54 protein-coding genes, 1 pseudogene and 1 other annotated feature (2 of these 56 only partly in view) are annotated in these 57,671 nt (G+C 39.2%); of the genes and pseudogenes, 1 reads left to right on the forward strand and 54 read right to left on the reverse strand.

Annotated elements, in window-relative coordinates:
* The 10 genes from rsmB to ACHUFV_RS05460 form a co-directional block, all read right to left on the reverse strand.
* Nucleotides 1–40, reverse strand: partial view of a 16S rRNA (cytosine(967)-C(5))-methyltransferase RsmB gene (gene rsmB / locus ACHUFV_RS05415; protein WP_394232573.1) — the start only. Its footprint begins 1,310 nt before the window's first position; the window shows 40 of its 1,350 coding nt (coding positions 1–40); it begins with the start codon at nucleotides 38–40; its stop codon lies beyond the left edge, outside the window.
* Nucleotides 30–986 carry a methionyl-tRNA formyltransferase gene (gene fmt / locus ACHUFV_RS05420; RefSeq protein WP_394232574.1) on the reverse strand — a complete coding sequence of 319 codons (957 nt, stop codon included), beginning with the start codon at nucleotides 984–986 and terminating at the stop codon, nucleotides 30–32. The genes rsmB and fmt overlap by 11 nt, the downstream gene beginning before the upstream one ends.
* Nucleotides 983–1,468, reverse strand: a complete 486-nt coding sequence (gene def / locus ACHUFV_RS05425) for a peptide deformylase (protein ID WP_394232575.1) — start codon at nucleotides 1,466–1,468, stop codon at nucleotides 983–985. Before def ends, fmt begins: the two co-directional genes overlap by 4 nt.
* A gap of 74 nt (nucleotides 1,469–1,542) precedes the next feature.
* Nucleotides 1,543–3,957 carry a primosomal protein N' gene (gene priA, locus ACHUFV_RS05430; protein WP_394233396.1) on the reverse strand — a complete coding sequence of 805 codons (2,415 nt, stop codon included), beginning with the start codon at nucleotides 3,955–3,957 and terminating at the stop codon, nucleotides 1,543–1,545.
* Entirely contained in the window at nucleotides 3,957–5,162 is a 1,206-nt protein-coding gene (gene coaBC, locus ACHUFV_RS05435; protein WP_394232576.1) for a bifunctional phosphopantothenoylcysteine decarboxylase/phosphopantothenate--cysteine ligase CoaBC, read from the reverse strand. The genes priA and coaBC overlap by 1 nt, the downstream gene beginning before the upstream one ends.
* A 101-nt stretch (nucleotides 5,163–5,263) precedes the next feature.
* Nucleotides 5,264–5,485: a DNA-directed RNA polymerase subunit omega gene (gene rpoZ / locus ACHUFV_RS05440; RefSeq protein ID WP_071395389.1), complete on the reverse strand. Its 222-nt coding sequence runs from the start codon at nucleotides 5,483–5,485 to the stop codon at nucleotides 5,264–5,266.
* A gap of 1 nt (nucleotide 5,486) precedes the next feature.
* On the reverse strand, nucleotides 5,487–6,101 hold the full coding sequence (gene gmk, locus ACHUFV_RS05445) for a guanylate kinase (RefSeq protein WP_394233398.1): 615 nt from the start codon (nucleotides 6,099–6,101) through the stop codon (nucleotides 5,487–5,489).
* A gap of 10 nt (nucleotides 6,102–6,111) precedes the next feature.
* Nucleotides 6,112–6,372: an extracellular matrix/biofilm regulator RemA gene (gene remA / locus ACHUFV_RS05450; protein WP_150439580.1), complete on the reverse strand. Its 261-nt coding sequence runs from the start codon at nucleotides 6,370–6,372 to the stop codon at nucleotides 6,112–6,114.
* Nucleotides 6,373–6,434: 62 nt separating this feature from the next.
* Nucleotides 6,435–7,310, reverse strand: a complete 876-nt coding sequence (locus ACHUFV_RS05455; RefSeq protein ID WP_394233400.1) for a YicC/YloC family endoribonuclease — start codon at nucleotides 7,308–7,310, stop codon at nucleotides 6,435–6,437.
* 171 nt (nucleotides 7,311–7,481) lie between these two features.
* Complete coding sequence (locus ACHUFV_RS05460) at nucleotides 7,482–10,160, reverse strand: calcium-translocating P-type ATPase, SERCA-type (protein WP_394232577.1); 2,679 nt, start codon at nucleotides 10,158–10,160, stop codon at nucleotides 7,482–7,484.
* Between the two features lie 212 nt (nucleotides 10,161–10,372).
* On the opposite strand from ACHUFV_RS05460, the gene ACHUFV_RS05465 reads away from it, so the two are divergent.
* Entirely contained in the window at nucleotides 10,373–12,097 is a 1,725-nt protein-coding gene (locus ACHUFV_RS05465) for an Rqc2 family fibronectin-binding protein (RefSeq protein ID WP_394232578.1), read from the forward strand.
* A 60-nt stretch (nucleotides 12,098–12,157) separates the two neighbouring features.
* Here the strand turns inward: ACHUFV_RS05465 and ACHUFV_RS05470 are convergent, their stop codons facing one another.
* The 44 genes and pseudogenes from ACHUFV_RS05470 to bshC all read right to left on the reverse strand — a co-directional run.
* Nucleotides 12,158–12,916, reverse strand: a complete 759-nt coding sequence (locus tag ACHUFV_RS05470; RefSeq protein ID WP_394232579.1) for a polyphosphate kinase 2 family protein — start codon at nucleotides 12,914–12,916, stop codon at nucleotides 12,158–12,160.
* A gap of 128 nt (nucleotides 12,917–13,044) precedes the next feature.
* Entirely contained in the window at nucleotides 13,045–13,668 is a 624-nt protein-coding gene (gene pyrE / locus ACHUFV_RS05475) for an orotate phosphoribosyltransferase (protein ID WP_394232580.1), read from the reverse strand.
* Complete coding sequence (gene pyrF, locus ACHUFV_RS05480) at nucleotides 13,665–14,381, reverse strand: orotidine-5'-phosphate decarboxylase (protein ID WP_394232581.1); 717 nt, start codon at nucleotides 14,379–14,381, stop codon at nucleotides 13,665–13,667. Before pyrF ends, pyrE begins: the two co-directional genes overlap by 4 nt.
* Nucleotides 14,382–15,293 carry a dihydroorotate dehydrogenase gene (locus ACHUFV_RS05485; protein WP_394232582.1) on the reverse strand — a complete coding sequence of 304 codons (912 nt, stop codon included), beginning with the start codon at nucleotides 15,291–15,293 and terminating at the stop codon, nucleotides 14,382–14,384.
* On the reverse strand, nucleotides 15,290–16,066 hold the full coding sequence (locus tag ACHUFV_RS05490) for a dihydroorotate dehydrogenase electron transfer subunit (protein ID WP_394232583.1): 777 nt from the start codon (nucleotides 16,064–16,066) through the stop codon (nucleotides 15,290–15,292). The genes ACHUFV_RS05485 and ACHUFV_RS05490 overlap by 4 nt, the downstream gene beginning before the upstream one ends.
* A complete protein-coding gene (carB, locus tag ACHUFV_RS05495; protein WP_394232584.1) occupies nucleotides 16,063–19,275 on the reverse strand; it encodes a carbamoyl-phosphate synthase large subunit in 3,213 nt (1,070 codons plus the stop codon). Before carB ends, ACHUFV_RS05490 begins: the two co-directional genes overlap by 4 nt.
* Nucleotides 19,242–20,359, reverse strand: a pseudogene (locus tag ACHUFV_RS05500) (carbamoyl phosphate synthase small subunit). The gene carB and the pseudogene ACHUFV_RS05500 overlap by 34 nt, the downstream one beginning before the upstream one ends.
* On the reverse strand, nucleotides 20,356–21,639 hold the full coding sequence (locus tag ACHUFV_RS05505) for a dihydroorotase (RefSeq protein WP_394232585.1): 1,284 nt from the start codon (nucleotides 21,637–21,639) through the stop codon (nucleotides 20,356–20,358). The pseudogene ACHUFV_RS05500 and the gene ACHUFV_RS05505 overlap by 4 nt, the downstream one beginning before the upstream one ends.
* Entirely contained in the window at nucleotides 21,602–22,540 is a 939-nt protein-coding gene (locus tag ACHUFV_RS05510; RefSeq protein WP_394232586.1) for an aspartate carbamoyltransferase catalytic subunit, read from the reverse strand. Before ACHUFV_RS05510 ends, ACHUFV_RS05505 begins: the two co-directional genes overlap by 38 nt.
* Before the next feature lie 240 nt (nucleotides 22,541–22,780).
* Entirely contained in the window at nucleotides 22,781–24,067 is a 1,287-nt protein-coding gene (locus ACHUFV_RS05515) for a solute carrier family 23 protein (protein ID WP_394232587.1), read from the reverse strand.
* Between the two features lie 139 nt (nucleotides 24,068–24,206).
* Complete coding sequence (gene pyrR, locus ACHUFV_RS05520; protein WP_394232588.1) at nucleotides 24,207–24,749, reverse strand: bifunctional pyr operon transcriptional regulator/uracil phosphoribosyltransferase PyrR; 543 nt, start codon at nucleotides 24,747–24,749, stop codon at nucleotides 24,207–24,209.
* Nucleotides 24,750–24,989: 240 nt separating this feature from the next.
* Nucleotides 24,990–25,898, reverse strand: coding sequence for an RluA family pseudouridine synthase (locus ACHUFV_RS05525; protein ID WP_394232589.1), 909 nt, complete (start codon nucleotides 25,896–25,898; stop codon nucleotides 24,990–24,992).
* Nucleotides 25,870–26,361: a signal peptidase II gene (gene lspA / locus ACHUFV_RS05530; RefSeq protein WP_394232590.1), complete on the reverse strand. Its 492-nt coding sequence runs from the start codon at nucleotides 26,359–26,361 to the stop codon at nucleotides 25,870–25,872. Before lspA ends, ACHUFV_RS05525 begins: the two co-directional genes overlap by 29 nt.
* Nucleotides 26,362–26,484: 123 nt before the next feature.
* Nucleotides 26,485–26,763 carry a TraR/DksA family transcriptional regulator gene (locus tag ACHUFV_RS05535; RefSeq protein WP_394232591.1) on the reverse strand — a complete coding sequence of 93 codons (279 nt, stop codon included), beginning with the start codon at nucleotides 26,761–26,763 and terminating at the stop codon, nucleotides 26,485–26,487.
* A 238-nt stretch (nucleotides 26,764–27,001) separates the two neighbouring features.
* Entirely contained in the window at nucleotides 27,002–29,773 is a 2,772-nt protein-coding gene (gene ileS, locus ACHUFV_RS05540; protein ID WP_394232592.1) for an isoleucine--tRNA ligase, read from the reverse strand.
* A gap of 93 nt (nucleotides 29,774–29,866) precedes the next feature.
* Nucleotides 29,867–30,105 (reverse strand) — a binding site (T-box leader).
* 41 nt (nucleotides 30,106–30,146) lie between these two features.
* Nucleotides 30,147–30,662: a DivIVA domain-containing protein gene (locus tag ACHUFV_RS05545; RefSeq protein ID WP_394232593.1), complete on the reverse strand. Its 516-nt coding sequence runs from the start codon at nucleotides 30,660–30,662 to the stop codon at nucleotides 30,147–30,149.
* An 81-nt stretch (nucleotides 30,663–30,743) separates the two neighbouring features.
* Nucleotides 30,744–31,517 carry a YlmH family RNA-binding protein gene (locus ACHUFV_RS05550; RefSeq protein WP_394232594.1) on the reverse strand — a complete coding sequence of 258 codons (774 nt, stop codon included), beginning with the start codon at nucleotides 31,515–31,517 and terminating at the stop codon, nucleotides 30,744–30,746.
* 78 nt (nucleotides 31,518–31,595) lie between these two features.
* Nucleotides 31,596–31,859, reverse strand: coding sequence for a YggT family protein (locus ACHUFV_RS05555; protein ID WP_394232595.1), 264 nt, complete (start codon nucleotides 31,857–31,859; stop codon nucleotides 31,596–31,598).
* A gap of 6 nt (nucleotides 31,860–31,865) precedes the next feature.
* Nucleotides 31,866–32,309 carry a cell division protein SepF gene (locus tag ACHUFV_RS05560; RefSeq protein ID WP_394232596.1) on the reverse strand — a complete coding sequence of 148 codons (444 nt, stop codon included), beginning with the start codon at nucleotides 32,307–32,309 and terminating at the stop codon, nucleotides 31,866–31,868.
* A gap of 12 nt (nucleotides 32,310–32,321) precedes the next feature.
* The gene (locus tag ACHUFV_RS05565; RefSeq protein WP_394232597.1) at nucleotides 32,322–32,996 is read right to left on the reverse strand and encodes a YggS family pyridoxal phosphate-dependent enzyme; all 675 of its coding nucleotides are present in this window, start codon (nucleotides 32,994–32,996) and stop codon (nucleotides 32,322–32,324) included.
* 3 nt (nucleotides 32,997–32,999) lie between these two features.
* Nucleotides 33,000–33,824, reverse strand: a complete 825-nt coding sequence (pgeF, locus tag ACHUFV_RS05570) for a peptidoglycan editing factor PgeF (protein ID WP_394232598.1) — start codon at nucleotides 33,822–33,824, stop codon at nucleotides 33,000–33,002.
* 71 nt (nucleotides 33,825–33,895) lie between these two features.
* Entirely contained in the window at nucleotides 33,896–34,165 is a 270-nt protein-coding gene (locus tag ACHUFV_RS05575) for a YlmC/YmxH family sporulation protein (protein WP_394232599.1), read from the reverse strand.
* Between the two features lie 125 nt (nucleotides 34,166–34,290).
* A complete protein-coding gene (gene sigG / locus ACHUFV_RS05580; protein WP_071395416.1) occupies nucleotides 34,291–35,073 on the reverse strand; it encodes an RNA polymerase sporulation sigma factor SigG in 783 nt (260 codons plus the stop codon).
* Nucleotides 35,074–35,232: 159 nt separating this feature from the next.
* Nucleotides 35,233–35,952, reverse strand: a complete 720-nt coding sequence (gene sigE / locus ACHUFV_RS05585; protein WP_394232600.1) for an RNA polymerase sporulation sigma factor SigE — start codon at nucleotides 35,950–35,952, stop codon at nucleotides 35,233–35,235.
* A gap of 372 nt (nucleotides 35,953–36,324) precedes the next feature.
* Nucleotides 36,325–37,251, reverse strand: a complete 927-nt coding sequence (spoIIGA, locus tag ACHUFV_RS05590) for a sigma-E processing peptidase SpoIIGA (protein WP_394232601.1) — start codon at nucleotides 37,249–37,251, stop codon at nucleotides 36,325–36,327.
* A 265-nt stretch (nucleotides 37,252–37,516) separates the two neighbouring features.
* Nucleotides 37,517–38,662: a cell division protein FtsZ gene (gene ftsZ, locus ACHUFV_RS05595; protein ID WP_394232602.1), complete on the reverse strand. Its 1,146-nt coding sequence runs from the start codon at nucleotides 38,660–38,662 to the stop codon at nucleotides 37,517–37,519.
* An 85-nt stretch (nucleotides 38,663–38,747) separates the two neighbouring features.
* On the reverse strand, nucleotides 38,748–40,031 hold the full coding sequence (gene ftsA, locus ACHUFV_RS05600; protein ID WP_394232603.1) for a cell division protein FtsA: 1,284 nt from the start codon (nucleotides 40,029–40,031) through the stop codon (nucleotides 38,748–38,750).
* 201 nt (nucleotides 40,032–40,232) lie between these two features.
* The gene (locus ACHUFV_RS05605; RefSeq protein ID WP_394232604.1) at nucleotides 40,233–40,586 is read right to left on the reverse strand and encodes a small basic family protein; all 354 of its coding nucleotides are present in this window, start codon (nucleotides 40,584–40,586) and stop codon (nucleotides 40,233–40,235) included.
* Between the two features lie 2 nt (nucleotides 40,587–40,588).
* Nucleotides 40,589–41,314, reverse strand: coding sequence for a DUF881 domain-containing protein (locus tag ACHUFV_RS05610; protein ID WP_394232605.1), 726 nt, complete (start codon nucleotides 41,312–41,314; stop codon nucleotides 40,589–40,591).
* A gap of 32 nt (nucleotides 41,315–41,346) precedes the next feature.
* Complete coding sequence (locus tag ACHUFV_RS05615; RefSeq protein ID WP_394232606.1) at nucleotides 41,347–42,054, reverse strand: DUF881 domain-containing protein; 708 nt, start codon at nucleotides 42,052–42,054, stop codon at nucleotides 41,347–41,349.
* The gene (locus tag ACHUFV_RS05620) at nucleotides 42,026–42,817 is read right to left on the reverse strand and encodes a cell division protein FtsQ/DivIB (RefSeq protein WP_394232607.1); all 792 of its coding nucleotides are present in this window, start codon (nucleotides 42,815–42,817) and stop codon (nucleotides 42,026–42,028) included. Before ACHUFV_RS05620 ends, ACHUFV_RS05615 begins: the two co-directional genes overlap by 29 nt.
* A 150-nt stretch (nucleotides 42,818–42,967) precedes the next feature.
* A complete protein-coding gene (gene murB / locus ACHUFV_RS05625; protein ID WP_394232608.1) occupies nucleotides 42,968–43,888 on the reverse strand; it encodes a UDP-N-acetylmuramate dehydrogenase in 921 nt (306 codons plus the stop codon).
* Between the two features lie 53 nt (nucleotides 43,889–43,941).
* Nucleotides 43,942–45,042, reverse strand: coding sequence for an undecaprenyldiphospho-muramoylpentapeptide beta-N-acetylglucosaminyltransferase (gene murG, locus ACHUFV_RS05630; RefSeq protein ID WP_394232609.1), 1,101 nt, complete (start codon nucleotides 45,040–45,042; stop codon nucleotides 43,942–43,944).
* 331 nt (nucleotides 45,043–45,373) lie between these two features.
* On the reverse strand, nucleotides 45,374–46,474 hold the full coding sequence (spoVE, locus tag ACHUFV_RS05635; protein ID WP_394232610.1) for a stage V sporulation protein E: 1,101 nt from the start codon (nucleotides 46,472–46,474) through the stop codon (nucleotides 45,374–45,376).
* A 75-nt stretch (nucleotides 46,475–46,549) separates the two neighbouring features.
* Nucleotides 46,550–47,902, reverse strand: a complete 1,353-nt coding sequence (murD, locus tag ACHUFV_RS05640; protein ID WP_394232611.1) for a UDP-N-acetylmuramoyl-L-alanine--D-glutamate ligase — start codon at nucleotides 47,900–47,902, stop codon at nucleotides 46,550–46,552.
* Nucleotides 47,903–48,877: a phospho-N-acetylmuramoyl-pentapeptide-transferase gene (gene mraY, locus ACHUFV_RS05645; RefSeq protein ID WP_394232612.1), complete on the reverse strand. Its 975-nt coding sequence runs from the start codon at nucleotides 48,875–48,877 to the stop codon at nucleotides 47,903–47,905.
* Nucleotides 48,878–49,333 carry a hypothetical protein gene (locus ACHUFV_RS05650; protein ID WP_394232613.1) on the reverse strand — a complete coding sequence of 152 codons (456 nt, stop codon included), beginning with the start codon at nucleotides 49,331–49,333 and terminating at the stop codon, nucleotides 48,878–48,880.
* A complete protein-coding gene (locus ACHUFV_RS05655; protein ID WP_394232614.1) occupies nucleotides 49,330–50,796 on the reverse strand; it encodes a UDP-N-acetylmuramoyl-L-alanyl-D-glutamate--2,6-diaminopimelate ligase in 1,467 nt (488 codons plus the stop codon). The genes ACHUFV_RS05650 and ACHUFV_RS05655 overlap by 4 nt, the downstream gene beginning before the upstream one ends.
* 192 nt (nucleotides 50,797–50,988) lie before the next feature.
* Nucleotides 50,989–52,920, reverse strand: coding sequence for a stage V sporulation protein D (locus ACHUFV_RS05660; RefSeq protein WP_394232615.1), 1,932 nt, complete (start codon nucleotides 52,918–52,920; stop codon nucleotides 50,989–50,991).
* A 92-nt stretch (nucleotides 52,921–53,012) separates the two neighbouring features.
* Complete coding sequence (locus ACHUFV_RS05665; RefSeq protein ID WP_394232616.1) at nucleotides 53,013–55,247, reverse strand: penicillin-binding protein; 2,235 nt, start codon at nucleotides 55,245–55,247, stop codon at nucleotides 53,013–53,015.
* Nucleotides 55,247–55,612 carry a cell division protein FtsL gene (gene ftsL, locus ACHUFV_RS05670; protein WP_394232617.1) on the reverse strand — a complete coding sequence of 122 codons (366 nt, stop codon included), beginning with the start codon at nucleotides 55,610–55,612 and terminating at the stop codon, nucleotides 55,247–55,249. Before ftsL ends, ACHUFV_RS05665 begins: the two co-directional genes overlap by 1 nt.
* A 53-nt stretch (nucleotides 55,613–55,665) precedes the next feature.
* Nucleotides 55,666–56,601, reverse strand: coding sequence for a 16S rRNA (cytosine(1402)-N(4))-methyltransferase RsmH (gene rsmH, locus ACHUFV_RS05675; protein ID WP_394232618.1), 936 nt, complete (start codon nucleotides 56,599–56,601; stop codon nucleotides 55,666–55,668).
* Nucleotides 56,602–56,657: 56 nt separating this feature from the next.
* On the reverse strand, nucleotides 56,658–57,089 hold the full coding sequence (mraZ, locus tag ACHUFV_RS05680) for a division/cell wall cluster transcriptional repressor MraZ (protein ID WP_394232619.1): 432 nt from the start codon (nucleotides 57,087–57,089) through the stop codon (nucleotides 56,658–56,660).
* 175 nt (nucleotides 57,090–57,264) lie between these two features.
* Nucleotides 57,265–57,671, reverse strand: partial view of a bacillithiol biosynthesis cysteine-adding enzyme BshC gene (gene bshC / locus ACHUFV_RS05685; protein WP_394232620.1) — the end only. The gene runs 1,219 nt beyond the window's last position; the window shows 407 of its 1,626 coding nt (coding positions 1,220–1,626); its start codon lies off the right edge, out of view; it ends in the stop codon at nucleotides 57,265–57,267.

A 57,671-nucleotide genomic window follows, 5' to 3' on the forward strand; every position in this document is an offset into this window, starting at 1 on the left:
CAAGTGCTGCTTCACGAACATTTTTACGTTTAGTTTTCATAAGAATCCCCTAATTGAATACCGATAGTTAAATCGCTGCCAGCTCCTCTTAGAAATTGACCGGCAGACATTTTTTTCTTACCTGATGGCTGCAGTTCTGTGACTTTAACGGCTGTCTGATTACCTGTTGCAACGATAAAGCCTTCCTCTTCAAGCTTGACAATCGTTCCGGGTGCTTCGCTTACTTGCAGTGGAATTTTTTCTGAACGCCAAATTTTCAAAACATTTCCCTGGAGCGTGGTATAGGCTCCTGGCCACGGATTTAGACCGCGAATATGGTTATAAATTTCTTCACCAGACTTCGCCCAATCAATCTTCTCCTGCTCTCTTTTAATATTCGATGCAAAGGTAGCCTCTTCTTCATTTTGTTGAATCGCTGCCAATTCCCCATTAAGGAGCTTTGGTAATGTTTCTGATAATAGCTTTGCACCGGCCACACTTAGCTTGTCATGCATTGTGCCCACATTATCTTCTTCCAAAATGGGGACCTCTACCTGCGTTAAGATATCACCCGCATCCAGTTTCTCAGCCATATACATGATGGTGACTCCTGTCTTTTCCTTCCCTTGCAGTATGGCATAATGAATGGGCGCTCCGCCGCGAAGCTCGGGCAAAAGTGATGCATGTACATTAATACAGCCGTATCGAGGTGCATCGAGAAGCTGCTTAGGCAGGATTTGTCCGAAAGCTGCTGTTACAATCAAATCTGGCTGCAAATCCAAAATGGGCTGCAGTTCTTCAGGCCTGCGGATTTTTTCCGGCTGAAAAACAAGTATCCCTTGCTTCAACGCCTCTACCTTAACCGGTGGAGGTGTAAGGACTTTTTTTCTGCCCACAGGTCTATCAGGCTGAGTAACTACTCCAATTACATCGTAGCCATCATTAATTATTTGTCTCAAAACCGGAACTGAAAAGTCCGGTGTTCCCATAAATACAATCTTGGTCATTCGCCTTCCACCTCGTGAAGTTCTTTTTCATCTATATATCTTGTAACCTTCGATGTAAACAATATTCCGTGCAAATGATCAATCTCATGCTGTATCGCACGTGCAAGAAAGTCTTCAGCTTCAATCGTAAAACTTTTCCCTTTCCTGTCCTGAGCTTTGACTTTTACATAATACGGCCGGCTTACTTCCCCATACAATCCAGGAAAGCTCAAGCAGCCTTCGACACCATTTTGTTCACCTTTTGTTTCTAGTATTTCCGGATTAATCATCTCGATTGTGCCGGAACCGTCATCAATATCAACGATTGCAATCTGCTCATCCACTCCTACCTGTGGTGCAGCTAAGCCAACTCCATCAAATTCAATCATCGTATCATACATATCATTCAATAATTTTTTTAATTTATTATTAAAGGATGTTACCGGCTTACAGGGACGCTCCAATATTTCAGCCGGATGCATCACAATCTTTTTAACTGCCAAATGTGTTTCCTCCGCTTTTCTAAATAGTTTTTCCAATTTTCTTTAATCTTAACATTGAATCTGCATTTTCTTGTTTACATAAGGATGTATGGATTTTTATCAATCGCTATTTGCAGACCCGAATGAAGTACATCCTGTTGATGATGATCAAGGACTGTTTTTAATGCTTCAGTTAATTTGGGTTCACGTTTATATTTAATTAAGCATTGATAGCGATATTTATTATTCAGTCTTGGAATTGGGGATGCAACCGGACCTAAAACAATCGCTTCATTTGTCAATCTGGAACGAATAAAACTCGTTATTTTCTCTGTTACATCCACTACCTTCATCAGCTCTTCATGGCTGACTGTTATTAAGGTAATATAATAAAAGGGCGGGTATTTATGAATCTTTCGAATCATCATTTCCCGCTGGTAAAATTGATCATAATCCTGTTCACCTGCTAGCTCGATACTATAATGCTCAGGCGTATAGGTTTGGATTACCACTTCTCCAGCAAGTTCATGCCTTCCTGCCCGGCCGCTGACCTGTGTTAATAATTGAAAGGTCTTTTCTGAAGATCGTAAATCAGGTAAATGCAGCATCGTATCTGCTGATAATACACCAACCAAAGTAATGTTGGGAAAATCCAACCCCTTTGCAATCATTTGCGTTCCTAGTAAAATATCAGCATGACCTTCTTGAAATTCTGTTAGCAGCTTTTCATGGGCTCCTTTTCTGGATGTTGTATCAACATCCATTCGAATGACCCTTGCCTCAGGGAAGATTTTTGCAATTTCTTCTTCAACCTTTTGTGTACCGGTTCCGAAATAACGTATATGATCACTGGCACATTCCGGACATACAGTCGGCACGATTGATTCAAAACCGCAATAATGACATTTCATTTGCTGATTAAATCGGTGATAGGTTAAAGAAATATCACAATTTGGGCATTGCAGCACAAGCCCGCAGTCACGGCACATCACAAAGGAAGAGTGTCCGCGCTTATTTAAAAACAGGACAGTCTGCTCTTTTTTTGCTAAGCGGTCTTGCAGCTTTTCATGCAGTACACGAGAAAACATCGAACGATTGCCTTCTCTCAGCTCTTCGCGCATATCAACGATTTCCACCTTCGGCAAATCGCGCTCGTTCATTCGTTTCGACAAGGTTAATAGCTGATACACACCTTTTTTCGCACGGGCAAATGTTTCTAAGGAAGGTGTCGCACTTCCTAATACAACCGGACAATTGTGCCGCTTAGCCCTTTCAATTGCAACGTCACGTGCATGGTATCTTGGGTTGTCCTCCTGCTTGTAGCTTGTTTCATGCTCTTCATCTATAATAATAATCCCTAAATTTTCAAATGGGGCAAAAATAGCCGAACGTGCCCCCACAACTACCTTGACTTCTTTTCGTTGTATTTTTCTCCATTCGTCATATTTTTCCCCTACTGAAAGTCCGCTGTGAAGAACTGCTACCATATCTCCAAAACGCCCTTTAAAGCGGTTGACCATCTGTGGAGTCAGTGAAATTTCCGGAACAAGGACAATCCCTTCCCGTCCATCCTCAAGTACTCGTTGAATAGCTTGTAAATATACTTCCGTTTTTCCGCTTCCAGTCACTCCATATAGAAGGAATACGTCATGTTTTTTTTCTTCCAAAGCAGCCAAAATCGGTTGGATGGCTTGCGACTGATCATTTGTCAGCTGGAGAGGATGTGTTTTCTCAATATCACGGTCCTTATACGGATCACGATAAACCTCCCTTGTCCTCTCTATTAAAATGCCTTTTTCAAGAAGTCCTTTAATGACGGCACTTGAAACCCCTATTGTAGACATGATTTTTTGTCTTTCTATTGGCTCACTGTGTTCAATAAAAAAATCAATCAATTTCAGCTGCTTTACACTTCTGCTTGGAAGCTCTGAACGAATTTGCTCCAATTTCTGTTTTGTGACAGCTGGTGCGATGATCTTCAACGTTTTCTTTTTTACTCTTTCTTTCACTTCATATAAGACTTCAAATGTCCCGTTTGATATTTCCCTCTGTAATAACGAAAGCTCATTTCCATTACTTACTTCTTCCCATTTAATGACATCACCGTTTGAAAATAGAGTTTGTAAAACAGGTGAAAGCATGGAAAGTTGTGAGCGATTAATCAACCTTACCTTTTTCTCATATTTTGCTTTTAATGCAGGAGGAAGCATGACTTGAAAAGCTGAAATCTTGTAGCATAACGTCTTTTCTGTTAACCAATCCGACAATAAAAGAAGTTCCTCGTTCAATACCGGTTCAATGTCCATCAGCTCAATGATTTCTCTGAGCTTTGGGAATTGTGATTCCGTAACAATATCAATGACAAACCCTTGAACCTTTCGGGGACCAAAAGGAACAATGACTCGCATACCAGGCATTAAAACATGAATGAGCCTTTCGGGAATACCATAATCAAAGGGCCTGTTTGTTTGCTTTGCAGGTACATCGACTATCACTTTGGCAACTGCCATTAATGCTGTTCCTTCAAAAGCAAGCACACTTCATCTATGATTTTACCTGCCACTTCTTTTTTTGATAGAATCGGAAATTCCTTTGTTACCCCGTCTTTTCGATAGAAAGTCACGATATTGGTATCCGTACCAAAACCGGCACCTGCCTCTTTTACATTATTTGCAACAATCATATCAGCATTTTTACTCAAAAGTTTCTTTTCCGCGTATTCACTGACATTGTTTGTTTCAGCTGCAAAGCCGATTAATAGCTGCTTGTCTTTTCTGTGCCCAAGCTCCATTAAGATATCCTTTGTTCGTTCTAGTTCAATGACTTGTTCTCCAGGCTGTTTTTTTATTTTGTGATCGGCATATTGCTTCGGGCGATAATCGGCAACAGCTGCTGATTTGATTACAATATCAGTGCCTTCGAATCGGCTTATAACCGCTTCATACATTTCCTGTGCACTCTCTACCTGGATAACTTGAACGCCTTTAGGCGGTGCTAATGATACAGGGCCGGAAATAAGTGTAACATCCGCTCCTGCCCTTACCGCCTCCTCTGCTACTGCATAACCCATTTTTCCTGTTGAATGATTTGTAAGATAGCGAACAGGATCAATTTTTTCTCGAGTCGGGCCGGCTGTAATCACTACTTTTTTACCTTTAAGCCTTCCATCTCCTAGATGAAAATAGTTATTTAATTTCGCAACAATGTTTTCTGGTTCCTCTAATCTTCCTTTGCCTACATAACCGCAGGCTAAATAACCCTCACCAGGTTCAATAAATGAATAGCCATACTCTGCTAAAACAGCCATATTTCGTTGAACTGCCGGATGGTTGTACATATGAACGTTCATTGCTGGAGCAATCCATACAGGTGCAGTCGCTGCGAGCAGTGTAGTCGATATCATATCATCCGCAATTCCGCCTGCAAGTTTTCCAATGATATTCGCAGTCGCCGGTGCAACTACTATTACATCTGCCCAGTCGGCTAAATCAATATGGGCTATTTTTGTGGAGTCCTTTTCATCAAACGTATCTGTGTAGACATCATTTCGCGATAAGGCTTGAAAGGTTAACGGTGCTACAAACTCACAAGCCGACTTGCTTAGAATAACGCGGACATCTGCACCCTCCTGTGTGAGTTTACTCGTCAAAGCTGCCGCCTTATAGACAGCAATTCCGCCCGTGACACATAATAAGATATTTTTACCATTCAGCATAAATCTGACCCCCATTTACAAAGTTCTGCAAACATTTCACATCCGCTGTATTGTTATAATGCAAAAGAAAAGGGTCTGACGTGGTCAGCCCTTTCTACCTTTTATTCATACCTGGAACCTAAGTCTCTGTCTGCTAAGCGATAAAATAATCTGTCTGCATCAATTTCCTCAAGTGCTTTACCAACATTTTTATGAGAAATGTATCGATTCAACAGTGTTGTTTCACCTAATTGCATTTGACGGGCGCGTTTAGCTGCTACCGACACTAAAGAGTATTTACTATCAATTTTTGTCATTAAAGAATCAATTGATGGATCTAACATATTACTTAACCTCCAGCATTTTTAAATATTTTGGTTCTACTCGTTCTCTGCGGCAGTGCTCTGCCACAACAATGGCTTTGATGCGTTCACAAGCAAGATTGATTTCATCGTTTTCTACCACATAATCATATAAGTTCATCATTTCAATTTCTTCTTTCGCCACATTTAAACGATTGTTAATAATATCCTCTGTTTCCGTACCTCTCGTCACAATTCGATTTTTCAATTCTGACAAGCTAGGTGGCATAAGGAATATAAATAATCCATCTGGAAACTTTTCACGGACTTGACGTGCACCTTGAACTTCAATTTCAAGGAAAACATCCTTTCCTTTATCTAAAGTTTCGCGAACATAATCTACAGGTGTTCCATAATAATTACCGACAAACTCGGCATACTCTAACAGTTTCCCTTGTTCAATGAGATCTTCGAATTCTTCCCTAGTTTTAAAAAAATAATCCACGCCGTCCCTTTCCCCTTCGCGTGGAGATCTCGTTGTCATTGATATCGAATACTCAAACTTTGTATCCTGCTGAGAAAAAATTTCTTTTCTCACTGTTCCTTTACCAACCCCTGAAGGTCCGGATAATACAATCAATAACCCTTTTTCATGCATCAATAGAGTCCTACCCTTCATCCAATATTTCGTCTCGATCATTTAACCGGTGTGCAACTGTTTCTGGCTGAACTGCACTTAGTATCACATGATCACTATCCATAATAATGACAGCCCGCGTTCGTCTGCCATACGTTGCATCAATTAAAGAACCACGGTCGCGTGCATCCTGAATAATTCTTTTGATGGGTGCTGATTCAGGACTCACGATAGAAATGATCCGGTTGGCAGAAACGATATTGCCAAAGCCGATATTAATCAGTTTAATCACCTGATTTTCCTCCTACCATCAGTTAATTAGTTTCACCCTGACGATTATTTTCTAAACAAGTACTATTCAATGTTTTGTACCTGTTCTTTCATTTTTTCAAGGATACTTTTCATCTCAACCACTTCTTTGGCAATTTCAGAATCATTTGCTTTTGAACCAATCGTATTGACTTCTCGATTCATTTCCTGAAGCAGGAAATCAAGCTTTCTGCCAATCGGCTCATGTAACGTAAGAATTTTCCCAAACTGTTTTATATGGCTTTTTAGACGGGTTAATTCCTCGTTTATATCTGCTTTATCGGCAAAAATGGCTACTTCGGTTAGAATACGAGCTTCATCCACTTGGCCTCCGATAAATTCATAGATTCTTTTTGTTAATTTATCACGATACATTTGTACAACGGATGGTGCGAGCTCGATAACTTCTTTAACCAAGCTCTCAAAAATATGTAAATGAGAGCTTATATCCTTTTCAAGTGCAGAACCCTCTGCCGTGCGCATTTGGATAACCGAAGCAGCAGCTTCTTCCACAGCTTGGAGAACAACCCGTTCAAGCTCTTCATCGCCGGATTCTTCTTCTTCAATATGGATAATATCTTCCCTGCTTAGTAAATCCTGCAGTGATAAGCCGTGTTCAAGAACATACTTTTGTTTGATATCGGCAAATGTCTGTACATAATGATCGAGCAAATTCCAATCGACCATCACTTTTCGGTTAACAATTCCTTCTCCCTCAACGGTCACATAAACTTCTATTCTTCCTCTATGTATAAAAGAGCTCAATTTCTTTTTAATTTTATCTTCTATTTTATTAAACTGACGGGGCATTCGAATATAAAATTCCGAAAAACGATGGTTTACCGTTTTTACTTCGACTGAAACAGAAAAAGAGGCAGTACTTTTTTTACTTCTCCCAAATCCTGTCATACTTATAACCATTAAGACCACATCCAATCTTCTCCTTAATAATCAGGAGACTTTTCATGCTCATTATCAAAAGATGTCATGTTGTTATGGTAGCACTTTTTATTATAAAAGAGGAGGTAGTTTGGCTTAACGAAAGAAAAGGTAATAGAGTTTACTCTATTACCTAAGAAATTATAACATATTTCATTTTGTTTTTCTTAGTAAAAATGAACCAGCCAGTAAAAAAGTTGGAATTGCCGCCAAACCTGTAATAATCCACCAGTCAGAGACTTGAATCGGAACAGTATGGAAGATAGGCTGCAGTGGCGGGTAATAAATAACGACAAGCACCATCAAGAGTGACAAAATAACAGCCCAAACTAAATATTTATTACCAAACGGATTACGTGAAAGAATAGACCTTTCACTGCGGCAATCAAATACATGGATCAATTGTGCAAGAACCAATGTTGCAAAAGCAACTGTTTGTGCATATTCAAGATGGTTCGGATTATCCTTATAGGCAAACATAAATGCCAGCAATGTAACTAACCCGATTAGAAAACCTCTCGAAATGATTTTCCATCCTAATCCTCTAGCAAATACTCCTTCTTTCGGATTTCGAGGCTTTCGCTTCATTACATCACCTTCAGGCTGGTCTAAGCCTAGTGCCATAGCCGGTAAACCATCCGTAACTAAATTTACCCAAAGGATTTGAATCGGAACCAGCGGCAGCGGCAATGCTAATAGCATCGCAAATAACATCACGAGAATTTCACCGACGTTTGAGGCTAATAGGTACCGAATAAATTTCCGAATATTTTCGTAAATGTTCCGCCCCTCTTTAATAGCGGATTTAATCGTTGCAAAATTATCATCAAGCAGGACAAGGGCAGACGCCTCTTTTGCCACATCAGTACCGGTAATTCCCATTGAAACACCGATATCTGCTGCTTTAATTGCCGGTGCATCATTGACACCGTCACCTGTCATTGCCACAATATGGCCTTTATTTTGTAGTGCTTTTACTATCTTTAATTTATGCTCAGGTGATACTCGAGCAAATACCGAAACTTCCTCAACAACATCTTCAAGCTCCTCAAGGGACATTTCTGAAAGTGCAGGTCCATCTAACACCTTTGATTGATTTGAGAGAATTCCAAGCTGTTTTGCGATTGCCTTTGCAGTTATCACATGATCACCTGTAATCATGACCGTTTTAATACCTGCATCTTTACATTCCTTTACAGCAAGCTTCACTTCAGGACGCGGCGGGTCAATCATTCCCTGAAGCCCAATAAAGGTTAAGCTCTTTTCCGCCTCTTTTTCATCGAGAACAAGGGTCTGAGCAGGAATTTCTTTAAATCCGATTGCAATCGTTCTAAGTGCCTTTGATGCTAGCTCATTAATGGCAGATTGAACCGTTTGCTTTGCGTTTTGTGATAATAATTGTTTTTTGCCGTTCCAAAGAATGGCTTCACTTTTTCCAACCAAAATATCTGGGGCTCCTTTTGTCACAACATACTGACGGCCATTTGGATCCTTTATAATGACACTCATCATTTTTCTTGTCGAATCAAAAGGAAACTCTTGAACAATTTTAAACTCATTTAACAGTTCCGAACGGTTATATCCTGCTTTCATGGCAGCAACAAGAAGCGCCCCTTCAGTTGGATCTCCATCAACAGCATATTCCTTTTTCTTCTCGATTAATTCTGCATGGTTACAGAGCATCCCAAACATTAGCATCTGCTGAAGTGCTTTTTCGTTCGTAACATCTATTCTTTCATCATCACGGTAAAATGCACCACTTGGTTCATAACCGACCCCATCTACAAACCATGTTTGTCCACTACTCCATAAATGAGTTACAGTCATTTCATTCTGTGTCATTGTTCCTGTCTTATCTGAGCATATGACAGAAGCACAGCCTAATGTTTCAACAGCCGGCAGTTTTCTGACAATGGCATTTTGCTTGATCATCCGCTGTACACCAAGAGAGAGCGCAACCGTTACAATAGCCGGCAGACCTTCAGGGATGGCAGCAACCGCAAGGGAAACACCCGCTAAAAACATTGTATATAAATCATTTCCTTGAAGAACACCGACAACAACTACCAAAGCAGTTAACAAGAGTGCTGTCACAATTAGGATTTTCCCAAGCTGTTCCAATCTTCTTTGCAGCGGTGTAGTCATTGATTCAGCACTTTGGAGTAAATCAGCGATTTGTCCCATCGCTGTTTTCATTCCTGTCCCGACCACAACCCCCATGCCGGTCCCTCTTGTAACCATAGTACCCATAAACGCCATATTTTCCATATCGCCAATGCCAAGGTTCTCTTTGGAAAGCGCACTTGTATTTTTTGAGACTGGAAGTGACTCGCCGGTTAAGGCTGATTCCTCTATTTCAAGACTTTTTACATCAATCAAGCGCAAATCTGCACCAATTCGGTCCCCACTGGAGAACTTTAACACATCCCCTGGGACAATTTCTTTCGACGCAATTTTTATCCATTGTCCATTCCTTAGTACCTGCACTTGCGGAGCAGAAAGTTCTTTTAAAGCCTGTAATGATTTTTCCGCTTTTACTTCTTGAAAAAAACCAAGAAAGGCATTGACGATGACAATGGCGATAATCGCAATTGCATCAATATATTCACCTAAAAAACCAGAAATAAGAGTTGCTGCTAATAAGACAAGCACCATAAAATCCTTAAATTGACTAAAAAAAACTAGCCACGCAGACTGCCTTTCCCCTTCTTCTAATTCATTGTTTCCATATTGCTTCAGCCTTTGTTTAACATCTGCACTCGTTAATCCTGACGAGAGGTCTGTATTTAGCGCTTCCTCTACCTCTTTTGTGTTCATCTCATGGTACTTCATCCCGCCATCTCACTTCCCCCTTAAATACGAAAAGCAATGCCTCAACCCAGGTGCCAGAGCTTTTGGCAGCCTTTCATTTTAGTTAGAAAAATAATCTTTTCTGCATCTAAGGAAAGCTTATTCACTCTTGTCCAAAAAAATGCTAATATAGTTGCACTTCAATAAAACAACTTGTAATCTTAAAGATAGTATATAAGTAAAGGATGTTTATCATGTCGTTTGATGGTTTATTTACCAGGGCAATGGTTAAAGAGCTTACAGATTTGCTTAAAGGCGGTCGAATCAATAAAGTACACCAACCGTATAAAAATGAAATTATTCTCGTTGTAAGAGCAAACGGAAAAAATCAAAAGGTATTACTTTCTGCACATCCCTCACATGCAAGGGTTCAGATTTCACAGGAGGAATATGAGAATCCTTCGATCCCGCCAATGTTTTGTATGCTATTACGAAAGCATATTGAAGGGTATATTTTGGAGGATATCCGACAGGTCGGACTTGATCGGATCATTATTTTTGATATTAAAGGGAGAAACGAAATCGGAGATACTTCTTATAAGCAGTTAATTGTAGAAATTATGGGACGACACAGCAATATTATCTTAGTTGACCGGACCAAAAATATGATACTTGATAGTATTAAGCATGTAACCTCAGCTGTTAATACATATCGAACGGTCCTTCCTGGACATGATTACATTCTTCCTCCGGAACAAAATAAAGCGAATCCCTTTGAAGCAGATGAAGAGGATGTATTAAGACATCTAGATTTTAATAGCGGCAGACTCGATAAGCAGCTGGTCAATCAATTTGCCGGACTTTCACCCTTAATTGCAAAAGAAATAACCTTTCAGGCTGGTCTTGTGAATCGGACCACCTTGCCAAAGGCTTTTCTTGCTATAATTGAACGGGTAAAGCGCCATGATTATTCCCCTTCCATTATGGAGAGCAGTGAGAAAGAAAACTTTTATTTATTCCCTCTCGATAGCAGTCAAAGTAATCAAGTAAAATCATTTGCAACACTTGGAGAAGCACTAGATCGCTATTATTTTGGCAAAGCAGAGCGTGATCGTGTCAAACAACAGGCAAATGATATTGAACGCTTAGTTGTCAATGAAAAAGAAAAAAATGAGAAAAAAATAGCCAAGCTTGAAGTGACTTTGCAGGAAGCCAATAAAGCACAACAGTTTCAGTTATTTGGTGAATTATTGACGGCAAATTTATACGCGGTGCAAAAAGGCTTAAAGGAAATCGATGTCGTGAATTATTACGATGAAACTGGAGCAACAGTAACAATCCCGCTTGATCCATTAAAATCACCTTCGGAAAATGCGCAAAAATATTTTACCAAATACCAAAAGGCAAAAAATGCCCTTGAAATTGTAAAAGAACAAATTGAAAAGGCAATGGCAGAGGTCCACTATTTTGAATCGCTCATCCAACAGCTCGAAACAGCCTCACCAAAGGACGTTGCTGAAATCCGTGATGAATTAATTGAAGAAGGATATATTCGAAATAGACAGAAAAAGCACCAAAAAAAGCAAAACCAAAAACCTGTTCTGGATCACTATTATGCTTCAGATGGGACTGAAATTATTATTGGAAAGAACAATAAACAAAATGATTACTTAACAAATCGTTTGGCTGCTCGTGATGAAATTTGGCTCCATACAAAGGATATTCCGGGGTCCCATGTCGTGATTCGCAGCAAAGAACCGATTGAAAAGACGATTCACGAGGCCGCAATCCTGGCCGCATTTTTCAGTAAAGCGCGAAGTTCAAGTTCAGTTCCCGTTGATTTTACTCGCGTACGCCATGTAAAAAAACCATCAGGCGCAAAGCCGGGCTTTGTCATTTACGACAACCAGCAAACAATATATGTTACACCTGATGAAGAAACAGTCCTCAAATTGAAGAAGCATAAAAATGCTAACTGATTTTACTATAGAACTAATGTTTTCTAAATGATTACAAAAAGAGTGCAGTCATGCACTCTTTTATCCTTTTTCCCCATAGTCAGGCAGAGCAATATTTTTTGCGGTTAAATGACTCTCCATTCTCTGTATCATACGACTTAATGTTTCTAATCGTGCATATCGCTTATTATTACTTGGAATAATACACCATGGCGCATGAATGGTATCCGTCTTTTCGAACATTTCTTCAACTGCTTCATGATATAAATCCCATTTTTCCCGATTACGCCAATCTTCATCAGTCAATTTCCAGCTTTTAAATGGATTAGCCTCTCGTGCTTTAAAACGCGATAGTTGTTCGTCTTTACTTATATGAAACCAAAATTTCATGATTACATATTGATCATCACTTAATAGTTTTTCAAATTCATTGATTTCCTTATAGGCTCTAGACCATTCTTCAACTGTAGCAAAGCCTTCAACACGTTCAACAAGAACCCTTCCATACCAAGAGCGGTCAAAAATCGTTAGCTCTCCATAGCCAGGCAGTTTACGCCAGAATCTCTGCAAATAATGGTATTGCCTTTCATGTGGCAGCGGAGCTGCAATCGGCCAAACCTTAAATCCACGCGGGTCAAGATGCTCTGTTACTCTTTTAATCGCACCTCCTTTGCCCGAAGCATCCCAGCCTTCCATTACAACGACAGCTGCAATTTTTTCTTCATGCAATACATGCTGAAGCCTTAACAAGCGCCACTGATATTGAAGCAGCTTCGTCTCATACTCTTTTTTACTATCCACCTTTAACGTTAAATCAACACGATCTAAACGACTATTCACTAGTTAAATCCTCTCCCTAACAGCTGGCTGAATTTACACTTCATTTATATGATAGTATGATTTATCTTGCCATACAAAAGCAAAATGGGCCTGACATCCTAATGATGTCAGGCCTGGATCATGATTGATTATTTTCCCCACTCGGCAGGATTTTTGCGCCACTCCATTAGCTTATCCCAATCCTTTTGCTCAATGTAGCCTTTTTCACTTGCAACCTCTACAAGTGTTGAAAAATCTGTTAAAGAATAGGACGTAATGTCGGCGTTACGCATCAGTTCAAAGCCTTTTTCAAGCTGATATGTAAAAATGGATACCACTCCTAGCACTTCGCAACCAGCTTCACGTAATGCTTCTACAGCCGTAATGACACTGCCTCCCGTTGAAATTAAATCTTCCACTACTACAACCTTTTGTCCTTTTTCCGCTTTTCCTTCAATCTGATTTCCTTTACCATGCTCCTTTGCCTTTGAACGGACATAACACATCGGCAGGTTTAATTCTTCGCTTACCCATGCGGCATGGGGGATTCCTGCAGTCGCGGTTCCAGCAACAAGCTCTGTTCCTGGAAATTGTTCCTTGATGATTCCGGCAAGGCCTGATGCAATATTTCTTCTAACTTCCGGATATGAAAGAGTTAAACGATTATCACAATAAATAGGAGAAATGATGCCTGATGCCCATGTAAATGGTTCGTTTGGACGCAGTGAGACTGCTTTAATTTCTAATAAGCTTTCTGCAATATTCTTTTTCATAGTTGAACACCTTCCCATGCTTGTATAAACTTTTGATAGCTTTCAATAGGATCTACAGATCTTGTGATTGAACGGCCAACCACCATATAGGAGACACCCGCTTTTTTCGCAAAGTCAGGTGTTGCTACTCTCTTTTGATCTCCTGCTGCATCCTCTTTTAATCGAATACCTGGCGTTACCGTTAAGAAATCAGTTCCAATTTTTTCACGGATCATAGCTGCTTCATGCGAGGAACATACAACCCCGTCTAGACCCGACTGTTTTGTCAGCATAGCATAGTGAAGAACAGATTCCTGGAGCGGAACTTGAATCAGCTGTTCATTTTTCATTTGCTCTTCTGACGTACTGGTCAGCTGCGTTACAGCAATACATCGAGGTCTTTGCTGTCCTGCTGGAGTCCCTTGATCCAAACCTTCTAATGCTGCCATCATCATTTCCTGCCCTCCGGCAGCATGTACATTAACAAGATCACATTGAAGCTTTGCCAGACCCTTCATTGCGCTTTTTACTGTGTTCGGGATATCATGAAGCTTTAAATCCAGAAATATTTGATGACCTTTTTCCTTAATATCATGGATAATGGCAGGTCCCTCCTGATAAAAAAGCTCCATTCCTACTTTTACAAAGAGTTTTTCTTCATTGAAGCGATCGAGGAAACGTGATACTTCGCCTTTTGAAGCAAAGTCAAGGGCAATGATAACGGGGGTTCTCAATTACTTCCAGCTCCTTCCTGTACATTCTGAAATATGATCATAGCCAAGCTTCTGTAATAAATTAGGCAGTTCATCAATAATCGAAGGACAAACAAAGGGATCAACAAAATTAGCTGTCCCAACAGCCACTGCACTCGCTCCTGCATAAAAATATTCAATAACATCCTCTGCAGTTTGAATACCACCCATACCGATAATCGGAAGATTAACCTGCTGACTTACTTCATAGATCATTCTAATTGCAACAGGCTTTACGGCTGGTCCGGATAAACCACCTGTTTTATTTGCCAAAATCGGCCGCGCTGATTTAAGGTCAATTCTCATCCCAACTAGTGTATTGATCATTGTTAACCCGTCTGCACCGCCCGCTTCTGCCGCTTTGGCCATATCTACAATATTGCTTACATTTGGTGAAAGTTTTACGTAAACAGGAACAGATGATACTTCTTTTACTTTTTTCGTTAAATTTTCGGCAACCTCTGGTATCGTCCCAAAGGCTATTCCGCCTTCCTTTACATTTGGACAGGATATATTAAGCTCAAGTGCATGAACATTAGCAGCCTTCGATATTTCTTTGGCTACTTCCACATAATCTTCCTCAGTGGAACCAGCTACATTCGCAATAATTGGGACATCATACCGCTCAAGCCACGTGAGTTCCTCTGAGACAACTTTTTGCAAGCCTGGATTTTGCAATCCAATCGCATTAAGCATCCCCGCGGACGTTTCCGCAACTCTTGGAGTCGGGTTCCCAAAGCGCGGTTCAACTGTTGTTGCTTTAATCATGATGGCTCCAAGTCTGCTTAAATCATAGAACTGGCTGTATTCACGACCAAAGCCAAAACAGCCGGATGCTGGCATGATTGGATTTTTTAAATTAAGCCCTGGTAATTTCACATCAAGCATGCTCATAGTTCAACCTCCCCAGCCCGAAAAACAGGACCGTCACTGCAGACCTTTTTATATTTACCGTCTTTATCATTCTTTGTATGACAGACACAGGCAAAACAAGCACCAATGCCACAGCCCATTCTTTCCTCTAAGGAAAGAAATACTTTTTTATCGGAGAAATTCGTTTCGAGGGCTTTAAGCATCGGAGTGGGTCCGCATGAGTAAAGAGTGTCAAAACCAAGGTTCTTTTCGGCGATGACATCTGTTACAAATCCCTTCGTACCATACGATCCGTCCACTGTTGCTACATACGTCTCGCCAAGCAAAGAAAATTCCTGTTCATAAAAAACAGCATTTTTTGTTTGAAATCCGAGAACATGAATAACGGTGACACCTTTATCGGTAAGCTGTCGTGACAGTTCATAAAGCGGCGGTACACCAATTCCTCCGCCTACTAAAAGAGCAATTTCACCTTTTGCTGTTTCTTCAAGCGGGAATCCAGACCCAAGCGGACCTAATACATCAACAAGATCACCAGCATGCTTTTGGGAAAGCACGGTAGTACCTCTCCCTTCCGTTCGGTAGATCATCGTAAATTCACTGCTTGTCTTATCAATTCTTGCGATTGAAATCGGTCTTCTTAAAAGTGGATCTATATGGTCTGACACCTTTAGCTGGACAAATTGACCTGGTTCATTCATTTGTTGAACAAGCTCACCTTTTAAGGTGAGCTCATAAATTGAATCAGCTAATTCTGTCTGTGAGACGACTGTACACATCTCTTTGATGATCATGAGAGAACAGCCTCCCTTGAATTGACTGGTTTATCCATGGCCTCTGCTGAAAAGTTCATTGATTCAATAACACGTAGAATGGCTTCAGCTGTATCCAGTGATGTTAAACAAGGGACTCCATTTTCAACTGACTCGCGGCGAATTCTAAAGCCATCACGTTCAGGCTGCTTGCCCTTTGAGAATGTGTTAATCACAAATTGTGCTTCTCCGTTTCTAATCACATCTAAAAGATCAGGACCTTCTGAACCAATTTTGCTGACAACACTAACTGGAATGCCTGCTTTTTTCAGAAATTCAGCTGTACCGCTCGTTGCCATCAAACGATAACCGATTGCTGCATAACGCTTTGCAATATGGAGTGCTTCCTCTTTTTCTTTATCAGCAATAGTTAAGAGCACGGTACCAAATTTTTGAATGGTAATTCCTGATGCCACAAGCGCCTTATACAACGCTTTTTCTAATGTATAATCTTTCCCCATAACTTCTCCTGTTGATTTCATTTCTGGTCCTAATGAAATATCAACATTACGTAATTTCGCAAAAGAAAATACAGGTGCTTTAACATATACACCAGCTTTTTCAGGAACTAGACCTGAAACGTATCCCTGTTTAGCAAGCGACTGTCCAAGAATAACCTTTGTGGCGATATTAGCCATTGGTACATTTGTAATTTTACTTAAAAACGGTACTGTACGGCTTGAGCGTGGGTTTACCTCAAGGACAAATACATCATCATTACTTACAACATATTGGATATTTAATAGACCCACAATATTCAATCCAAGCGCTAATTTTTCAGTATAAGAAATTAGTTTTTCCTTTACAGCTTTTGAAAGGCTTTGTGGTGGATATACAGCTATTGAATCACCGGAGTGCACACCTGCTCGTTCAATATGCTCCATGATTCCAGGAATTACAACATCTTTCCCATCAGATATCGCATCCACCTCTATTTCTTTTCCCGTTAGATATCGGTCAATTAAGACTGGGTGCTCTGGATTGATTTTTACTGCATTTTCCATATAATGAAGCAGTTCTTCCTGTTTATAAACAATCTCCATTGCTCTTCCGCCTAAAACATAGGAAGGTCTGACTAGAACCGGATAACCAATTTCCTCTGCGATTATTAATGCTTCATCCACAGATAGAGCAGTTTTCCCCTTTGGCATTGGAATATCTAATTGTACTAATGCCTGTTCAAACTTATCACGGTCCTCAGCCCGGTCTAAATCCTCTAAAGAGGTTCCTAATATTTTCACCCCATGCTCGACAAGCTTTGAGGCAAGGTTAATCGCAGTTTGACCGCCGAACTGTACAACCACTCCCATTGGTTTTTCCAAATCAATGATTGCCATAACATCTTCAGTTGTTAACGGTTCAAAGTACAATTTATCAGATATACTGAAATCAGTTGAGACGGTTTCAGGATTATTATTAATAATGATTGCTTCATACCCAGCTTCTTTAATGGCCCATACTGAATGGACTGTTGCATAATCGAATTCAACACCCTGGCCAATTCGGATTGGACCTGATCCTAACACAATAACGCTTTTTCGATCTGTAACAAGTGATTCGTTTTCCTCTTCATATGTTCCGTAAAAATATGGTGTTTCCGATTCAAATTCTGCTGCACATGTGTCAACCATTTTATAAACAGGTATAACACCCTGCTTCACACGATAATCATAAATGGAACGCTCTGTTGTATCCCAAAGCTTAGATAGGGCTAAATCAGAGAAGCCTTTTTTCTTAGCCTTTTCAACCCATTCACGTTCAAATGGATGATTGGACAGTTCTCTTTCAAACTTAATAATTCCTTCCATTTTGTATAAGAAGAATAAATCAATTTGACTCCACTCATGAATCGTTTCAATGCTGACACCTCGTCTTAATGCCTCAGCAAGGTAAAATAAACGTTCATCGCCTGCTTTACGGATTCGTTTTTCAATTACATCATCACTAAAGCTTTCTCCATTTGGCAGTTCAAAATGATAGACATTGCTTTCAAGTGAGCGGATTGCCTTTAATAACGACTCTTCAAATGTCCGTCCGATTGCCATGATTTCCCCGGTTGCTTTCATTTGTGTTCCCAGTAAGCGGTTGGCTGACTCAAACTTATCGAACGGCCATCTTGGAATTTTTGTCACAATATAGTCAAGGGCCGGCTCAAAACAAGAGTAGGTTTTGCCTGTAACTGGATTCATCATTTCATCAAGTGTCAGACCAACAGCAATTTTAGCTGCAAGCTTCGCAATCGGATAGCCGGTTGCCTTTGACGCTAGTGCCGAAGAACGGCTGACACGTGGATTTACTTCGATAATGTAATAGTTGTAGCTGTTAGGATCAAGGGCAAGCTGAACATTACATCCGCCTTCAATTTGAAGAGCCCGTATGATTTTCAAGGATGCATTACGAAGTAATTGATACTCACGGTCGCTCAATGTTTGGCTTGGTGCCACGACAATGGAATCTCCCGTGTGCACACCAACTGGGTCAATGTTTTCCATATTACATACAACAATTGCATTATCAGCAGAGTCTCGCATAACCTCATATTCGATTTCCTTAAATCCAGCAATGCTTTTCTCTAATAAACATTGTGTCACAGGGCTGTATTTTAAGCCGCTTGTAACAATTTCCACTAGCTCTTCTTCATTATGACAGATTCCTCCACCAGTACCTCCAAGAGTAAAGGCTGGACGAACAATCACTGGATAGCCGATTTTAGCCACAAATGCGTATGCCTCTTCAAGATTATGAATGATATCACTTTCAGGAACAGGTTCATTTAGCTCATTCATAAGCGTTCTGAATAAATCACGGTCTTCTGCTTTCTCAATAGCTGTAAGCTTCGTTCCTAGTATTTCTACTCCGCATTCATCTAACAAGCCTGATTTTGCTAATTCAACAGCAAGGTTTAAACCTGTCTGTCCTCCTAATGTTGGCAATAATGCATCAGGTCGTTCTTTTCTGATAATTCTTTCCACAAATTCAAGTGTAAGTGGTTCAATATAGACTGCATCCGCAATCTCCGTATCTGTCATAATTGTTGCAGGATTGGAGTTCACAAGGATAACCTTGTAGCCTTCTTCTTTTAATGCTAAACACGCCTGTGTTCCTGCGTAATCAAATTCTGCTGCTTGCCCGATGACAATCGGACCGGATCCGATTACTAAAATACTGTTAATATCATTACGCTTTGGCATAAGTGTTTCCCTCCTGTTTAGCAGTCTCAATTAAATCAAGAAATTGTTGGAATAGGTTATTTGAATCCTCAGGTCCTGGTGAAGCTTCTGGATGATATTGAACAGTAAAAGCTGGATAGTCTTTGTGCTTTAATCCTTCAACACTGCCATCATTTAAAGCAACCTGTGTAACTTCTAAACGTGTATCTGCAATTGACTTTTCATCAACCGTAAAACCATGGTTCTGTGAAGTAATGTATACTTTTCCAGTTGTCAGATCCTTTACCGGGTGGTTTGAACCGCGGTGGCCAAATTTCATCTTTTCCGTGTCTGCTCCACATGCTAGAGCAAACAGCTGATGGCCAAGACAGATTCCAAACAGAGGTGTTTTACCAAGAATCCCTTGAATCATACCGATAGCTTCAGGAACATCTTTTGGATCTCCAGGTCCATTTGAAAGCATCACACCATCAGGATTTAATTCAAGAATTTCTTCTGCTTTTGTATTGTAAGGCACCACGATTACATCACAATCACGGCGGTTTAATTCTCTTAATATCCCGTGTTTCATGCCGAAATCAACAAGCACAACTCTTCTGCCTCTGCCGGGGCTTGGATATGGTGTCTTTGTTGATACCTGTTTTACTTGATCGCGTCGAACCTCCGTCGCCCGTAATCTTTCTAATACATCATCAACATTCTCGGTCATATTACAAAGAGCACCCTTTAATGTACCGTGCTTACGGATGACCCTAGTAAGTTTTCTCGTGTCAATACCGGAGATACCCGGAATATTCTTAAGCTTAAAATACTCATCTAATGATTTTTCACTTCTCCAGTTAGATGGAAAATCTGCTGTTTCCTTTACAATAAAGCCGCTGATTGCAGGAGTAATTGATTCAAAGTCATCACGGTTAATCCCATAATTACCAATGAGGGGGTAAGTTAACGTAACAATTTGCCCGCAATAGGATGGGTCTGAAAGTACCTCTTGATATCCTGTCATTCCGGTATTAAAAACCACCTCTCCTGAACAACTTGTTTCACTTCCAAATGCTTCTCCAATAAATACTGTTCCATCTTCTAGAATAAGCTTCTTTTTCATACCTTTTCACGTCCCTTTTCCCAAGCTATCTTTCCGTCAACCAATGTTACAACAGGCCAGCCCTTACATTCCCAGCCGCTAAATGGTGTGTTTCGTCCTTTTGATAAAAAGTTTTGCGGATTGATCTTTTCTTCATGATTTAAATCAAGTAAGACTATATCAGCCGGGGCGCCAACCATTAGTTCCCCTGCATTCAGACCAAATGCTTGTGCAGGCTTGGTGCTTAAATACTTGATTAACTGCGATAATGACATAATTCCCTTTTCAACAAAATGTGTATATAAAAGTGGAAAAGCCGTTTCTAAACCAACAATTCCGAATGGTGCGAGCTGCATACCTTCTGCCTTTTCTTCCTTCGTATGCGGCGCATGATCTGTCGCTATAAAATCAATTGTCCCGTCTAAAAGACCTTCTATTAATGCTTCGCGATCTTTAGAGCCTCGTAAAGGGGGATTCATTTTATAGTTTGGATCTAATCCTGGAATGTCCTCTTCACATAATAATAAATGATGAGGGGTCACTTCTGCAGTGACATGTATTCCTGCCCGCTTTGCATCTCTAACCGTACGAACTGATTCCTTCGTGCTGATGTGGCAGACATGGTAATGACAATTTGCTGCTTCAGCAAGAAGTACGTCTCGGGCAATATGTACGGACTCACAAACAGATGGGATTCCGTTTATTCCGTGTTCCTCAGAAAAAGACCCTTCATGTACAGCGCCTTTATTTATCAATGTATTTTCCTCACAGTGAGCAACAACAGTCAAGCCTTCTTTAGCTGCTTTCTTCATCGCTGTAAGCATCATATCCGCTGATTGAACACCTACACCGTCATCTGTTAAAGCAAATACACCCGCTTCTTTTAATGCGGAGAAATCAGTTAATTCCTTGCCCGCTTCCCTTATCGTAATTGAGCCATACGGAAGTACTTTAACAACACCAGTTTCTTGAATTCGTTTGTGGAGCCATTCTAACTGCTCCTTAGAATCAGGAACGGGTCTTGTATTTGGCATCGCCGCGATTGTCGTAAATCCCCCTTTTGCAGCTGCAAGCGTACCTGTCGCAATGGTTTCTTTTTTCTCGCCGCCGGGCTCTCGTAAATGAACATGTAGGTCAATAAATCCAGGGGCAACTACCAAGCCGTCCGCGTCTATCGTTTCATCTACATTCACGTTTGTTAGACTTCCAATTTCTTTTATGAATCCATTTTCGATAAGGATATCTCCTGTTGTAAGTTCTTCATTAATTAGCAATCGTCCATTTTTGATGAGTATTGACACTTTTCATTCCCCCTTTTTTATTTTCCAATGCTCGTTTAATTACAGCCATGCGGACAAAAACGCCGTTTTTCATTTGTGTGAAGATTCTCGAACGGCTGCATTCAACTAATTCATCTGCTATTTCAACGTTTCTATTTACCGGTGCAGGGTGCATAATAATACTCCCCTGCTTCATTCTTTTTTCACGTTCAATTGTTAAACCATATTGTTGATGATAATCCTTAGATACATCTGAATCACTGCCATCGTGCCGTTCATGTTGGATACGTAAAAGCATCACAACATCTGATGTTTCGATCGCTGTGTCCACTTCCTCGTAGGCCCCATTTTCAAGAAATGCGTCGTCAAACCATTCTTTCGGACCAGAGAAAACCACCTTCGCCCCTAATCTTGTTAAGGCATCTGCGTTTGAACGAGCAACACGGCTATGACTTACATCACCGATAATGGCCACCTTTAATCCCTTAAAATCTCCAAACTCCTGTTGAATCGTCAACAAGTCTAAAAGTGATTGGGTTGGATGATGACCACAGCCGTCTCCTGCATTTATAACAGGGATTCCAACGCGTCCGATTAATTCATTAAAAAAATGATCTGTTTCATGCCGGATGACTACTGCATGAACTCCGATTGATTCAAGTGTTCGAACAGTGTCATATAATGTCTCACCCTTTAACACACTTGAGAAATCAGCATCAAACGGGATCACCTCTAAGCCAAGCCTTCTCTCTGCCACTTCAAAACTGGATTTTGTTCTAGTACTCGGCTCAAAAAATAAATTTGCCACAAACTGCTGCTCAGCAGGCTTCCATTGTTTACCGTCGATAAACTTTTGCGCTTCGCTTAAAATTTCTTTTATTTCCTCGGTAGACAAAGTAGTAGTCGATAATAAATGGTTCATTTTTAAAGCCTCCATTTTATAAGACTTATACTAGAAACCTTTTACAAGTAATCTAGTATTTTCACAAGTATAAATCAGATGTTTTAGAATAAAGCCTATGTTGCTTCTATTTAATATAGTCAGTCAATTTTTACTAATGTGACAGGTCAGTTCATAATACTTTTAAGAATTTATTTTTTAGAAGACGGCGTTCAGCTTCCGAAGTATTTTGAACGCCGTCTTTATCTTTAGCATTGATTTCTAATGTGTTTCAAACATATCTTCCTTGACATCTTCTCTGCCAGGCAGAACTAAATTCAATATGATACCAATAATTGCGGCAAAGGCCATCCCTTGAAGCTGGAATTGATCTGAGACTTTTATTAAAGCTCCGCCAATCCCTAAAACAAGTATGACAGAGGATATAGCTAAGTTCCGGTTGCTTCCAAAATCAATTTTATTATCAACCAGCATTCGTAAGCCAGATGAAGCGATAATTCCAAACAACAGGATTGATACTCCACCCATGACAGCCTGTGGAATCGTACTAATTAATGCAGAAATTTTTCCGATAAAACCAAACACGATGGCAACCACAGCTGCACCAGCAATAACATAGACACTGTATACTTTCGTTAAAGCAAGAACGCCAATATTTTCGCCGTAGGTTGTTTTTGGAGGTCCGCCGATTAAAGCGGAAATCATTGTTGCAGTTCCATCTCCTAGGATGGAGCGATGCAAGCCGGGCTCCTTAATATAATCGCGACCCACTACTTTACTTAAGACTAGTTGATGACCAATATGCTCTGAAATCGTAACAACTGCTATTGGCACCATCAAGAGAATAATATCTAATGTAACCTTTACATCATAGTCTACAAACGGAACGATAAATTGCGGCCATACAAACCATTTTGCTTCAAGCACCGGAGAAAAATCGATAACTCCCACCAATAGCGCATAAATGTAACCGACAATTATTCCTGCAAGAATGGAAACCATTCCTAAAAATCCCTTAAAGAAAATGGAGAAGAAAATTGTTGCAGCCAATGTAATAAGCCCAACAGAGAAGTAAAGTAAATCATATTCACCTGTTACCGGCTCATTCATGGCCATATTAACAGCTGTCCCGGCTAAGGATAAGCCAATAACCATAATAACAGGACCTACAACAATCGGCGGCAGAAGCTTCATAATCCAGCGGTACCCTGCTTTTTTTATGATAAGTGCGACAAGACCATAGACAAGACCGACAATAAAGCTTCCAATCATAGCCGCTCCAGCTCCACCCTCACTTGCCTTTGCTGCAATAATTGGCGCTATGAAGGCAAAGGAAGAACCGAGGTAAGCAGGCACCTGCCACTTCGTTATGATAAGAAAAGCAAGTGTTCCTAGTCCGCTGGAAATAAGTGCAATGGCCGGATCTAGATCCACTAATACTGGAACTAATACCGTTGCACCAAACATGGCAAATAAATGCTGTAAACTTAAGGTCACCCATTGTATCGGTGATGGTACATCTTTTATATCTAATACTGGTTTATTCATAGCTGTCTTTCCTCCATCAGATTAACTTTACATAAAAACCCTCTTGTTGTGACAAAGAGGGTTAAAAGGGCAGACTAAAGACAGTTCTTTAGTCCTTTCCCTTTGTCAGCCTCTCTGTGCTGCTTTTAAAAGGGGTATTTTATTTTTCATGAATACTAACTTGATCAATTTGATCAATTTCACATAGCTCAACAACAATTTTTTCAGAGCTAGAAGTAGGGATATTTTTCCCAACATAATCAGCTCGAATTGGTAATTCACGATGACCTCTGTCAACTAATACAGCCAACTGGATAGAGCTTGGGCGTCCATAATCTACAATGGCATCCAAGGCAGATCTAACTGTACGCCCTGTATAAAGAACATCGTCCACAAGAATTACGGTTTGATCCTGTATTTCCTTTTCGATGTGTAATCCTTTGACAAGTGGCTCACGGTCAACTGTTTTTGTTGTTAAATCATCGCGGTATAGTGTGATGTCTACCTCACCAACAGGAATATTTTTTCCTTCAATTTGATTAATTTTTTCTGCAAGGCGATTAGCAATAAAGATTCCGCGCGTACGAATACCTACAAGAAGCAAATTATCTATGCCTTTATTTTTCTCAATAATTTCGTGGGCTATTCTGGTTAATGCTCTCCGAATCGCTTGTTCATCTAATACAATTGCTTTTTGTGTCATGAGTCTTTCCACCTTTCATAAAAAGTCCAAGTATGTTGCTATCAGCAGCTTTAGAAGACTATCCTATGAGAAGACAAAAACCCTCTTACCATGACGGCAAGAGGGTAAACGAATGCTAAAATACATGTGGGAACAAGTATACTCCCAGTATAAAATCCGTTTCCTTCTCAGCCTCACAGGACCGATTTAAAGGACTTATTTAACTAAACTTAGTGTAATCCACGTGTAGAATTTTGTCAATTAATTTTTACGCAGCTTTTCAAGCAGTTCCTCATATTCCTTTGGAAGCGGAGCTTCAAATTCCAAATATTCTTCTGTACGAGGATGGGTGAAGCCCAAAACAGCTGCATGAAGTGCCTGCCCGTTAAGATCTAATGTTTTACGTGGACCATATTTCGGATCGCCGGCAAGCGGAAAACCGATGTATTTCATATGTACACGTATCTGGTGCGTCCTGCCAGTTTCTAAACGACACTCAACAAAAGTAAAGTCTTTAAAGCGTTCAATTACATGAAAATGCGTAACAGCATGCTTCCCGTTCTCAACCACTGTCATACTTTGTCGATCTTTAGGATCTCTGGCAATTGGAGCATCAATTGTACCGTAATCGTGGCCAATATTCCCATGCACCAATGCTTTATATTTTCTAGTAACAGTTTTTGCTACTAATTGATTTACCAAGTGTTCATGCGCTTTATCATTTTTTGCCACCATTAATAAACCTGATGTATCTTTATCAATCCGATGTACAATTCCCGGACGAAGCACTCCATTAATTCCTGATAGATCCTTACAATGCGCCATAAGTCCATTTACAAGTGTCCCTGTCAAGTGCCCTGCTGCAGGATGTACAACCATCCCTTTTGGTTTATTTACAACAATGACATCGCGATCTTCGAAATAGATATCGAGATCCATCCCTTCAGGAATGACATCAAGAACTTCCGGATCTGGAATAGAAATTTCAATTTGGTCGCTAATATTACATTTATAATTTGTTTTTATCGGTTGATGATTTACTAAAACCAGGCCCTCTTTAATCCATTGCTGAACCTGAGTTCTGGACCAATCTGCCTCGAGCCCGGAAATCACTTTATCGATTCGTTCATTTTTTTCATGCTCAAGAACGATGTGTTCCACTTTCTCCATTTACTTTCTCCTTTTCCTTTTTCTCTTCTAGCAGCATATATATGATTAATATAGCTACTCCTATGACAAGTGAGGAATCTGCAATATTAAAAATCGGAAAATTATAGCCAAAAGGATACGTATGAATAAAGTCTACTACTTCTTGTCTAACTACTCGATCAATAAAGTTTCCAATCGCTCCTCCCAGCATTAAAGCAAGGGAGAATTTAAAAAGTGGACTTTCCTTTTCGGATTTTTTCAGATAATAAATAATAGCAATAATGACGACCACCGTAATCACATAGAAGAACCACATTTGCCCCTGTAAGATTCCCCATGCAGCACCTCTGTTTCGATGAGAGGTTATGTAGAGAAAATTATCAATTACGGTTATTCGTTCGCCTAATTCCATATTCTTAACAATAAGCCATTTTGTCCATTGGTCAAATAGTACGGCTAGTAAAGCAATTATGTAATAAAACACAAAGGCACCCTCCACAAGATAAAGATTTCTCCTTTGCATTTTAGCATAACCGAAAGTAAAACGATAGCAGAAGCTTTGCCGAATACTGCGGCCTTTACAACATTGTTGCCTTTTTTGGCAGCCTTAATGCTGGCTTATGACATAACTAACAGTTTTACAATCATCCATTGACTTCAATGTTGGAATGATCTTTAACAATTCCATCGGCATAAGCTCCCCTGATATTTCGCATGTTCCAAATGTTCCTTTTTCAATCTTTTTCATTGCCGTTTCAACGTCTTTTAAGTCTTCCTCTATATATGGCTTTACTAACGAAGAACAACTACTGCTGTTCATGCGCTGCAATAATTCATCTTTTGTTTTACGGAGATCTGAATAGATTTCATTCGTGTTTGGATCCATGTCTTTCCCTCCGTTCTTGTTGTACACATTATCATTTCCCGCAAATACTAATTAACACGGAAAAACTTTTGTCAAGGTGAACAACAATTAACGAAGGTGGAATATTTTATCTAATCTTTCTTCGTAACATGGCATAAATTTGCTAAAGAAGGATATTATTTCTTTAGCGTTCTTCATCAACAAGCCATAAAAAATTAAAAGGCAGACTACGCAAGTCTGCCTTTTTATACCACTTTCATTAAACTAAATGGCTGTAATGTTCCTGCACAACATCAGCACAGCGTGAACAAAGGGTTGGATGACCTTCTTTTTCACCCACATCAGGAGTCACTGTCCAGCAGCGTTCACAAGTCTCCCCTTCTGCTTTTGAAATAACGATAGCTGCATGCTCAAGCTTTACAGCTTGCTCTGGAGCCTTATCATAGCCGTCAACTACCTCAAATCCAGAAACGATAAAGAGTTGTTGTAAATTCTCTTGAATAGAATCTAAAAGATTCTTCGTATCATCATTTACATACAATGTGACTTTCGCTGTTAATGATTTACCGATAATTTTCTCATTACGAGCTTCTTCAAGTGCTTTTAACACATCATCACGAAGTTTCATAAACTTTGACCATTTCTCCAATAATTCCCCAGCCCCAGCAAGCTCTTTTGCTTCAGGTAAATCTGTTAACTGTACACTAGGTTCTTGTGCAGCTGGAATAAAGTTCCATACTTCATCAGCTGTATGAGAAAGAATTGGTGCAATCAATTTAGTTAATGAAAGTAAGCTTTCATATAAAACGGTTTGAATTGCACGACGGTCAAATTGATCACTTGCTTCGATATATAGGACATCTTTTGCAAAATCAAGATAGAAAGAACTTAAATCCAATGTACAGAAATTATTCACCGCATGGTAGATTCCTGCAAACTCATAGTTCTCATAGTTATGACGAACTTGTTTAATCAGATTATTTAATTTAACAAGCATAAATTGATCTACTTCACGTAATTTTTCATATGGAATGGCATCTTTAGCCGGATCAAAATCAGCAAGATTTCCAAGCAAGAAACGGAACGTATTACGAATCTTACGATATACCTCAGCCACTTGCTTTAGAATGGCATCAGATACACGAACATCCGCTTGATAATCTACAGAAGCTACCCAAAGACGTAGAATATCCGCACCCAATTGATTCATTACTTTCGCTGGGACAACAACATTTCCGACTGATTTACTCATTTTTCTGCCTTCGCCGTCCAATGCAAAGCCATGACTTAATACACCTTTATATGGTGCTTTTCCTGTGACAGCAACGCCCGTTGACAGTGATGAGTTGAACCAGCCGCGATATTGGTCCGAGCCTTCTAAATAAAGATCAGCAGGGCGCTGCAAGTCATCACGTTCTAATAAAACAGCTTGATGTGATGAACCTGAATCAAACCAAACATCCATAATATCAGTTTCTTTTGTAAAGGTACCATTTGGACTACCTGGATGTGTAAATCCTTGAGGCAGAAGATCCTTTGCGTCTCGTTCAAACCAAACATTTGATCCATGCTCACGGAATAGGTCTGACACATGATTAATCGTCTCATCCGTAATAACCGGTTCACCATTTTCTGCATAGAAAACCGGGATTGGCACACCCCACGCACGCTGGCGGGAAATACACCAGTCACCGCGGTCGCGAACCATGTTAAAGAGCCTTGTTTCACCCCAAGCTGGAACCCATTTTGTTTCTTTAATTGCATCTAACAAGTCTTCACGGAAATCCTTAATTGAAGCAAACCATTGAGCTGTTGCTCGGTAAATAACAGGTTTTTTCGTTCTCCAATCATGCGGATAGGAGTGAGTAATAAATGTCAGCTTTAAAAGGGCACCGACTTCTTCCAGCTTTTCTGTTATTGCTTTATTTGCTTTATCGTAAAATAATCCAGAAAATCCTTCCGCTTCGTCAGTCATAACCCCTTTATCATCAACAGGGCAAAGAACATCTAGACCGTATTTTTGACCAACATAAAAGTCATCTTCCCCATGACCAGGTGCAGTATGAACACATCCTGTTCCTGCATCAATCGTTACGTGTTCGCCTAACATTACAAGGGAATCACGATCATAAATAGGATGTTTTGCTACAATTCGGTCAAGCTCAGATCCCTTAATGTTCTGTACAATCAGTGGCTCTTCCCAGCCGATTTCGTTTGTAACAGCCTCAAGAAGGTCCTTTGCTACAAGATATTTTTGTCCCTTTTCTTCCACAACTACATAAGTTAAATCAGGATGTACGGAAATCCCAAGGTTTGCCGGAATTGTCCACGGAGTTGTTGTCCAGATGATGATTTGAACATCAGTACCTAATACGCCCTTACCGTCTCTTACAGGAAACCCAACATAAATAGATGGTGATTTTTTATCCTTATACTCGATTTCAGCCTCTGCAAGAGCAGACTCACTTGACGGAGACCAATAAACCGGTTTTAATCCTTTGTAAATATAGCCCTTTTTAGCCATTTCTCCGAATACTTTAATTTGCTGTGCTTCATAAGCAGGTTTTAATGTGATATAAGGATTATCCCAATCACCGCGGACACCTAAGCGTTTAAATTGGCTGCGCTGGCTGTCAATTTGCTCATATGCATACTTTTCACAAAGCTTTCTAAATTCTGCAACAGTCATTTCTTTACGATTTACACCTTTGTTTGTCAATGCCTGCTCAATTGGTAGACCATGAGTATCCCAGCCTGGAACATATGGCGCATTAAAGCCGCTCATTGATTTATAACGGACAATAAAGTCCTTTAGAATTTTATTTAAAGCATGCCCCATATGGATATCACCATTTGCATATGGAGGGCCGTCATGAAGTACGAACATTGGTCGATCCTTTGTTCTTTCCTGCACCATTTTATAAATATTCATGTCTGCCCATTTTTCTTGAATTTCAGGTTCTCTTTTTGGAAGATTTCCACGCATAGGAAATTCAGTTTTTGGCATTAATAAAGTATCTTTGTAATCCATTTTACTTCCTCCATTACATTCATTAACTATTTTCTTAGCTGTCTTTTTATTGCGTTTACAGAATGAAAAACAAAAAAGCCCTTCTCATCCCAAAAAAGGGACGAGAAAGGCTTTATTTCCCGCGGTACCACCCTTGTAGATAGAAATAAATTCTATCCGCTCAAAAGACATTCTTAACGCGAATGATACGCCTTGTCTTAATCCTTTTAATAGAAGTTTCAGAAAGGAACTCAAGGGTGATCTTCCAGTCTTAGTGCCTAGACCGGGCTTTCACCATCCCCGGCTCGCTAGATAAGCAAATTAAGCTGTACTGTCCCTATCAACGTTAAATTAATATTGTATATGCCATTATATGCTTTTTTACAGTCAATCGTCAAGCTAAGGAATCTTCCTCTTGCGTTGATTTTAATTCAGTAGAATCAAGCTCATATTCGAGCAAGTGATCCCAATCATCATTATTTAATAAATCAAGTTGTGCTTCAATTAACATTTTAAAACGAGTACGGAATACCTTTGATTGCTTTTTAAGCTCTTCGATTTCAAGAGCAATTTTTCTCGCCTTTGAAAGTGAATCATTTACAATACGATCGGAATTCTTTTCGGCTTCTTTAATAATCAGCTTAGCTTCTTTTTGAGCATTACGCTTTACTTCTTCTGCAGCTTCCTGGGCAACTACAATTGATTTATTAAGCGTATCTTCTAACGAGTTAAAATGACCCATTCGATCAGTCATCTCGTTTAATTTATCTTCTAACTCTTTTTTTTCACGAAGAACGATTTCGTAATCCTTGATGACTTGATCAAGGAATTCGTTTACCTCATCCTCATCATATCCCCGGAATCCTTTACTAAACTCCTTATTATGTATATCCAAAGGCGTTAATGGCATACTGCCACCTCCCAAGTATTTTCTCTAGTTTGCACTTTTTCTTTTTCGACAAACTTATCTATATTCCTGCATAATTAATAATTATTTTTGTCTCCCGACTGAAATACGCCATTTCTCTTTTTTGGTTTTCCCTTCAATTGAAAACAGCTTGCCGCGTCCGAAACCACGTACTGAAATCGTATCACCTTCACCGCATTCAAATGAAGCACTCTCAATGCTTGTCCAGTTTACTTTTACGAGTCCTGCGCTGATTAAGCTTTGAGACTTCTGCCTAGATAATTGAAAAATCGATGATATCACTGTATCAAGCCTTAGTGAAGAAACAGAAACGACCGATTCAGCCCACAGATCTTGGTGTGCAATGCTATCAGACAAAGGCCGTTCAATTAACTGAACATTCGCCCTTCCCACTGTTTGTAATTGAAGACGGACATATTCCCCGACCTCTTCTGCACAATAAAATTGCAGCCGGTCGCCGACGATGACAATATCTCCAAACTTTTCACGCCGTAAACCAAGTGACATCAAGCTTCCTAGTATATCACGATGCGCGAGGCTGATAAATTTATTAGGATATTGAATTTCATATAATTGTATTTTATAATCGCTATCTTCATTTTGAAAATAGTCCGGATATATAAGGGCTCTTTTTCGTTCTGTAAATTCAGAACCTCCAAAAAGACCCCATTTTATTTCCATTTGCTGACCAATAATCGTTTTCATTATTTGCTGTTCACGAGGATCAAGAAAATCTGTTAATTTCGGTGCATATGCTTGTTCAACATACGCCTTCCAATTCAATACCTGATTGATAAAATCTCTTTCCTCTGGTCGAAAGTGCTGGTAGATTGACATGTTTTTCACCTTACATTAAAAGCTAATAAAAAGGGACAGATTTTCTGAGCCTCTTTAACTAAGCTGTTTTATTCAGCATTATACAAACCATCTTGCAAGTTGTCCTAATCCTGCTGTAGCAAAGTTCAGAACCATAAATGCAACGATTGGTGAAATATCAATCATCCCAATGGATGGAATAAATCGACGGAAAGGCTCTAAGTACGGCTCACATATACGACCCAAAAATTGTCCAATTGCGGATGAGCGGGCATTTGGAAACCATGACATTAAAATATAAATAATAAGTGCCCACGAATAGTAATAAATTAACGTAGACAATATGCTAATAACGAAACCCATTTACCATTACCACCTCGTATGTTCAAATTCTTTTTCTTGAAGAAATTCTGATATACTGCCTGAAACCTCGACATTATCTGGTGTACAAAGAAAAATATCCATACCGACTTTTTGAATATCTCCGCCTATTGCATAGACCGTTCCGCTAAGAAAGTCAATAATTCTTCTTGCCTGGTCATGGTCAATGCGTTGTAAATTTACCACAACTGCTTTCCTATTTTTCAAATGATCTGCGACATCCTGAGCTTCTGCATATACACGAGGTTCGACTAATACAACTTTAGAGGACTTTTGGACGCTCTGTAAACTTACAACATTTTGCTTAGGCGGTGGTGAGAATGTTTTTTGTTTTTTTTCTGGTTCATATTCTTCTTCAAATTGATCCTCTTCGTTATCAGCATATTCATCATCTAAAAAGAAAAATGTTTTAAATTTAGATTTAATGCTCATATTTCGAACCTCCTATTCTTCCCCGACTAAGGCTGTCCCAATGCGAACCATTGTTGCACCTTCTTCAATGGCTATTGCATAATCATTTGACATCCCCATCGATAATTCTGTACAAGGTGCATTTTTTAGTTCTAAACGTTGAATGTCCAATTGAATATTCTTCAATTTACTAAAGCATTGACGTAAAAAGTTCTTATCCTCCGTAAAAGGTGCCATTGTCATTAAGCCGGCAATCTCAATATTCGAATATTGTTTCAATTCATCTATAAAGCTCATAACCTCTTCAGGAGCTAACCCGTGTTTCGACTCTTCACCGGATACATTTACTTGAACTAAACATTTTATTTTCTTATTTGCCCGTTTATTTATTTCTGTAGCCAGTGACAGGCGATCTAAAGAATGAATATAGTCTACTTTATCAATAATATTCTTTACCTTTCGTGTTTGCAGTGATCCAATAAAATGCCAAGTTGGCTTGTCCTGCAATGCTTCCCATTTAGCTGTTAGCCCTTCTTCGCGATTCTCTCCAAGATCTACAATTCCAGAGTCTAGTGCTTCCTTTGCTCTTTCAATGGATACATATTTGGTAACTGCAATAATTTTAATTTCTTCTGGACTGCGGTTAGACTGTTCACATGCTTTTGCTATTGTTTCATTGATGGTCTGTAAATTTTCTGCTACTTTCATTTCTTACAGAATAGCCTCCTTCCAGCCAATAAAGCTCATCATTCTTCCGGTACTACCCTGATCTCTACGATGTGAATAGAAGTGCTCCTTATGACAACTGGTACATAGATTCGTAATTAATATATTTTCCCTTTGAACCCCTGCCTTTACGAGGAGTTCTTTATTACATTGCTGTAGATTTAATTTATACTGATGATCACTGATTAAATTATATGGTTTTACATCGACATCTTCTAGTTTATTTTGCACTAATTTTATTACACGATCATCAACTATATAACAATTTTCGCATATACAAGGCCCAATTGCCACAAAAATGTCATTTGAATTCAATCCTTCTGTTTTGAATGCACGAACCATTTCCTCTGCAATTCCATTTACCGTTCCTTTCCATCCTGCATGGGCAATACCAACCGCACCTGACCCAGGATGCAGGAAGTAGAGCGGAACACAATCCGCAAACAAAAGAGTCATTAACATTCCATGCTCAAACGTATAAAATCCATCAGTCTGCTTAAAGGCATTGTCATATGAATTTGCACCCATTCCTTTATCAGCTGCGGTAATTTTCTTGATTGTTATTTCATGGGTCTGCTGGGCTCCTATCCAATGCTGTATAGGAAAATCAAGCTTTTCTGCTAAAAGAAGCCGGTTTTCATATACAGACTGCTCCACATCATTTACATGAAAACCGACATTTAAACTTGAATAATCCCCGCTGCTTTTGCCGCCATTCTTTGTTGTAAATCCTACAGTTAAGTTTGGAAATTTTTGGACCCAATCATCAATAATAAAATATTCTTTTTCTTTTAATCTAAATGGATCCATCTCAATACCTCTTTTATTTTATTAAATTATTCTATCACACAATGAAAACGCATCACAGTAAAAAAACATAATCATGCTTCTTCTTCATTCATTTTGTACTCAGTAGTTTCTTTAAAACGGACAAGTATTACATCTTCACCTATTTTCAATATGTTCTTCCAAGGAATTACGATGTCCTCATCTTTACCAAAAAAGCCAAGTATTTTACCTGAGCCGGAAATAATGATGGCATCAATCTTACCGGTTTGAAGATTGATTTCGATATCGCCAATATTGCCAAGCTTTTTCCCGTCAGCAACGTTTACCACATCTTTTATTTGAAATTCAGAGATTCTTACCATACCTTCACTCCTACAGTTCGCCTTATTTATCTATATGAGCAAATGTATACGAAAAATCACTTTATCTGCATTTTCTTAGAGAAAGACTTTTTTGCGAATAAAAAAGCTGCCTTTATTTGGCAGCTTTAGCTTTGTATATTTTTATTCATTTGTTTGATTGCTGCTTTCTCCAGCCTGGAAACTTGGGCCTGAGAAATACCAATTTCCTCTGCCACTTCCATTTGTGTTTTTCCTTGAAAAAATCGCTTTCTCAGTATCAGCTTTTCCCGTTCATTCAATCTGCGCATGCCTTCTTTTAGAGCGATTTCTTCAATCCAATTAATATCCTTATTCTTTTCATCACTCAACTGATCCATGACGAAGATCGGATCTCCTCCGTCATTATAAATCGGTTCAAATAGTGATACAGGATCTTGAATTGCATCAAGTGCAAAAACAATTTCTTCATGTGGAACATCAAGCTCTTTTGCAATTTCTTCTGCTGTTGGTTCGCGTGATGTTTTACTCATTAATCTTTCCCGTACTTGCAGCGCCTTATAAGCAATGTCTCTGAGTGATCTCGACACTCGAATCGGGTTATTATCACGCAAATAACGTCTAATTTCTCCGATAATCATCGGAACAGCATAGGTGGAAAATTTTACGTTTTGACTTAAATCAAAATTATCAATTGATTTCATAAGTCCAATACAGCCAACTTGGAACAGATCATCAACAAACTCGCCTCGGTTATTAAATCTTTGAATCACACTTAATACGAGGCGCAGGTTTCCGTTAACGAGTTTTTCCCGTGCGGATATGTCCCCTTCTTGTTGCATTTGCTTAAAAAGCAATCTCATTTCTTCGTTCTTTAATACTGGAAGCTTTGATGTGTCAACACCGCAAATTTCTACTTTGTTTCGCGTCAATCCATTTCCCTCCTTACAGGAGTTGCTGTACAAAAAACAGTATCTCCCCCGTAAGGAAAAATATGCACGCATGGAAACAAGCGAAAATAATCAAAGCAGAAAAAAACCTAACAAACCTTGGGAATCATCCCTATTCTTTGGTAAGAAAAATTTTTTTCGTTACACCATTTTGTTAAATTCCTTTTTCAATCTTTTAATAATTCGCTTTTCTAAACGTGAGATATAGGATTGCGATATTCCCAGCATATCAGCAACATCTTTTTGTGTTTTTTCTTCACCTGTACCTAGACCAAAACGCAGCTCCATTATTTGTTTTTCTCGATCTGAGAGCTGATGCAGGGCATTTAATAATAGTTTTTTATCCACACTTGCTTCTAAATCCTTTGTAATGATATCCTCGTCTGTGCCAAGCACATCGGAAAGGAGCAGCTCATTGCCATCCCAATCAATATTAAGTGGTTCATCAAATGATACTTCCGAGCGAATTTTGTTGTTTCTCCGTAAGTACATGAGTATCTCATTTTCAATGCACCGTGATGCATATGTAGCAAGTTTAATTTTCTTTTCTGGATTAAATGTATTTACCGCTTTAATTAAACCAATGGTACCGATACTGATTAAGTCCTCAATGTTAATGCCAGTATTTTCAAATTTCCTTGCGATATAAACAACCAACCTCAGGTTGCGTTCAATTAGAATTGACCTTGCGGCTTTATCACCAGTTGGGAGTTTTTCAATCAACAGTGCTTCCTCTTCCTTATTTAAAGGAGGCGGTAATGCTTCACTTCCGCCAATATAGTAGGTTTCATCGGCTTTTAAGCCCAGTTTAAACAATAGCTTATACCAATAATACGCGAGGCGCAGCTTGAATTTTTTCATCATTATTCCTCCTTTTGGCGGTTGATTAATATCATTTTGACTCTGTTTAGCTTGGTTGTTGATTTCCGTTCCAGGCACTTCGCTTTCCGCGGGCGACCGCCGAGCCTCCTCGACACTTCGTGTCTGCGGGGTCTCGACTGTCCCGCTTCTCCCGCAGGAGTCTCCGTGGCTTCCACTTCAATCAACAAACTGGTGACCGATTTTAACATTGTTGATAACCACAGCCTAGCTAGAAACAGGATTCCATGGTCAAGCCGGCTCCGCTTTTCTGTGTCCAGCTCCGCCGGCTAGGGGCTCGAGTCATTAGCTGTCCCGATGATGAGGTTAAAGAACAACCTCACCCTCGGGCCATCTTATGCTTGTCGCCCCTGTTCAAGCCGGCTCCGCTTTTCGTATTCCATTGAGCATTTTTGGGTGGACGATGCATTGGAAGCTGTCATCTGAGGATAGTTCCTGCATCGTAAAGGATACCAGGCCTTTATTTACTTGAATGGTTTCTCCGTTTTGCGTAATCATGATTTGCTCTGGCTTGATGGCAATAATTAATTGATGTTCCTTTCCTAGCACTTTATATGGAATAACTCTCATACAGCTTTCCCACTCTGGTGCCAATGGTTTATTACCTAGAATCACTTGTTCTGCGCTTAATGCTACCTCCCTTAAATCCTCTGGAAGCTCCTCAATTATTTTTTTTACGGATACAAACATAACCGGTGACTTTGATATTGGGTCATATAACTGATTGCCGCTGTCTACAAGTCCCGTAAAACGATATGATTTACCGCCCAAAACAATTTCGAGAAGCACCTTCTGGTTGTATTGAATTTTCGCCACTTCAATTCGCTCAAAATTACGTCTAGAAAACTGCCACGCTAATGGAAAGCCAAGGACAACAAACAGCCAGCTAATCGGGTCACCAAAACCTTTTACACTTGCCAACAAAACGGATGATGAAAGTTTCATATCAAATTGAATAAAATAATGTATGCCCATTAATGAGCCGCCAACAAGAAAGGTAGTCAAATAAAATGTCATAAGTCCGCTGATAAAATATTTAAATCTCTTATAACCGAAAACAGTTAAAATCATGATGACTGAAAACAATAATTTAACGATTGGGTGACCTGAAAAGGTACTCAATGGTGTAATCATTAAAATGATAATAAGTGAACCGATCAACCCTCCTAAAAGAAGTCTCCAATAACGGAAATCCCTTTTTAACACCAGGGCAGTTAAATAAAGAAGGAGGCTATCAAAAAAGAAATTTAATAACCATATAATATCTAAATAAACTGCCAATCGGTTTCCTCCTTTATCTATTAATCTGTTACAAAAAAGTATACATTACATTGATTGATGAAGTGTGTCACTTTCTGGTTATAAAAAAGCAGAGATTTTCCCTATTCCCAACGCTTTTTGTCACTCATTTATCTAACTTTCAACACCATCTATATACAAAAACCAGGCCTTTTCCCTTATCTACCACCGCTTTAATAGAAACCCCACAGCTTGCAAAAATAAGAAAAAGGCATAGCCTGCGGCTATGCCTTTTTCTTATTTTTATTTATCTTCTTCTATTACGATTTCTAAGGAAGGTTGGGATATCAAGAACATCCTCACCTTGACCCTGCTGCGGCGCACTTACTCTTGGCTGCTCTACAGGAGGCTCTTCTCTTTTGGGTTCCCTTTTTACTGTATTGGCAGCAGGCTTTTGTTGTTGACCAAAGGAAGGTCTTAACGGCTTTGCTTGCACAACTTCTTCATTAAAACCAGTTGCAATAACAGTTACAACGATTTCATCTTTTAAATTGTCATTAATAACTGAACCAAAAATCATATTTACTTCTTGGTCTGAAGCACTTGCAACGATATCTGCTGCTTCCTGTACTTCATAAAGACTTAAATTCGAACCACCAGTAATATTTAATAATACGCCCTGCGCACCATCAATGGATGTTTCAAGTAATGGGGATGAAATGGATTTCTTTGCCGCTTCGGCAGCTCGATTTTCTCCTGAAGCCACACCGATTCCCATCAAAGCGGAGCCTTTATTTGACATAATTGTTTTCACATCAGCGAAGTCAAGGTTAATCAAACCAGGTACTGCAATCAAGTCAGATATACCTTGAACCCCTTGACGAAGAACGTTATCCGCTTCTCTAAATGCCTCAAGCATTGGAGTGCTTTTATCTACAATCTCAAGGAGACGATCATTCGGAATCACAATTAATGTATCGACAGATTCCTTCATACAGGAAATTCCGCCAGTAGCCTGTGTAGCCCTTTTTCTACCTTCAAATGTAAATGGTCTTGTTACAACACCAACAGTTAACGCACCTAAATCCCTTGCGATTTGTGCAATTACAGGGGCTGCACCAGTACCAGTTCCGCCACCCATACCTGCTGTAACAAACACCATATCAGCACCCTTTAATGCTTCTTCAATTTGCTCTTTACTTTCTTCAGCAGCTTTTTTTCCTACTTCTGGATTGGCGCCAGCACCAAGTCCTCTTGTTAATTTACCGCCAATTTGCATTTTCACTTCTGCCTTTGAGAGATTCAATGCTTGGGCATCGGTATTAACTGCAATAAATTCTACACCTTGAACACCATGCTCTATCATACGGTTAACGGCATTATTCCCACCACCGCCAACCCCTATAACCTTTATCGTCGCTAGTGCCTCTACATTTGATTCAAATTCCAGCATGACAAATCCTCCTAATTCGTCGATATTCCTGTTAGCAGTGCATACTCGGATTGCTACATTATATCAGTCTGTTATTTCGTTATTATTATTCAAAAAAGTAGCCAAAAAACTTTTTCATTTTTGAAGATACTTTTTCTTCCGGTTGTTTTTCCGGTTTTGATTTTGCCTGCGGTTGCTTTGCCGGCCTTTTCTCTTTTACTTCATGATTGACAGAAGGAGTACTCATCTGTCTACCTTGAATTTTTGCATTTTTATACGCAAATTTAATTAAACCGACTGCAGTCGTAAAATGCGGCTCTCTAACGCCAATATAGTCAGGTATCGCAATACGAACCCTGTTTTCGAACACAACCTGTGCCAATTCAAGAATTCCAGGAGTATTTGCTACGCCGCCGGTTAGGACAAAACCACCAGGCACATCCCTTAAGCCTAAGCGATGAATTTCCGCTAGTATTAATTCAAAGATTTCTTCCAATCTAGCTTCTATAATATCACTTAACTCTAATTGGTTAAAAGGCTGCTGCTGATCACTGCCAATAATCGGAACATTAAATACTACATCTTCGGAAGCATAATCATAAAAAGCATGTCCATATTTAATTTTTATTTTTTCTGCATCTTCAGATGAAGTACGAAGTCCAATCGATATATCTTTTGTAATATGGTCCCCTCCTACAGGAAGGACAGATGTTGCACGTAAACCGCCTTGTTCAAATAACGCAATCGTTGTTGAACCTCCGCCAATGTCTATAAGTGCTACACCAAGATTTTTTTCATCCTTTGAGAGAGCAAACGAACCCGCTGCAAGCGGTTGTAACGTTATGTCTAATATTTCTAAACCTGCTTTTTCTACGCAGCGCAAAATATTATGTAGGATTGTCTTTGAACCTGTAATAATGGTGCCTTCTACTTCAAGTCGAACACCGATCATGCCACGCGGATCATGAATTTCATCAAGACCATCAACAATAAACTGCTTTGGGATTACATCAATTATTTCTCTTTCCGGAGGAACCGAAACAACTTGTGCAGCCTCTAATACTCTAGCGATATCCACATCCGATATTTCCCTATTTTCACTTGATACGGCCACTACTCCGTGTGATGGCTGCAGCATGATATGATTACCTGTAATTCCAACAATCACTTGCCGAATGTCCATCCCTATCATTCTTTCAGCCTGTTCTATTGCCTTCCTAATAGAATGAACGGTTTCATCTATATCAACAATTGAACCTTTTCGTAATCCTTCAGAGGGCACATTCCCCACTCCGATAATATTTAATGCATCGTTGACCATTTCACCTATGATTACTTTCACACTGGATGTACCGATGTCAAGGCTAACGTAAATTTCATTGCTGTTCATTCTATGGCACCTCCCTTTACAAATTACTGTTTGAACAACAAGTCTCTAATTTAAGTACTAATTATCATTGACGAGCAAAACCTGCTTTCTGGTTTTGAAAACAAAAGCATTTTGCATGACTGCAATTTTTGTTCGCTTTTTTTCTACATCTTAAAATTATTCGTCAAAATGTAATTATTCCCTTTTTAAAATTTAATTTTTTTACATTTTTTCCTTATTTGTTGACCACTTTGTTAGAAGAATCCTTCGAATTACAGCAATATTTTGAAAAAGCCTTACGCCAAATGCAAAAACTGCTGCTAAATATAAGTCTACACCAAGATGGACACCTAGAAAAGCTAAACTTGCAGCTAAAATAATATTAAAGAAAAAGCCTGATACAAATACTTTTTCATCATAAATATTTTGCAGATGTGCTCTAATCCCCCCAAATAAAGTGTCCAACGCTGCTAGTACAGCAATCGATAAATAATTGGAATATTCAACAGGAATTTTTATATCGGCAAGGGAACCAAGAAATAGTCCTATTAGTAACCCGAGTACAGGAAGCCACATGTTTACCCTCCTTTTTCAGTCTCTGCCAGCTCCATGTGTCGGATTTTAAGGCTGTCCTTATATGCTGGAATGGTGAGGCCCGACTCCGGCTCCGATATTGTTAATCGAAAATTATCAATAAAAAAATCTTCTGCTGAAGAAGAAACCTCCATACGATTATATAGTTTTTTGGCTGCATCTATATTTTCAACAACTACTTTTAATTCAATTGGAAATGAATCCAAACTATAGCCATCCACCTTTGTTTGCCCGTTGATATCACGAATCACACTGGAATTAATCAGTCGTTGACCAGCAATTGAAATCTGATTTGCACCATATTGGTTTAATTCATTAACTAATCTCTGAATTAAATAGGGAGAAATAGCTGAGACTTGTTTCCCAAGCAATAAATCTTCATCTACATGTTCAATATTGATCACAATTCCCGGTCCTTCAACCTCACTTAAGCCTGCTTCTTCTTTTAACTCATTCAGGGTTTCTTTCAATATCTGTTCCTTACTTTGTGATCGCTCTGTTTCGTATTTTTCAAGTTTTTCTTCATTCGATCGTATCTCTCGAATCAAACTTAAATAAAGCTCTTTTTCTTTCACTAGATCTTCCCGGAGCTGTGATGTATCACGAGTGTCACGAACAACTGGTTCTTTTACGGATTGATATTGAACTGCTATCATAAAACCGATGATTATTGTAATAATCGTGATGCTGAAATATCTTTTTTGCCCCATGTTTCCAATCCACCTTATTTGTACAAAAACGATTAACCGTTTAATTTTGCATTGATCACAATCTCATCTTTTTTCTCTAAAGTAAATTGGACATTTTCATTTACAAGAATATCCTTTACCCCGCCCTTTAGATTTAAAGAATCCGCCATTGTGTCAGCGTCGCCAATTGCTGTGATGACAAAGGGTGCAGGTAGACTTTTCCCATCTACTTCAATTACCGGACCGTTGCAGAGGATATATGAATCATGTGAAAGCCTCTGCCCATTGATAGCAATTGCACTTGCACCGGAAATATAAAGTTCATTGATGACTCTAAACACATGATGTTCGTGGACAATATACTGATTGGGATTTTGTTCATCCAGACGATAATCACTGTCCGCAAGGGTTACTTGAACACCCTCTCCTTTTACTTTAACCTTACCGAGAAACATACGATATTTCTCAGTATCCTCGGCAAGGTTAAAGTAAATATCTGCCTCATTTGATAATTCCTTTTCAATTTTCAATACTTGCTGCTGTTTTTTACTTAGTTCTTGCTGAAGGACGCGATTTTTCTCTTCTTGATCAATCAGTTCATTTCTAAGCTCCATATCTCTTGTAAATTGACTGCTTGTCATATTTGTATTGCTTGCCTGTTTTTCTGTAAAGTGATAGGAGAATGCAAGCATAAAGCCAAAAACAAGGCAGACAATGGTTAATGTGACATACCTACCCTTCACGATCTTGGTCTGTTTCATCAGGCGCATCTCCTTCCAATTCATAAGCCTTAAAATATGAACCAACCTCTAAATTAATAACGCCTTTTTGGGTCGGATCAAGCTGGCTAATAATTGAAGGGTAATGGGACATCTTTTCCGCAAAGGTTCGAATGGTTGCGCTCACTTGATTTCCGTCATTCATAAATAGCGCAATATGAAATGGATCTGAATCTGTTGGATCATAATGGATTTCAGAGATTGAGTTCAATACTTCTGGTGGTAACTTTTCCAAACTAACAATCATTTCCTTCAATGCTTTATTTTCAGTGAAACTGAATAAAATGGGGGCATTTAACGGAAGGTCTGTTGTTTTCTTCTCATGAAGAATATTGCCATTTTCTAAAACAGGTAAAAAGTTTTTCCCCTTAGCGATATAGGAGATCCGTTTATATTCCTGAACCGTTATTATGACTGAATTGGGCAATTTGGTTGTTACTACTGCCTTTTTCATTTCAGGTAACGCATTCAGGTCCTCTTCAATTTCTTTATCTCTAACTTTCCAAATATTTGTATCCTTCTTAATTCCTGCAATTGCAGCGATTTCAGTATCAGAATGAGATGTATTTCCGCTGATTACGACATGTTTAACATAACTTAACGGAGATTGAAAATATAATATAAAAGCGATTAGAATAAAAAATAGCAATAGTAAAAAGATAAGTCGTCGATTGGCTTTTTTTCTGCGCTGCTGTTTTAATTTGGGTATTCGATCTTCAATTGAGACAACATTACCATTTTCCATTCCAATCACCTCTCATTTCTTCATTAAATAATGCTTGTCCACCTTAAACCTAAACAACGGCACGAGTATTCATGCCGTTATGGTTGTTAGGCCCTATTTCAATAGATAATTATAACACAGTATATGGATGTTGAGTTTGGAAGTTTTCCGTTACTTTCTTCCTATTATTTCAACCTCAGTTTCCATTTTTACCTGGTATAATTCAAAAATAGTTTTTTTCACATGTTCTATTAATTCTAATACGTCTTTAGCTGTTGCATTTCCTGCATTTATAATAAAATTTCCATGCATATCTGAAATTTGCGCACCGCCAATTTGATAGCCCTTTAACCCCGCCTCTTCCACTAATCTGCCTGCATAATTAGGCAATGGGTTACGGAAAATACTTCCGGCACATGGAAAATTCCATGGCTGTGTTTCTTTTCGATAGTCTTTATTTTTTTGCATCACCTCAACAATCTTCTCTTTTTCACCTTCGATTAGCTGAAATCTAGCTTCAAGAACGATGCCGGGGCGCTTTTTCTGCAGCACAGAAGTACGATAGGAAAATTCCATTTCCGCATTTGATAGCCATTCCACTGTACCGTCTTCAAATAAAATATGTGCTTCTGTCAAAATATTCGATATATCTGAGCCATGTGCACCAGCATTCATATAAACCGCTCCACCAACAGAACCGGGGATTCCGCTGGCAAACTCAAGACCTGATAATCCCTGCCTGCTGATTTTCATAGCAAGACTGACCAGTGGATAACCTGCTCCAACTGTCAATACTGACCCTTTCACATCGAATTGATCGAGACCATTGCCTAATTTAATCACGACTCCTTCAATCCCGTTATCTGAAACAAGCAGATTGGAACCTCTTCCGATTGCTCTCCAGCCAACTTGATTTTTTGTAATCAATTCCATCGTAGTTTTTAGGTTTTCAATGGAGTCAGGCTCAATGAATAAATCGGCAGGACCACCTATTTTGATGGTTGTATGATTAGCCAGCGGCTCATTTTCTTTTACTTTGCCAACATTCAATCCTCTAAGCTCATTCATTAACACTTTCAATTTATTGTCCATAAAACCCTCCTGAAAAATAGGTTACCATAGTGTATGCCGAAAACATAAATGGGCTACTTTTTCTTGTCAACAAGCTCTTTCATTAATAGATAGAGTCGTTTTGCAGCATCCGGAATGCCTAATGCCTTTGCAGAGTTCTTCATATCCTTTAACGTCTTTTCATCCATCAAGATTCGATCAATTTCCTCTACAAGCTTATGGCTCGTCAATTCCTTTTCTAGCAGCAATTCAGCAGCATGATGATCACTTAATGCACGGGCATTTTTCTCTTGATGATTATTTGTAACATATGGACTTGGAATCAGAATACTCGGAATACCTAGTGAAGTAAGCTCTGCAAGTGTTGTAGCACCTGCCCGTGCGACTGTCAAATCAACCCCAGCAAGTACTTCTGGCATGTTATGAATAAATGGTTTAATCATAACGTTCTTCGGATTACCAACAAGCGCAACTTCCTTTTTGACCTCTTCATAATGGACATCACCCGTTACATATAGCACTTGATAAGGCTTTTCTCCAAGTATCGATAATCCTTTTAAGACCGCTTCATTTATTGGTCTTGCTCCACGGCTTCCGCCAACAATTAAAACAACTGGTTCCGTTAAGCTTAACCCAGCCGATAATCTGCCTTTTATTCCATCTTGATGCAGGACCTCTGATGCCCTTGGATTTCCTGTTAGTACCACTTTATTTTCAGGAAAAAACGTTTTCGCTTCGTCAAAGCATACGGCAATTCGATCGACATAACGACTTAAGAACTTATTCGTCAAACCAGGAACACTGTTTTGCTCATGAATAATTGTCGGGATACCAAGCTTTGCTGCAGCATAAACAACAGGACCACAAACATACCCTCCGGTCCCAATGACAACATCAGCTTTAAATTCCTTCAACATTTTCTTACTGTCATTAACGCCTTTCAAAAAACGAAGAATGGTTTTTACATTTTCTAGTGATATTTTCCTCTTAAAGCCTGTGATATGTATTGATTTAAACGGAATATTTTCTCTTGTAACGAGCTGGCTTTCAAGTCCTTTTTCCGTACCGATGTATAAAAATTGTACATCTTTTGTTTCTTTCTTTATTTCACGAATAAGAGCTAAGGCTGGATAAATATGACCTCCAGTTCCTCCTCCACTTACAACAATATTCATTGTTTCACCTCATAAAACACATAGTTAAAAGTAGCAACCCAATATCAACCAAGTGAATAATATCACTTATTTACTTTTCCTATTCTACTATATTCCAAACGTAAGAAAGATACCATCAAAAGAATGTTATAAAATCGTAATCATTTATAGAATATATTGATATATGTGTAATAAGCGACACGTAATTGATATTCATATGAAATACAAATACAACACTATCGATTATAATCCTTTTTCATTAAGGAACGTAGAAAAAAATAAACAATTTATCATTTAACAAAAAAGCTGACCTGAAACCGGTCAGCTCACATTAAGATATAAAAGTAAAAAATCAGTACCGTGAATAACGGCTAATGTTCAATAATACACCAATGGCCAAGAGCATAAGGGTTAAAGAGGAGCCTCCATAGCTTAAAAATGGAAGAGTAATCCCAGTTACAGGCATTAAACCTGTAACAACCCCAATATTAATCATGACTTGGATTGCAACCATTGCAATGATTCCAACGGCTAGAAAACTGCCATAGAGATCAGGAGCACCCAATGCGATTCGTATCCCACGCCACAGCAAAAGAGAGAACAATAATAAGATAAATGAACCACCGATAAAGCCTAACTCTTCAGCTAATATAGCAAAAATAAAATCGGTTTGCGGCTCTGGTAAATAAAAGAACTTTTGTCTGCTTTGTCCCAGCCCTAAGCCGAATAATCCTCCCGGTCCAATGGCAAATAACGATTGTATGATCTGAAATCCGCTTCCAAGCGGATCCTGCCAGGGATCTAAAAAGGATGTAATCCGTTTGATACGATATGGCGCGGACGCAACCAGTGCAGCAAAACCTGCTACACCCATTAATCCAAGAACAGCAAAATGTCTTACCCTTGCACCTGCAATAAAAATCATCACAATACATGTGCCTACCATAACGGTTCCTGTCCCTAAATCAGGCTGTAGCATGATCATTCCAAAGGCCAAAAACACTAAACCTAACGAAGGAGCGAGTCCTTTTTTGAATGAGGTTATGTATTTTTGCTTTTCCGACAGGAACTTGGCTAAAAAAGCAATCATGGCTAACTTCATAAATTCTGACGGTTGAATGGAAAATGCACCAATTCCAATCCAGCTTCGTGAGCCATTTCGAACATTTCCAATACCCGGAATTAAGACAAGAACAAGCAATACAAAGCAAACGATAATTAACACCTTAGCCCAGGTTCTCCAAGTCCAGTAATCCACATTCATGATGAAAAACATTCCGACAATCCCTACACCGGCAAACAGCATCTGTCGTTTAGCAAAGAAAAAGGAATCATCAAATTTATAATCGGCCCAGATAGCACTTGCACTGTAAACCATAATTAATCCGATGGCTAAAAGCGTAAATGTTAATATCATTAAGATAATATCAGGAGTCGTTTTTTTTGTCGGCAATAGACCACACCTCGAAATGCAAGTTATTTGGCCTGTTTTTTATTCGCTGACGAACCACTCATTGCTGACAAGCCCTTATTTAAGCTTATGCACTGCTTCGATAAAAATGTCTCCTCTTACTTCAAAAGTTTTATATTGATCCCAGCTCGCGCACGCAGGCGACAATAGAACAACATCACCTGGTCCTGAAAGCTGATAGGCAAGTGGCACAGCTTTTCCAACATTATCGACACGCTGAATGATTTTTATTCCTGCTTTCTTCGCTGCATTTTCCATTTTTTCCGCTGTTTGACCAAATGTAATGATCGCTTTGACATTATTAAATGAAGGAACTAGTTCATCAAATTCATTCCCTCTATCCAAACCACCAGCAAGCAGAATAATCGGTTTATTAAAAGCTGCTAATGCGTTCTTTGTCGCTAGGATGTTGGTTGCCTTTGAATCGTTATAAAACATCCTGCCTTCAACTTCAGCTATATATTGCAGTCTGTGTTTAACACCTGTAAAGGTATTTAGAACTTGGTAAATGGCTTCATTTTTGACACCAGACAGCTTTGCAGCAGCCACAGCAGATAATATATTTTCCAGATTATGTGCACCTGGCAGCCGGATATCCTCCTGCTTCATAATCTGTTCACCATTAAATATCACCCAGCCATCTTTAATAAAGGCTCCTGTAGAAAGCTCTCTGACAGGAGAGAATGGAACAATCTGAGCCTTAGAGCTGCGAGCAATGTTCATTACATCTTCCTGCTCAGCGTTAACAATAAAAAAGTCGTCACTCGTTTGGTTTTTAGTTATATTTGCCTTTGCTTTCACGTATTCTATTCTTGTCCCATGATAATCAAGATGGGCGTCATATAAATTGGTTAGTATCGCAATCCTCGGTCTGAAGCTAGGAGTACCCATGAGCTGAAAAGAAGAAAGCTCAATCACAATTTGATTATGTACTTCAGCTGATTGGGCAACCTCAGAAGCTACTGTTCCTATATTACCAGCAATAAGCGGATACTTTTCTCCTGCCTTCAGGATTTCATATACAAGCGTTGTCGTCGTTGTTTTGCCATTTGTGCCCGTAATGGCAATAAATGGCGCTTCTGAAATTTGATAGGCTAGTTCAACCTCTGTAATAATAGGAATTCCTCGTTCCAGTGCACCTTCAATCATCGGATTATGATACGGAATCCCCGGATTCTTTACGATCAACTCAAAGCCTTCATCAAGCAGCTCAATTGGATGTTCACCACAAATCACTTTTATTCCCTGTTCTAACAGTCCCTGGGCTTCAGGATTTTCTGATAACGGCTTATAATCATTAACAGTTACAAATGCACCAAGCTTATGTAAAAGTAATGCAGCTCCTACACCACTCTTTGCTAATCCTAAAACAAGTATTTTTTTATGAGTATATAAATTTATTGTTTTCAATTATAACCACACCTCAATATAGATTCCCATAATGGCTAATAACAAACCGGCAGTCCAGAACGTGACGACTACACGCCACTCACTCCATCCTAAAAGCTCATAATGATGATGAAGCGGACTCATTCGGAAAATACGCTTTCCTGTTGTTTTAAATGAAATGACCTGTAAAATAACTGACAACGTTTCGATTACAAATACACCGCCGATAATGAGCAGGATAATTTCTAGCTTCGATAATATGGCAATGGATGCAATCGCTCCACCCAATGCTAATGAACCTGTATCTCCCATAAATACTTTTGCCGGATGGGCATTAAAAACAAGAAAACCAAGAACCGCTCCAACTACAGCGATAGAAAAAATAGAAACCTCGATCATCGATTGATTCCATGCCAGAACGCTAAAGGCACCAAAGGCAATGGCTGCCGTTCCTGACACAAGACCATCAAGTCCATCTGTCAAATTAACTGCATTAGAAAATCCGACAAGCCAGAACACAATAAACAAAGCATAAAAAAATCCCAGCTCAATTGAATAATTGGTAAAAGGAATGGCTACTGATGTTGAAAAATCAGTTTGCTTTAATAAGAAATAAACTACAATGGAAACAATAATTTGTCCAAGCAGTTTTTGCTTTGATGTTAAGCCAAGATTTCTTTTCATCGCCACTTTTATAAAATCATCTAAAAATCCTAAAAGTCCAAATCCGATTGTGACAAACAATAGGATAAACGTCTTAATCGTAGGCTCACTGAATTTCTCAGTCATAACAAGCGTAGTAATGATAATTGAAAGTAAAATCATGATTCCGCCCATTGTTGGCGTACCTGTTTTCTTTTGATGCGATTTTGGTCCTTCTTCACGAATACTTTGTCCAAATTTCAATCTTCTTAAAAATGGGATGAAAATGGGAGATAGTAAAACAGTTATAAGAAATCCTAATAGAATGGTAAAAAATAATACCTGCTCCTGCATCTACTCCTCCCTCCCATCATGGCTGTCTTTCATCAATTGTTCTACTTCATTTACCATTACAGCTAAATCATATGTGCTATTCGTTCTATTCAGACTGGTTTCTGGTAAAAAGTGAAATTTTGTCTGTCCCATCTGTTCCTCATCCATTTCAAGCTGTTTTTTACAATATAATTCTGTCATCTTTTTTAACCCTTTCAACAAATCAGTACAATAAAAAATAAGAAAATGATTGGGCGTATAGGCTGGCAGCGGAACCAATTCATCCCATAATACAGCAATCGCGCCATGGTCTATCGCTTCCTTCAATTCACCTGAATCCTTATATAATGGAATAAAGATCCCTTTAGGCTGAGCACTTTGGGCAAATGATGTTACCGTTAAAAACTGTAAGGAAGGATCACTCATTCCCTTGTTATTGGGAAATAATTGAACCATATCTCTATAGAGTAACGTCATTTCATCTTCTCCTCAATCGCTTCTTTTGCAACAAGCCGATCGTCAAAATCGAAGGTTTCCTTCCCAATCTGCTGATAAGTCTCATGGCCTTTTCCCGCAATTAAAATGACATCACCTTGTTCAGCATTGTTTACTGCATAGTATATGGCCTGCTTACGATCGGTAATGCTTTGATAATTTTCACCCTTAACCCCTGCTTCCATTTCTCGTAAAATATCTTCTGGATCCTCACTTCTTGGGTTATCAGATGTAAAAATGGGATCGGTTGCTAATGCACAAGCTATTTTTGCCATCAGGGGACGCTTCGTTCTATCCCGGTCTCCTCCACAGCCAACGACAACAAATATGCGTTTTTCAGCGAACTGACGTACTGTTTTCAATGCATTTTCAAGACTGTCAGGTGTATGCGAATAATCAACAATCACCGAGAACTCCTGCCCGGCATTTACAGCCTCAAAACGGCCAGATACTCCTTGTACCTCCTCGATTGAAGCAATAACTTTATCCATTGCGACACCAGATACAACTGCTGCAGCAATACTCGCCAGAACGTTATACACACTGAACTTACCGATTAGCTTCATGTTAACAGAAAATAAACCAAGCGGGCTTGATAGCTCAAAGGATGTTCCAGTTGCTGTCATTTTTATATTTCCCGCATAAAAATCCGCATCATGGTCAATACCGTATGTCACTACTCTTGCGGCAGTACTATTCATGTATTGCTCACTTGCTTTATCGTCTGCATTTAATACAGCATATTTTGGCTTCTGACTGTTAAAGGTATTTCCTAACTGAGAAAATAATAACCCCTTGGCCTGACGATACTCATCCATCGTTTTATGGAAATCTAAATGATCTTGTGTTAAATTCGTAAAAACAGCTACATCGTAATCGCAGCCATGAACCCTTCCTTCTACTAATGCGTGTGAGGATACCTCCATTACAGCTGACGTTACACCACTATCAACCATTTGTTTAAACGTTTTTTGCAATGTCAAGCTTTCAGGTGTCGTATTTTTCGTGTTAAAGGTTTTTTCTCCTATCTTTGTATACATCGTACCAATTAGACCAGTATTCTTGCCACAATCAGCAAAGATTTTCTCGATTAGATGACTGGTTGTAGTTTTTCCATTTGTACCTGTTATTCCAACTAAGTGCAGCTTTTGAGTCGGGTGCCCAAAATAGAAGTCAGACAATAAGGCCATGGCCCGCTTTGTATTTTTGACAACAATAACTGGAATATTTAAAGAAAGTTCTCTTTCAGCCAATACAGCCACTGCTCCATTTTTTTCAGCAGACTCAGCATAATCATGTCCGTCTACTGTATAGCCCTTAATACAAATGAACAGGCTGCCTGGCTGAACCTTTCTGTTATCATTTTCAATGGATGTAACCTCTGGATTTACACCACTAGCAGGCAAATAAGGATACAAATATTGAAGTAAAGTATGTAATTTCAAATCACTCAAATCCTCTCAAAATTGAAATGCATAAATGCATCGCTCATAAACAAGCGCGATACTATTTTACATGATAAATGGCAATTAATCTATTTTTCATTTTCAATAATTAAGAAAAAAAGAAAGGGGCGGCGTAAAAAACTAGCCGCCCTTACGAAATATATGATGGATTGACACTTTGAGTACTGTAGATTACTCATTTTTATTTGGAGAATTTCCAAAGTATAGCCTAATGGTTGAACCTTCTTTTAATTTGACACCTGCTTCTGGAGTTTGCTTAACAACGGTCTCCCCATCCCCGCTGGCATCAATTTTTAAATTCAACATTAATTCACGAATTTCCGTTTTTGAAATTCCGACAAGGTCAGGCACTTCGATCATCGGTGTATCCATCCAAGATAATTCTTTTTCAATTTGTTCTTTTCTTGGCTCCACACCCATGACTCTTAAGCTATCACTGATCACATTGCCAACGATTGGCGCCGCTACCGTACCCCCGAACTGCACGGTTCCTTTTGGATTATCTACTGCAACATAGACCACAATTTGCGGATCGTCAGCCGGAGCAAAGCCGATAAATGACACAATATGATTATTTTCGAGATAACGGCCATTTTGTGCTTTTTGTGCTGTACCTGTTTTACCGCCGACTCGATATCCTTCCACGAATGCCTTTCCACCGGTTCCCTGGGCAACAACACTTTCAAGGGCATATCTAATCTTAGCTGATGTTTCATTGGAGATCACTTTTCTCTTACTCGTTGGACTTTTCTTCATTACCACTTCCCCTGTAGCAGGATCTATTAATTCCTTTGCAACAAAAGGCGTATACAATGTCCCTCCATTGATTGCTGCCGATACCGCCGTCACCTGCTGGATTGGAGTTACCGATACACCCTGTCCAAATGCAGTAGTAGCCTGTTCAACAGGTCCGACACGTTCAAGATTAAACAATATCCCTTTGGCTTCACCCTGTAGGTCAATGCCCGTTTTTTCTCCAAAGCCAAAATCCTTTACATATTTAAACAAAGTGTCTTTGCCTAATCTTTCACCAAGTTCAACAAAGCCAGGGTTACACGAATTTTGGACCACCTCAAGAAATGATTGACTTCCATGACCACCTTTTTTCCAGCATCGCAGCCTTGCCCCGCCGACACTTACATACCCTGGATCATGGAATTGTTCCTCTTCCAAATTAACCTTTCCCTCTTCAAGGGCTGCAGCCAATGTAATAATCTTAAAGGTTGATCCAGGCTCATAGCTGCTCCAAATGGGTAGATTACGATTATAAATCTCGGGTTCAACATTGCGGAAATCTGCTGGATCAAAGCTTGGTCTTGAGGACATCGCCAATATTTCACCTGTATTTGGATTCATGGCAATTCCGATCAGTCCATCTGGATTATAAGTTGCTTCTGCATTATCAAATTCACGTTCTAGTATCGTTTGGATTTTCGAATCAATTGTCAGCTTTAAATCTAACCCATCAACAGGCGGCTCATAGTCATCCGCCATATCATTCATTCGTTCTCCCTTTGCATTTGCATAAAACTTTACTGAACCCTCTGTACCGCTTAGCTCTTTATCATAGAATAGCTCCAATCCCATTAAACCTTGATTATCGATACCAGCAAAACCAAGAACATGGGAAAGATAGTTTCCAAACGGATAATGTCTTTTCGAATCCTCACCAATATAAACCCCATCAATTTCCAAGGCACGAATCTCTTTTGCTTTTTCGTGAGAGATTTTTCTCCCTTCTGGAATCTTTACACTGCTCGTCTTTTTTGTAATGAGTCCATACGCCTTTTCTGTAGACATATTTAAAACAGCTGCCAGTTTTTCCGCTGCCTCTTGGGGGTTTTTAATTTGACGAGGAACAACGTAAACAGTAGGTGCACTGATATTAGTGGCAAGGGCCACCCCATTACGATCAACAATTTCTCCTCTGTTTGGCTCAAAAGGAATATTCCTGCTCCACAATCCTTTTGCCTTTTCAGTCAACCCGTCACCCAAGAGGAGCTGAACATATCCTAAACGCATATCAATAATAAAGAATACCAATATCCCTACTAATAAGACCATCGTCAATCTCTTCCTGACGGTTACATTTGAAACACGCATAAAAGGAACGAACCTCCTCTTCATAATGGCTCGTTCCAATATATGCTTGTACTTTTTCTAATAGAACGGACAGTCGGACATATCAACGATCGCTAATCCTTGACTTTTACTTCGTCCGCTTCATCCTCTGCAGCTTCATCTTCATTTTCTTTTGCTTTGTTTAATATCGTTTCAGGATCATTGAGCTCAACAATTAAAAATTCACCTTTTTTTATGACAGACCCTTCCTGAACATTTTGTTTGACAACATAGCCATTTCCAACAGAATTTAATTTTAGCTCAGCCGCCTCCGAAACCTTCATTACATCACGAATAGACCAGCCCGTCATATCAGGAACGGTTATATCTCCATCCGTTTTTATGATGACTCTTTCTCCAGCTAAAAGTGTTTCGTCTTTACCAGGAATCTGACTGATAATCTTAGTGCCATTTCCGACAATGACAGGCTTTACACCTTTTTCAGTCAGTACTTCTGCAGCTTCATTCGTTGAAAGTCCGGTAACATTTGGAATCTTTGTAGTTTCAGTTACTTTTTTCCCGCTTGGTTCAATTTGTAGATATTGGAGACTGCTTTTCATAACTGGATTAAAGATCATTGACACAGGAGCTGCTCCATCTGAGTTTTTTGTTAAATCAGGCTGCTGTACAGCTACATACATGATTAATCTTGGATCATCCTTTGGAGCCATTCCCAGGAAAGAAAAGATATAGTTGCTTGCTCCTGATAAATAACCACCTTTACCAGGGATCTGGGCTGTTCCTGTTTTCCCAGCAACCTCATAGCCATCAAGGGCATATATTTTACCAGTACCGTTTTCTCCTGTTACAACCGTTTCTAAATAGTCCCTTACTTCTGCAGCTGTTTCTTTAGATATCGGAGTCCCCGCTACCTCCGGCTTTGTATCTTTTATCGTTTCACCTGTGTCAGGGTCAACTATTTTATCTATTACATGGGTCCTCATCATATTACCATCATTTGTAATGGCTGTAGCAGCCTGTACCTGTTGAATTGGGGTTATGGCTGTTCCTTGCCCAAAGGCTGTTGTGGCCTTTTCAATAGGATAGGTAAACGCTAGTTTTCCATTTGTTTCATTCGGCAAATCAATCCCTGTCAGCTGATCAAACCCAAAACGAGTTAAATATTCTCGATATTTATCAAATCCCAGCTTCTCATTTGCCAACATGGCAAATGCCACATTGGAAGATCGCTGCACGCCTTCTAAAAAGGTAATTGGACCCCATCCTCTGCCTCCATTATGGTCGGGAACCTTTCTGGATTTAGGATCGACGACATATGTCCCAGATTGATAAATCTCATTTGGATTAAAAACCCCTTCTTCCACTGCAGCGGCAAGTGTAAATATCTTCATCGTTGAACCTGGTTCAAATGATGTTTCAACTGCTTCATTGTACCAGCCCTTTTCAATGCCCTCTCTTGTTTCAGGGTCAAAAGTGGGGCGCTGTCCCATTGCGAGAATCTCCCCAGTTTTTGCATCAGCAATGATTCCGATCATTTTCTTCGGTTTATATTCTTTATCTACTTTATTCATCGCATCTTCAAGCAAGATTTGTATTTTACGATCGATCGTTAAGTATACATCCTTTCCATCACGGGCAGGAGTGATTTGCTCATTGCCATCAGGTAGTAAATAGCCCCATAAATCACTTTCAAATTTAAATGAGCCATCGGTACCTGTTAAGACATCATTTAAGCTTTTTTCCAAGCCTAGCTTGCCATACGTTATCGTTTTATTATTCTTATCCTCTTTCGTTTCTGTATAACCAATTACATGCGAGGCGAATATTCCATTTGGATAAAATCGTTTCATCGATCTTGTAAAGGCAATGCCGGGCAGCTTCAACTTTTCAATTTTCGTTTTCGTTTCATAGGAAATATCACGGCCAGCTGCACCAAACTCCACTTGAAATCGTTGTTTTTCCTTTCCCTCATTTAAAATATTGTAAATCTTGGACTCTTTTAAATCGATTACCTTAGCAAGCTCTTGGGCCGTTTTCTTTATATCTACAACATGATTAGGATCATCCGGGTCAGTCGTCATGTCCTCATCAAGGATGGCAATTAAACTAAACGAGCTCCTATCCTCAACTAGCACTTCTCCATTTCGATCATATATTGTCCCGCGTTTTGCTTCAATTTTAGTTGATTCGGTATATTGTTGTTCAGCCTTTGCAGCCAATACCTGCCCTTTCACTTCTCCCGTAGCTTGAATAAAGAAAAACCGGAACAATAAGACAAAAAAGAGCACGCTAAATATTATAAATAATATAGCTGCTCCGAAATTAATATTTCTTTGTTTTTTTATCATTAATCTTGCACAACCTTAACATTTTGATCATTTAATTCAAGACCAAGCTTTCTAGCTTTTTCTTTAATCCGATCATATTGACTTAATTCACTTACTTGAATCGATAAGTCGCTATTTGATTTTTGTTGTTCTTGAATCATCGCTTTCGTATCCTGAATGTCTGCGTTAAGTTCGTAAATTGCAGATTGATTGGAGATTATATGAACCGACCCAAAACAAATCAGCGCTCCAAATGTAATTCCTAAAATTTTTTCTCCAGGCGAGAACATTCTCCTCTGCTGTGCTTTTTTCTTCGGAGCTTTCGGAGCCATTATTGTTTGCTGCTTTGTTTGCTCTTGACGGAGCTGTCGTGCTAAATTAGCCATTCATATATCCCTCCAATAATATTTGTTGTTCTGTTCATATATTAAAAATTTGATTATTTTCTCTTTTCAGCAATACGGAGCTTAGCTGATCTTGCGCGATTGTTTTCTAACAATTCCTCTTCCGTAGGTCCGATTGGTTTTCTAGTGATTAGCTTCAAAACAGGTTGAAACTCCTCTGGAATAATCGGCAAACCAGGGGGTAGATCAGGTGTTTCACTCATCTTTTTAAAGGTAACCTTACAAATACGATCCTCAAGTGAATGGAACGTTATCACACTAATACGCCCACCAGGATTAAGAATCGAAATAGCCTGCTCTAACGATTTCTCAAACACCCCTAATTCATCATTAACAGCAATACGAATGGCTTGAAAAATTCGTTTCGCCGGATGACCGCCTTTTCTTCGTGCCGGAGCTGGAATTGCATCCTTTATTAATTCAACTAACTGACCTGTTGTTTCTATGGGTTTAATCTCGCGTGCTGCTTCAATTTTGCGAGCAATTTGCTTGGAGAATTTCTCTTCACCATACTGAAAGAATATACGAACAAGCGCTTCATACGACCACTGATTAATTACTTCAAAGGCTGAAACATCAGCATCCTTGTCCATTCTCATATCAAGAGGGGCATCATGATGGTAGCTAAAACCTCTTTCGGGATTGTCAAGTTGCGGGGAAGAAACACCTAAATCGTACAATACTCCATCTACACTAGTCACATTGAGCTTTGCCAGTTCTTCTTTTAAGTTTAGAAAGTTACTTTTTATAATAGTCAGTCTATCCCCATATTGAGCTAGCCTGACTTTTGCATGATCAATAGCAGTTTGGTCCTGATCAAAAGCGTACAATTTACCAGTTTCTGAAAGCTTTGATAAAATCAGCTCACTATGGCCGGCTCCACCAAGTGTACAGTCTACATATATACCATCCGGCTTAATATTCAAGCCTTCAACAGTTTCATTCAATAATACAGTTTTGTGATTAAACATTTACGTCCACCTTCCAATCGAAAAGATCAGGAAATTATTTTCATATACCATCCTGATTATATATCAAACCCTATCATATTTTCTGCAATCTCAGCAAAAGAATCCGCTGATTCGCTGAAATACTCGTCCCAAATATCTTTACTCCATATTTCAATTCGATTGGAAACGCCTAATACAACACATTCCTTTTCTAGCTTTGCATAATTTACAAGTGGAGATGCAATATTAATACGTCCTTGTTTATCCAATTCACATTCAGTAGCACCAGAGAAAAAGAACCGAGTAAATGCACGGGCATCTTTTTTTGTTAACGGAAGAGTCTTTAATTTATCTTCAATAATCTCCCATTCACTCAGCGGGTAGCCAAACAAGCATTGATCAAGACCACGTGTTAATATAAACAAATCGCCTAAATCATTGCGGAATTTAGCAGGTACAATCAATCGACCTTTTGCATCAATATTATGATGATACTCGCCCATGAACATACCCGCTACCCCCACTTTCTAAAATTACTTTACCACATCCCCCCACTTTCCACCACTTATTTTTAGTAATTCTCCCACATGAAATAAAATCCTTCTAATCTAATGCATTTATTGAATTTTTTTTACTAAAAAGCACAACAAAAGACCTTTCCGTGAAGGAAAGGTCTTTTGTTATTTATATTTTTATTACTTTATGCTTACCATCAAACGTATAGGAAAGACTAGATAAATTAGCAAGAAAAGGAATGCCATATTGATTCATATAATAAAGGGCATTTAAGATTCGTTCCTGTGGGGACCCCAAAGGTCTCAGCTTATTATTCACTCTACTGAATTTATTCAGCACCACTTGATGTTTCTCCTGTAAAGAATGAGCTACTTTGCCTTCCATAAATTCAACCTGTTTAAACAGTTGTGCCTGATTTTTTTCTAAAAGTGGGGAAAGTCCCCTATCTATTTTCTCTTTTATCAAGCGATAATTTTCCAGCAACTGCTCCTTTGTATGTTGAAATAAATCATCTAGCTCTTTATCCTTTACTGATGATAAATAATCCTCTTTTTGTTTTTCTGTACCAGAGGTTA

This window comes from Niallia oryzisoli, assembly GCF_043641075.1.
GTDB classification, from domain to species: Bacteria; Bacillota; Bacilli; order Bacillales; family Cytobacillaceae; genus Bacillus_BD; species Bacillus_BD oryzisoli_A.

Coding starts and splice junctions, on each gene's coding strand:
- fmt (WP_394232574.1), bottom strand. CDS start 986: ATGACCAAGATTGTATTTATGGGAACACCGGACTTTTCAGTTCCGGTT.
- priA (WP_394233396.1), bottom strand. CDS start 3,957: ATGGCAGTTGCCAAAGTGATAGTCGATGTACCTGCAAAGCAAACAAAC.
- coaBC (WP_394232576.1), bottom strand. CDS start 5,162: ATGCTGAATGGTAAAAATATCTTATTATGTGTCACGGGCGGAATTGCT.
- rpoZ (WP_071395389.1), bottom strand. CDS start 5,485: ATGTTAGATCCATCAATTGATTCTTTAATGACAAAAATTGATAGTAAA.
- gmk (WP_394233398.1), bottom strand. CDS start 6,101: ATGCATGAAAAAGGGTTATTGATTGTATTATCCGGACCTTCAGGGGTT.
- ACHUFV_RS05455 (WP_394233400.1), bottom strand. CDS start 7,310: ATGGTTATAAGTATGACAGGATTTGGGAGAAGTAAAAAAAGTACTGCC.
- ACHUFV_RS05460 (WP_394232577.1), bottom strand. CDS start 10,160: ATGAAGTACCATGAGATGAACACAAAAGAGGTAGAGGAAGCGCTAAAT.
- ACHUFV_RS05465 (WP_394232578.1), top strand. CDS start 10,373: ATGTCGTTTGATGGTTTATTTACCAGGGCAATGGTTAAAGAGCTTACA.
- pyrE (WP_394232580.1), bottom strand. CDS start 13,668: ATGAAAAAGAATATTGCAGAAAGCTTATTAGAAATTAAAGCAGTCTCA.
- ACHUFV_RS05485 (WP_394232582.1), bottom strand. CDS start 15,293: ATGAGCATGCTTGATGTGAAATTACCAGGGCTTAATTTAAAAAATCCA.
- ACHUFV_RS05490 (WP_394232583.1), bottom strand. CDS start 16,066: ATGATCATCAAAGAGATGTGTACAGTCGTCTCACAGACAGAATTAGCT.
- carB (WP_394232584.1), bottom strand. CDS start 19,275: ATGCCAAAGCGTAATGATATTAACAGTATTTTAGTAATCGGATCCGGT.
- ACHUFV_RS05510 (WP_394232586.1), bottom strand. CDS start 22,540: ATGAACCATTTATTATCGACTACTACTTTGTCTACCGAGGAAATAAAA.
- ACHUFV_RS05515 (WP_394232587.1), bottom strand. CDS start 24,067: ATGAATAAACCAGTATTAGATATAAAAGATGTACCATCACCGATACAA.
- pyrR (WP_394232588.1), bottom strand. CDS start 24,749: ATGACACAAAAAGCAATTGTATTAGATGAACAAGCGATTCGGAGAGCA.
- ACHUFV_RS05525 (WP_394232589.1), bottom strand. CDS start 25,898: ATGGAGAAAGTGGAACACATCGTTCTTGAGCATGAAAAAAATGAACGA.
- ACHUFV_RS05535 (WP_394232591.1), bottom strand. CDS start 26,763: ATGGATCCAAACACGAATGAAATCTATTCAGATCTCCGTAAAACAAAA.
- ileS (WP_394232592.1), bottom strand. CDS start 29,773: ATGGATTACAAAGATACTTTATTAATGCCAAAAACTGAATTTCCTATG.
- ACHUFV_RS05545 (WP_394232593.1), bottom strand. CDS start 30,662: ATGCCATTAACGCCTTTGGATATACATAATAAGGAGTTTAGTAAAGGA.
- ACHUFV_RS05550 (WP_394232594.1), bottom strand. CDS start 31,517: ATGTCAATCTACCAGCACTTTCGACCAGAGGAAAGAGATTTTATCAAT.
- ACHUFV_RS05555 (WP_394232595.1), bottom strand. CDS start 31,859: ATGGGTTTCGTTATTAGCATATTGTCTACGTTAATTTATTACTATTCG.
- ACHUFV_RS05560 (WP_394232596.1), bottom strand. CDS start 32,309: ATGAGCATTAAATCTAAATTTAAAACATTTTTCTTTTTAGATGATGAA.
- ACHUFV_RS05565 (WP_394232597.1), bottom strand. CDS start 32,996: ATGAAAGTAGCAGAAAATTTACAGACCATCAATGAAACAATAGCAAAA.
- pgeF (WP_394232598.1), bottom strand. CDS start 33,824: ATGGATCCATTTAGATTAAAAGAAAAAGAATATTTTATTATTGATGAT.
- ACHUFV_RS05575 (WP_394232599.1), bottom strand. CDS start 34,165: ATGGTAAGAATCTCTGAATTTCAAATAAAAGATGTGGTAAACGTTGCT.
- sigE (WP_394232600.1), bottom strand. CDS start 35,952: ATGAAAAAATTCAAGCTGCGCCTCGCGTATTATTGGTATAAGCTATTG.
- ftsZ (WP_394232602.1), bottom strand. CDS start 38,662: ATGCTGGAATTTGAATCAAATGTAGAGGCACTAGCGACGATAAAGGTT.
- ftsA (WP_394232603.1), bottom strand. CDS start 40,031: ATGAACAGCAATGAAATTTACGTTAGCCTTGACATCGGTACATCCAGT.
- ACHUFV_RS05605 (WP_394232604.1), bottom strand. CDS start 40,586: ATGTGGCTTCCTGTACTCGGGTTACTAATAGGACTATTTCTTGGTTCC.
- ACHUFV_RS05610 (WP_394232605.1), bottom strand. CDS start 41,314: ATGGGGCAAAAAAGATATTTCAGCATCACGATTATTACAATAATCATC.
- ACHUFV_RS05615 (WP_394232606.1), bottom strand. CDS start 42,054: ATGAAACAGACCAAGATCGTGAAGGGTAGGTATGTCACATTAACCATT.
- ACHUFV_RS05620 (WP_394232607.1), bottom strand. CDS start 42,817: ATGGAAAATGGTAATGTTGTCTCAATTGAAGATCGAATACCCAAATTA.
- murB (WP_394232608.1), bottom strand. CDS start 43,888: ATGGACAATAAATTGAAAGTGTTAATGAATGAGCTTAGAGGATTGAAT.
- murG (WP_394232609.1), bottom strand. CDS start 45,042: ATGAATATTGTTGTAAGTGGAGGAGGAACTGGAGGTCATATTTATCCA.
- mraY (WP_394232612.1), bottom strand. CDS start 48,877: ATGCAGGAGCAGGTATTATTTTTTACCATTCTATTAGGATTTCTTATA.
- ACHUFV_RS05650 (WP_394232613.1), bottom strand. CDS start 49,333: ATGACGTTACTCTATAGAGATATGGTTCAATTATTTCCCAATAACAAG.
- ACHUFV_RS05660 (WP_394232615.1), bottom strand. CDS start 52,920: ATGCGTGTTTCAAATGTAACCGTCAGGAAGAGATTGACGATGGTCTTA.
- ACHUFV_RS05665 (WP_394232616.1), bottom strand. CDS start 55,247: ATGATAAAAAAACAAAGAAATATTAATTTCGGAGCAGCTATATTATTT.
- ftsL (WP_394232617.1), bottom strand. CDS start 55,612: ATGGCTAATTTAGCACGACAGCTCCGTCAAGAGCAAACAAAGCAGCAA.
- rsmH (WP_394232618.1), bottom strand. CDS start 56,601: ATGTTTAATCACAAAACTGTATTATTGAATGAAACTGTTGAAGGCTTG.
- mraZ (WP_394232619.1), bottom strand. CDS start 57,089: ATGTTCATGGGCGAGTATCATCATAATATTGATGCAAAAGGTCGATTG.